This window comes from Pseudomonas sp. TKO26, from assembly GCF_003225665.1.
Classification (GTDB): domain Bacteria; phylum Pseudomonadota; class Gammaproteobacteria; order Pseudomonadales; family Pseudomonadaceae; genus Aquipseudomonas; species Aquipseudomonas saponiphila.
In genome coordinates, this window is sequence record NZ_QKLN01000003.1 from 336,881 (window position 1) to 394,551 (window position 57,671).

Annotated in this window: 45 protein-coding genes and 5 pseudogenes (2 of these 50 running past the window's edge); 15 read left to right on the forward strand and 35 right to left on the reverse strand. The window is 64.8% G+C overall.

What is annotated here, in order from left to right:
• The 7 genes and pseudogenes from DNK59_RS06855 to hemE form a co-directional block, all read left to right on the forward strand.
• Positions 1 to 757: pseudogene (locus DNK59_RS06855) on the forward strand (type IV pilus secretin PilQ); its annotated part reaches 500 nt to the left of the window's first position; the annotation flags it as partial.
• 4 nt (positions 758 to 761) lie between these two features.
• Positions 762 to 1,280, forward strand: a complete 519-nt coding sequence (gene aroK / locus DNK59_RS06860; RefSeq protein WP_016966152.1) for a shikimate kinase AroK — start codon at positions 762 to 764, stop codon at positions 1,278 to 1,280.
• A gap of 146 nt (positions 1,281 to 1,426) precedes the next feature.
• Positions 1,427 to 2,527, forward strand: a complete 1,101-nt coding sequence (aroB, locus tag DNK59_RS06865) for a 3-dehydroquinate synthase (RefSeq protein ID WP_092318899.1) — start codon at positions 1,427 to 1,429, stop codon at positions 2,525 to 2,527.
• A 10-nt stretch (positions 2,528 to 2,537) separates the two neighbouring features.
• The gene (locus DNK59_RS06870; RefSeq protein WP_110722683.1) at positions 2,538 to 4,118 is read left to right on the forward strand and encodes an SPOR domain-containing protein; all 1,581 of its coding nucleotides are present in this window, start codon (positions 2,538 to 2,540) and stop codon (positions 4,116 to 4,118) included.
• Positions 4,119 to 4,466: 348 nt separating this feature from the next.
• Positions 4,467 to 8,912: a glutamate synthase large subunit gene (gene gltB / locus DNK59_RS06880; protein ID WP_110722684.1), complete on the forward strand. Its 4,446-nt coding sequence runs from the start codon at positions 4,467 to 4,469 to the stop codon at positions 8,910 to 8,912.
• Between the two features lie 120 nt (positions 8,913 to 9,032).
• Complete coding sequence (locus DNK59_RS06885; RefSeq protein WP_092318905.1) at positions 9,033 to 10,451, forward strand: FAD-dependent oxidoreductase; 1,419 nt, start codon at positions 9,033 to 9,035, stop codon at positions 10,449 to 10,451.
• A gap of 199 nt (positions 10,452 to 10,650) precedes the next feature.
• Positions 10,651 to 11,718 (forward strand): uroporphyrinogen decarboxylase, encoded by a 1,068-nt coding sequence (gene hemE / locus DNK59_RS06890; protein WP_092318907.1) that lies wholly within the window; start codon positions 10,651 to 10,653, stop codon positions 11,716 to 11,718.
• Between the two features lie 134 nt (positions 11,719 to 11,852).
• Here hemE and DNK59_RS06895 read toward each other — a convergent pair whose 3' ends face one another.
• Complete coding sequence (locus DNK59_RS06895) at positions 11,853 to 13,079, reverse strand: MFS transporter (RefSeq protein WP_371920258.1); 1,227 nt, start codon at positions 13,077 to 13,079, stop codon at positions 11,853 to 11,855.
• Positions 13,080 to 13,234: 155 nt separating this feature from the next.
• On the opposite strand from DNK59_RS06895, the gene DNK59_RS06900 reads away from it, so the two are divergent.
• Positions 13,235 to 14,134, forward strand: a complete 900-nt coding sequence (locus DNK59_RS06900) for a LysR family transcriptional regulator (RefSeq protein WP_092318910.1) — start codon at positions 13,235 to 13,237, stop codon at positions 14,132 to 14,134.
• 103 nt (positions 14,135 to 14,237) lie between these two features.
• On the opposite strand, the gene DNK59_RS06905 is transcribed toward DNK59_RS06900, so the two are convergent.
• The 22 genes from DNK59_RS06905 to DNK59_RS07010 form a co-directional block, all read right to left on the reverse strand.
• Positions 14,238 to 14,684: an excinuclease gene (locus tag DNK59_RS06905; RefSeq protein ID WP_092318912.1), complete on the reverse strand. Its 447-nt coding sequence runs from the start codon at positions 14,682 to 14,684 to the stop codon at positions 14,238 to 14,240.
• A gap of 63 nt (positions 14,685 to 14,747) precedes the next feature.
• Positions 14,748 to 15,197, reverse strand: coding sequence for a hypothetical protein (locus DNK59_RS06910; RefSeq protein WP_110722686.1), 450 nt, complete (start codon positions 15,195 to 15,197; stop codon positions 14,748 to 14,750).
• A 25-nt stretch (positions 15,198 to 15,222) separates the two neighbouring features.
• On the reverse strand, positions 15,223 to 16,449 hold the full coding sequence (locus DNK59_RS06915; RefSeq protein WP_092320568.1) for a beta-ketoacyl-ACP synthase: 1,227 nt from the start codon (positions 16,447 to 16,449) through the stop codon (positions 15,223 to 15,225).
• On the reverse strand, positions 16,449 to 17,177 hold the full coding sequence (gene fabG, locus DNK59_RS06920) for a 3-oxoacyl-ACP reductase FabG (protein WP_110722687.1): 729 nt from the start codon (positions 17,175 to 17,177) through the stop codon (positions 16,449 to 16,451). Before fabG ends, DNK59_RS06915 begins: the two co-directional genes overlap by 1 nt.
• A complete protein-coding gene (locus tag DNK59_RS06925; protein WP_110722688.1) occupies positions 17,174 to 17,647 on the reverse strand; it encodes a hotdog family protein in 474 nt (157 codons plus the stop codon). The genes fabG and DNK59_RS06925 overlap by 4 nt, the downstream gene beginning before the upstream one ends.
• Positions 17,644 to 18,840: a beta-ketoacyl-[acyl-carrier-protein] synthase family protein gene (locus DNK59_RS06930; protein ID WP_092318920.1), complete on the reverse strand. Its 1,197-nt coding sequence runs from the start codon at positions 18,838 to 18,840 to the stop codon at positions 17,644 to 17,646. Before DNK59_RS06930 ends, DNK59_RS06925 begins: the two co-directional genes overlap by 4 nt.
• On the reverse strand, positions 18,837 to 19,322 hold the full coding sequence (locus DNK59_RS06935) for a DUF3261 domain-containing protein (RefSeq protein WP_110722689.1): 486 nt from the start codon (positions 19,320 to 19,322) through the stop codon (positions 18,837 to 18,839). The genes DNK59_RS06930 and DNK59_RS06935 overlap by 4 nt, the downstream gene beginning before the upstream one ends.
• Positions 19,319 to 20,080, reverse strand: coding sequence for a class I SAM-dependent methyltransferase (locus DNK59_RS06940; protein ID WP_110722690.1), 762 nt, complete (start codon positions 20,078 to 20,080; stop codon positions 19,319 to 19,321). Before DNK59_RS06940 ends, DNK59_RS06935 begins: the two co-directional genes overlap by 4 nt.
• Positions 20,077 to 21,324, reverse strand: coding sequence for an NAD(P)/FAD-dependent oxidoreductase (locus DNK59_RS06945; RefSeq protein ID WP_110722691.1), 1,248 nt, complete (start codon positions 21,322 to 21,324; stop codon positions 20,077 to 20,079). Before DNK59_RS06945 ends, DNK59_RS06940 begins: the two co-directional genes overlap by 4 nt.
• On the reverse strand, positions 21,311 to 22,501 hold the full coding sequence (locus DNK59_RS06950; protein WP_110722692.1) for a sodium:proton antiporter: 1,191 nt from the start codon (positions 22,499 to 22,501) through the stop codon (positions 21,311 to 21,313). The genes DNK59_RS06945 and DNK59_RS06950 overlap by 14 nt, the downstream gene beginning before the upstream one ends.
• Positions 22,495 to 24,837, reverse strand: coding sequence for an MMPL family transporter (locus DNK59_RS06955; RefSeq protein ID WP_110722693.1), 2,343 nt, complete (start codon positions 24,835 to 24,837; stop codon positions 22,495 to 22,497). The genes DNK59_RS06950 and DNK59_RS06955 overlap by 7 nt, the downstream gene beginning before the upstream one ends.
• Positions 24,821 to 25,447, reverse strand: coding sequence for an outer membrane lipoprotein carrier protein LolA (locus DNK59_RS06960; RefSeq protein WP_256596304.1), 627 nt, complete (start codon positions 25,445 to 25,447; stop codon positions 24,821 to 24,823). The genes DNK59_RS06955 and DNK59_RS06960 overlap by 17 nt, the downstream gene beginning before the upstream one ends.
• A 50-nt stretch (positions 25,448 to 25,497) precedes the next feature.
• A complete protein-coding gene (locus DNK59_RS06965; protein WP_092318934.1) occupies positions 25,498 to 25,923 on the reverse strand; it encodes a thioesterase family protein in 426 nt (141 codons plus the stop codon).
• On the reverse strand, positions 25,916 to 27,460 hold the full coding sequence (gene hutH / locus DNK59_RS06970) for a histidine ammonia-lyase (RefSeq protein WP_110722695.1): 1,545 nt from the start codon (positions 27,458 to 27,460) through the stop codon (positions 25,916 to 25,918). The genes DNK59_RS06965 and hutH overlap by 8 nt, the downstream gene beginning before the upstream one ends.
• Positions 27,441 to 28,385, reverse strand: a complete 945-nt coding sequence (locus DNK59_RS06975; RefSeq protein WP_110722696.1) for a glycosyl transferase — start codon at positions 28,383 to 28,385, stop codon at positions 27,441 to 27,443. The genes hutH and DNK59_RS06975 overlap by 20 nt, the downstream gene beginning before the upstream one ends.
• A complete protein-coding gene (locus DNK59_RS06980; protein WP_110722697.1) occupies positions 28,382 to 29,116 on the reverse strand; it encodes a glycosyltransferase family 2 protein in 735 nt (244 codons plus the stop codon). The genes DNK59_RS06975 and DNK59_RS06980 overlap by 4 nt, the downstream gene beginning before the upstream one ends.
• 65 nt (positions 29,117 to 29,181) lie before the next feature.
• A complete protein-coding gene (locus DNK59_RS06985; protein ID WP_110722698.1) occupies positions 29,182 to 30,855 on the reverse strand; it encodes an AMP-binding protein in 1,674 nt (557 codons plus the stop codon).
• A complete protein-coding gene (locus tag DNK59_RS06990) occupies positions 30,852 to 31,397 on the reverse strand; it encodes a hypothetical protein (RefSeq protein WP_092318944.1) in 546 nt (181 codons plus the stop codon). The genes DNK59_RS06985 and DNK59_RS06990 overlap by 4 nt, the downstream gene beginning before the upstream one ends.
• Positions 31,394 to 31,648, reverse strand: a complete 255-nt coding sequence (locus DNK59_RS06995; RefSeq protein WP_047301236.1) for an acyl carrier protein — start codon at positions 31,646 to 31,648, stop codon at positions 31,394 to 31,396. Before DNK59_RS06995 ends, DNK59_RS06990 begins: the two co-directional genes overlap by 4 nt.
• 9 nt (positions 31,649 to 31,657) lie before the next feature.
• Complete coding sequence (locus DNK59_RS07000; protein WP_011058851.1) at positions 31,658 to 31,930, reverse strand: phosphopantetheine-binding protein; 273 nt, start codon at positions 31,928 to 31,930, stop codon at positions 31,658 to 31,660.
• On the reverse strand, positions 31,899 to 32,720 hold the full coding sequence (locus tag DNK59_RS07005) for a 1-acyl-sn-glycerol-3-phosphate acyltransferase (RefSeq protein WP_110722699.1): 822 nt from the start codon (positions 32,718 to 32,720) through the stop codon (positions 31,899 to 31,901). Before DNK59_RS07005 ends, DNK59_RS07000 begins: the two co-directional genes overlap by 32 nt.
• A complete protein-coding gene (locus tag DNK59_RS07010) occupies positions 32,696 to 33,415 on the reverse strand; it encodes a beta-ketoacyl synthase chain length factor (RefSeq protein ID WP_092318948.1) in 720 nt (239 codons plus the stop codon). Before DNK59_RS07010 ends, DNK59_RS07005 begins: the two co-directional genes overlap by 25 nt.
• A gap of 345 nt (positions 33,416 to 33,760) precedes the next feature.
• On the opposite strand from DNK59_RS07010, the gene DNK59_RS07015 reads away from it, so the two are divergent.
• The gene (locus tag DNK59_RS07015; RefSeq protein WP_110722700.1) at positions 33,761 to 34,531 is read left to right on the forward strand and encodes a ParA family protein; all 771 of its coding nucleotides are present in this window, start codon (positions 33,761 to 33,763) and stop codon (positions 34,529 to 34,531) included.
• 38 nt (positions 34,532 to 34,569) lie between these two features.
• Here the strand turns inward: DNK59_RS07015 and trxC are convergent, their stop codons facing one another.
• The 3 genes from trxC to DNK59_RS07030 form a co-directional block, all read right to left on the reverse strand.
• Positions 34,570 to 35,004 carry a thioredoxin TrxC gene (trxC, locus tag DNK59_RS07020; protein WP_092318952.1) on the reverse strand — a complete coding sequence of 145 codons (435 nt, stop codon included), beginning with the start codon at positions 35,002 to 35,004 and terminating at the stop codon, positions 34,570 to 34,572.
• A 77-nt stretch (positions 35,005 to 35,081) separates the two neighbouring features.
• Positions 35,082 to 36,038 carry a hypothetical protein gene (locus tag DNK59_RS07025; RefSeq protein ID WP_110722701.1) on the reverse strand — a complete coding sequence of 319 codons (957 nt, stop codon included), beginning with the start codon at positions 36,036 to 36,038 and terminating at the stop codon, positions 35,082 to 35,084.
• Between the two features lie 76 nt (positions 36,039 to 36,114).
• Positions 36,115 to 36,555, reverse strand: coding sequence for an IgaA/UmoB family intracellular growth attenuator (locus DNK59_RS07030; protein WP_110722702.1), 441 nt, complete (start codon positions 36,553 to 36,555; stop codon positions 36,115 to 36,117).
• Positions 36,556 to 36,563: 8 nt separating this feature from the next.
• Between DNK59_RS07030 and DNK59_RS31560 the strand changes: the two genes are divergently transcribed.
• Entirely contained in the window at positions 36,564 to 36,746 is a 183-nt protein-coding gene (locus tag DNK59_RS31560) for a hypothetical protein (protein ID WP_146249884.1), read from the forward strand.
• Here the strand turns inward: DNK59_RS31560 and selO are convergent.
• The 7 genes and pseudogenes from selO to DNK59_RS32430 form a co-directional block, all read right to left on the reverse strand.
• Positions 36,730 to 38,193: a protein adenylyltransferase SelO gene (gene selO / locus DNK59_RS07035; protein WP_110722703.1), complete on the reverse strand. Its 1,464-nt coding sequence runs from the start codon at positions 38,191 to 38,193 to the stop codon at positions 36,730 to 36,732. The two genes, DNK59_RS31560 and selO, sit on opposite strands and share 17 nt — an antisense overlap.
• Positions 38,194 to 38,242: 49 nt before the next feature.
• On the reverse strand, positions 38,243 to 41,587 hold the full coding sequence (mscK, locus tag DNK59_RS07040; protein ID WP_110722704.1) for a mechanosensitive channel MscK: 3,345 nt from the start codon (positions 41,585 to 41,587) through the stop codon (positions 38,243 to 38,245).
• Positions 41,588 to 41,652: 65 nt separating this feature from the next.
• Positions 41,653 to 43,395 carry a potassium/proton antiporter gene (locus DNK59_RS07045; RefSeq protein ID WP_047301248.1) on the reverse strand — a complete coding sequence of 581 codons (1,743 nt, stop codon included), beginning with the start codon at positions 43,393 to 43,395 and terminating at the stop codon, positions 41,653 to 41,655.
• Positions 43,396 to 43,561: 166 nt separating this feature from the next.
• On the reverse strand, positions 43,562 to 44,434 hold the full coding sequence (locus DNK59_RS32420) for a methyl-accepting chemotaxis protein (protein ID WP_371920259.1): 873 nt from the start codon (positions 44,432 to 44,434) through the stop codon (positions 43,562 to 43,564).
• A pseudogene (locus tag DNK59_RS32425) lies at positions 44,417 to 45,187 on the reverse strand (MCP four helix bundle domain-containing protein); the annotation flags it as partial. The pseudogene DNK59_RS32425 and the gene DNK59_RS32420, both read right to left, overlap by 18 nt.
• Positions 45,188 to 45,381: 194 nt before the next feature.
• Positions 45,382 to 46,467 (reverse strand): annotated as a pseudogene (locus DNK59_RS07055) (methyl-accepting chemotaxis protein); the annotation flags it as partial.
• A gap of 45 nt (positions 46,468 to 46,512) precedes the next feature.
• Positions 46,513 to 47,007 (reverse strand): annotated as a pseudogene (locus DNK59_RS32430) (MCP four helix bundle domain-containing protein); the annotation flags it as partial.
• Between the two features lie 311 nt (positions 47,008 to 47,318).
• Here DNK59_RS32430 and DNK59_RS07060 point away from each other — a divergent pair.
• The 4 genes and pseudogenes from DNK59_RS07060 to DNK59_RS32440 all read left to right on the forward strand — a co-directional run bounded on the left by DNK59_RS07060 (position 47,319) and on the right by DNK59_RS32440 (position 49,904).
• On the forward strand, positions 47,319 to 47,549 hold the full coding sequence (locus DNK59_RS07060; protein WP_092318969.1) for a hypothetical protein: 231 nt from the start codon (positions 47,319 to 47,321) through the stop codon (positions 47,547 to 47,549).
• On the forward strand, positions 47,546 to 47,848 hold the full coding sequence (locus DNK59_RS07065) for a cell division protein ZapA (protein WP_110722707.1): 303 nt from the start codon (positions 47,546 to 47,548) through the stop codon (positions 47,846 to 47,848). The genes DNK59_RS07060 and DNK59_RS07065 overlap by 4 nt, the downstream gene beginning before the upstream one ends.
• 163 nt (positions 47,849 to 48,011) lie before the next feature.
• Positions 48,012 to 49,037, forward strand: a pseudogene (locus DNK59_RS32435) (cache domain-containing protein); the annotation flags it as partial.
• Positions 49,038 to 49,163: 126 nt separating this feature from the next.
• Entirely contained in the window at positions 49,164 to 49,904 is a 741-nt protein-coding gene (locus DNK59_RS32440; protein ID WP_371921011.1) for a methyl-accepting chemotaxis protein, read from the forward strand.
• 58 nt (positions 49,905 to 49,962) lie between these two features.
• Here DNK59_RS32440 and DNK59_RS07075 read toward each other — a convergent pair whose 3' ends face one another.
• Positions 49,963 to 51,765, reverse strand: coding sequence for an acyl-CoA dehydrogenase (locus DNK59_RS07075; protein ID WP_110722708.1), 1,803 nt, complete (start codon positions 51,763 to 51,765; stop codon positions 49,963 to 49,965).
• Between the two features lie 178 nt (positions 51,766 to 51,943).
• Positions 51,944 to 55,897, reverse strand: a complete 3,954-nt coding sequence (gene putA, locus DNK59_RS07080) for a trifunctional transcriptional regulator/proline dehydrogenase/L-glutamate gamma-semialdehyde dehydrogenase (RefSeq protein WP_110722709.1) — start codon at positions 55,895 to 55,897, stop codon at positions 51,944 to 51,946.
• 467 nt (positions 55,898 to 56,364) lie between these two features.
• Between putA and putP the strand changes: the two genes are divergently transcribed.
• On the forward strand, positions 56,365 to 57,671 hold the 5' portion of the coding sequence (gene putP / locus DNK59_RS07090; protein ID WP_110722711.1) for a sodium/proline symporter PutP. 178 nt of this gene lie beyond the right edge of the window; 1,307 of the gene's 1,485 nt are visible here — the first part of the coding sequence; the start codon lies at positions 56,365 to 56,367; its stop codon lies off the right edge, out of view.

Below are 57,671 nucleotides of genomic sequence, written 5' to 3' on the forward strand. Positions count from 1 at the left end.
GCGCCAGGTAATGATCGAGGCACGGATCGTCGAGGCCAACCTTGATTACAACAAGAGCCTGGGAGTGCGCTGGGGCGGTTCGCTGAACAAAAGGGGCAACTGGCAGGCTTCCGGGGTGCCGGGCGGAGGCGGCTCATCGATCGTCGGGGCGCCGGACAGCAGCGCGCCGTTCGTCGACCTCGGGGCTGTGGCCAACACCTCGGGTATCGGCATCGCCTACATCACCGACAACGTGCTGCTGGATCTGGAGCTGAGCGCCATGGAGAAGACCGGCAATGGCGAGATCGTTTCCCGGCCCAGGGTAGTCACCTCCGACAAGGAGACCGCGAGGATCCTCAAGGGCACCGAGATTCCCTATCAGGAAGCCAGTTCCAGTGGCGCCACTTCCGTGTCGTTCCGCGAGGCCTCGCTGTCCCTTGAGGTGACGCCGCAGATTACCCCCGACAACCGCATCATCATGGAGGTCAAGGTCACCAAGGACGAGCCGGACTACCTGAACAAGGTCCAGGATGTGCCGCCGATCAAGAAGAACGAGGTCAATGCCAAGGTCCTGGTCCGTGATGGTGAAACCATTGTCATTGGCGGGGTTTTTTCCAATACCCAGAGCAAGGTTGTAGATAAAGTGCCATTTCTTGGCGATGTGCCGTATCTTGGCCGCCTTTTCCGGCGTGACGTGGTGTCGGAGAAAAAATCCGAGCTGCTGGTATTTCTCACTCCGCGTATCATGAACAACCAGGCGATTGCTGTGAGTCGTTGATTCTGTGCGAAATTTGATTCTTGTTGGGCCGATGGGGGCTGGAAAAAGCACCATAGGCCGCTTACTGGCCAAAGAGCTGCGCCTGCCATTCAAAGATTCCGATAAGGAAATTGAACTGCGTACCGGCGCGAACATCCCGTGGATCTTCGATAAGGAAGGCGAGCCGGGCTTTCGCGATCGCGAGCAGGCAATGATCGCCGAGCTCTGTGGCACCGACGGCGTGGTCTTGGCCACTGGTGGTGGTGCGGTCATGCGCGAAGCCAATCGTCGGGCGTTGCATGCCGGCGGACGAGTGGTCTATCTGCACGCCTCGGTGGAGCAACAGGTCGGTCGGACTGCCCGGGACCGCAATCGTCCCTTGCTGCGCACCGCCGATCCGGCCAAGACCCTGCGCGACCTGCTGGAAGTCCGCGATCCGCTTTATCGGGAAATCGCCGATCTGGTGGTGGAAACCGATGAGCGGCCGCCGCGAATGGTGGTGCTGGACATCCTGGAGCGCCTGCAGCAGCTGCCACCCCGTTAATGCGTCGAGCGAAATGCGCTATTCTCGGCGTCGCGCCATAACCGCCAGGGTGTGGCGCAGAGCTATCGGGCAGCGTCAGAAGACTTGACGAGGCCCATCGTCAATACAAGGCACAACGCCTGCTTCCATCTTCACTGTGGGGACACATGCAGACACTTAAGGTCGATCTAGGCGAGCGCAGCTACCCGATTCACATTGGTGAAGGACTGTTGGACCGGCCCGAGCTGCTGGTGCCACATATCGCCGGGCGGCAAGTGGCGATCATTTCCAATGAGACGGTCGCGCCGCTGTACCTTGAGCGCCTGACCCGCAGCCTGGAGCAATACTCGGTGATCTCGGTGGTCCTGCCCGATGGCGAGGCCCACAAGAACTGGGAAACCCTGCAGTTGATCTTCGATGGCCTGCTGACCGCGCGTCATGATCGGCGCACCACCCTCATCGCCCTCGGTGGCGGGGTAATCGGTGACATGGCCGGCTTTGCCGCTGCCTGCTATCAGCGCGGTGTGGACTTCATCCAGATCCCGACCACCCTGCTGTCCCAGGTGGACTCCTCGGTAGGTGGCAAGACCGGTATCAACCACCCGCTGGGCAAGAACATGGTCGGCGCCTTCTATCAGCCGAACGTGGTGCTGATCGACACCGCCAGCCTCAATACCCTGCCCAGCCGGGAGTTGTCGGCGGGTTTGGCGGAGGTGATCAAGTACGGCCTGATCTGCGACGAACCCTTCCTCACCTGGCTGGAAGAAAACGTCGACCGCCTGCGGGCCCTGGACCAGCAGGCCCTGACCTACGCCATCGAACGCTCCTGTGCGGCCAAGGCCGCCGTGGTGGGTGCCGACGAGCGTGAGTCTGGGGTGCGCGCCACCCTCAACCTGGGCCACACCTTTGGCCATGCCATCGAAACCCATATGGGCTACGGTGTCTGGCTACATGGCGAGGCGGTTGCCGCGGGCACCGTCATGGCCCTGGAAATGTCTGCGCGCCTGGGCTGGATCACCCACCAGGAGCGTGATCGCGGTATTCGCTTGTTCCAGCGCGCGGGCCTGCCGGTCATCCCGCCTGAAGAGATGACTGAAGCGGATTTTCTCGAACACATGGCAATTGACAAGAAAGTGATCGACGGTCGTTTGCGTCTGGTGCTGTTGCGCCGCATGGGCGAAGCCGTAGTGACCGACGATTATCCGAAAGAGGTTTTACAGGCCACGCTGGGAGCGGATTACCGCGCCCTGGCTCAGCTTAAAGGTTAATAAAATCCCGATGACTAGTTTGCACGCCGACGAGGCTTTCCTCGGCCATTACCAGTTGAGCCATGATCCTTTCGCTCCCCGGGTTCCTGGCTTCAAATTCTTTCCTGCCCAACGCAAGCCCGTGTTGGGGCAGTTGCATCACCTGGCTCGCTATAGCCAGTTGTTGCTGGTGGTTACCGGTCCCCAGGGCAGCGGCAAGACCCTGCTGCGCCAGGCGCTGGTCGCCAGCACCAACAAGCAGTCGGTACAGAGCGTGGTGGTTTCCGCCCGCGGTGCCGGCGATGCCGCCGGCGTGTTGCGCCAGGCGGCCCAGGCGCTGAATGTGGCCCAGGCCGAGATCGGCGCAATTCTGGCCCAGGTGGTGCAACTGGCCCTGACCGGCCAGGAGGTCTATCTGCTGGTGGATGATGCCGAGCAGCTCGACGAGTCCGCGCTCGAGGCGCTGCTGGCACTGGCGGCGGGTGCTCCGGAAGGCCGCCCGCATGTCTTCCTGTTCGGCGAGTCGTCGCTGATCGCCACCCTGGACCAGTTGAGCACCGAGGAAGAACGCTTCCACGTCATCGAACTGCAGCCCTACACCGAAGAGGAAACCCGTGAATATCTGGCCCAGCGCCTCGAAGGCGCGGGTCAGGGCATCGAACTTTTCTCCGCAGATCAGATCAGTGATATTCACGAAAGCTCCGATGGCTGGCCGGGCAACATCAACCAGGTCGCCAGGGATGCAATGATCGAAGCCATGATCGCCAGCCGCTCTGCGGTCAAGCGTCCAAGTATGGGGTTCAACATGCCGAAGAAACACGTATTGGCCATTTCCGCTGTAGTGGTGGTGGCCGTGGCTGCCGCCTGGCTGATGCCGGGGCGCAGCAAGGCACCGACCAGCGGTACGCCGACCAATGAACAGGCGCAGTTGCCTCTGGGGCAGACGCCGACGCCAAATGCCAATGGCAGTCCATCAGTGGAGTTCGCCGGCTCATCCCAGCCGATGCCTCTGCCGTTGGTCGGTCAGTCGCAGCCGGTGATGCGTGGCCCTCTGGCGGAAGCCGCGGGCGGTATTACCGAGGGTGATGACGGGGTTCCGGTGGAAGGCTCCAGCGCGGTTCCGCCCACTGTGACCACCACCGCGCCACCTGTCGGCGCCGTAGCTGGTCCAGCACCGACTCCGGCAGCGCGACCAACCCCGGCGCCGACCCAGGTTGCCACCGCCAAGCCGACGCCAGCGCCCAAGCCGGTGGAGAAACCGGTTGCCAAGCCTGCTCCAGCCGCCAAGCCGGCGGAGAAGCCGGTCACCGTGGCCAAGGCCGCCGGTGGCAGCTGGTACGCCGGTCAAGCGCCGGGCAACTACGTGGTGCAGATCCTTGGCACCAGTTCGGAAGCCACGGCCCAGAGCTTCGTCAAGGAGCAGGGCGGCGAGTACCGCTACTTCAAGAAAGTCCTCAACGGCAAGCCGCTGTATGTGATCACTTACGGCAACTTCTCCAGCCGCGATGCCGCGGTCAGCGCCATCAAATCCTTGCCAGCGAAGGTTCAGGCTGGTAAACCTTGGCCTCGCACTGTCGCTAGCGTTCAACAAGAACTGGCAACAACTCGCTGAAGATTCGGCGGCCTTACCCAGGCCGCCTCTCCCGGCAACCTCAAATTTCCGCATCGGCATGCTGCCTTACAGGCCGCGTGCCTTGTGGTGTCTGCGTCACAGTAGTTTTTGAGTCGCGGCGGTCAAAAATAAAACTTTTTGACTAGCACAGCATATCGCTTTAAAACGTTCATAAATGCGACATAAATTTGCGATAGATCGTCGCTAAATTTGTGGGCCTTTGTGTCGGTGTGTACAATGACCTCCCTTTTGCCCCCGCAAAGTCGGCGTACGTTCGGCGTGGATGGTAAGTGGTTGAATTGAAAAGAAATTTGTCTCGAAAAGAGGCAGCCTGGTGAGAAAGTGTCTATGAAAGCAGGTCTGTACCAACCAGATGAATTTAAGGATAACTGTGGTTTCGGCCTGATAGCCCATATGCAGGGCGAACCCAGTCATACCCTGTTGAAAACGGCCATTGAGGCCCTGACCTGCATGACCCACCGCGGTGGGATCAACGCGGACGGCAAGACCGGCGACGGTTGCGGTCTGCTGATGCAAAAGCCCGACCTGTTCCTGCGCGCTGTCGCCAAGGAGCACTTCGGCACCGACCTGCCCAAGCAATATGCCGTGGGCATGGTGTTCTTCAACCAGGATCCGGCCAAGGCCGAAGCCGCTCGCGAAAACATGAACCGCGAGATCCTGGCCGCCGGCCTGCAGCTGGTGGGCTGGCGCAAAGTGCCGATCGATACCAGTGTGCTCGGGCGTCTGGCCCTGGAGCGCCTGCCGCAGATCGAGCAGGTGTTCATCGGTGGCGAAGGCCTGAGCGATCAGGATTTCGCCGTCAAGCTGTTCAGCTCCCGTCGTCGCTCCTCGGTGGCCAACGCTGCCGACACCGATCACTACATCTGCAGCTTTTCCCACAAGACCATCATCTATAAAGGCCTGATGATGCCGGCGGACCTCGCCGCCTTCTATCCGGACCTGGGTGATCCGCGCCTGCAAACCGCGATCTGCGTGTTCCACCAGCGCTTCTCCACCAACACCCTGCCGAAATGGCCGCTGGCCCAGCCATTCCGCTTCCTCGCCCACAACGGCGAGATCAACACCATCACCGGTAACCGCAACTGGGCCCAGGCCCGGCGCACCAAGTTCAGCAACGATCTGATGGATCTGGAAGAACTCGGGCCGCTGGTCAACCGCGTGGGGTCCGACTCTTCCAGCATGGACAACATGCTCGAACTGATGGTTACCGGTGGCATCGACCTGTTCCGCGGCGTGCGCATGATCATTCCGCCGGCCTGGCAGAACGTCGAAACCATGGACCCGGATCTGCGGGCGTTCTACGAATACAACTCCATGCACATGGAGCCCTGGGACGGCCCGGCCGGCGTGGTCATGACCGATGGTCGCTACGCCGTCTGCCTGCTGGACCGCAACGGCCTGCGTCCGGCCCGCTGGGTCACCACCAAGAACGGCTTCATCACCCTGGCTTCGGAGATCGGCGTCTGGAACTACCAGCCCGAAGACGTGATCGCCAAGGGCCGGGTCGGCCCGGGGCAGATCTTTGCCGTGGACACCGAAACCGGGCAGATCCTCGACACCGACGCCATCGACAACCGCCTGAAGTCGCGCCATCCGTACAAGCAATGGCTGCGCAAGAACGCCCTGCGCATCCAGGCCACCATGGAAGACAACGACCACGGTTCGGCCTTCTACGACGTCGACCAGCTCAAGCAGTACATGAAGATGTACCAGGTCACTTTCGAAGAGCGTGACCAGGTCCTGCGTCCGCTGGGCGAGCAAGGCTACGAAGCGGTGGGTTCGATGGGCGACGACACGCCGATGGCGGTGCTGTCCCAGCGCGTGCGCACCCCTTACGACTACTTCCGCCAGCAGTTCGCCCAGGTCACCAACCCGCCGATCGACCCGCTGCGCGAAGCCATCGTCATGTCCCTGGAGATCTGCCTCGGTGCCGAGCGCAACATCTTCCAGGAGTCGCCCGAGCACGCCTCGCGGGTGATCCTCAGCTCGCCAGTGATCTCTCCGGCCAAGTGGCGCTCGCTGATGAACCTCGACCGCCCGGGCTTCGAGCGGCAGATCATCGACCTCAACTACGACGAGAGCGTCGGCCTGGAAGCGGCGATCCGCAACGTCGCCGATCAGGCGGAAGAGGCGGTGCGCGCCGGTCGTACCCAGATCGTCCTCAGCGACCGCCATATCGCGCCGGGCAAGCTGCCGATCCACGCTTCCCTGGCCACCGGCGCGGTGCACCACCGCCTGACCGAAAAAGGCCTGCGCTGCGACTCCAACATCCTGGTGGAAACCGCCACTGCCCGCGATCCGCATCACTTCGCGGTGCTGATCGGCTTCGGTGCCTCGGCGGTCTATCCGTTCCTGGCCTACGAAGTGCTGGGCGACCTGATCCGCACCGGTGAAGTGCTGGGCGACCTCTACGAGGTGTTCAAGAACTACCGCAAGGGCATCACCAAGGGCCTGCTGAAGATCCTGTCGAAGATGGGCATCTCCACCATCGCCTCCTACCGGGGCGCGCAGCTGTTCGAAGCCATCGGCCTGTCCGAGGAAGTCTGCAACCTGAGCTTCCGTGGCGTGCCGAGCCGGATCAAGGGTGCACGTTTCGTCGACATCGAAGCCGAGCAGAAAGCCCTGGCGACCGAAGCCTGGAGCCCGCGCAAGCCGATCCAGCAAGGCGGCCTGCTGAAGTTCGTCCACGGTGGCGAATACCACGCCTACAACCCGGACGTGGTCAACACCCTGCAAGCCGCCGTGCAGCAGGGCGACTACGCGAAGTTCAAGGAATACACCGCGCTGGTGGACAACCGCCCGGTATCGATGATTCGCGACCTGTTCCAGGTGAAGACCCTGGACACGCCGATGGACATCAGCGAAGTCGAGCCACTGGAGTCGATCCTCAAGCGCTTCGACTCCGCCGGCATCTCCCTGGGCGCCCTGTCGCCCGAGGCCCACGAAGCCCTGGCCGAAGCCATGAACCGCCTCGGCGCGCGTTCCAACTCCGGTGAAGGCGGCGAAGATCCGGCGCGCTACGGCACCATCAAGAGCTCCAAGATCAAGCAAGTGGCCACTGGCCGTTTCGGCGTGACCCCGGAATACCTGGTCAACGCCGAAGTGCTGCAGATCAAGGTGGCCCAGGGCGCCAAGCCCGGCGAAGGCGGCCAACTGCCCGGCGGCAAGGTCAACGGCCTGATCGCCAAGCTGCGCTACGCGGTGCCGGGCGTGACCCTGATCTCGCCTCCGCCGCACCACGACATCTACTCCATCGAAGACCTGTCGCAGCTGATCTTCGACCTCAAGCAGGTCAACCCTCAGGCCCTGGTTTCGGTGAAGCTGGTGGCGGAAGCCGGCGTCGGCACCATTGCTGCCGGTGTGGCCAAGGCCTATGCCGACCTGATCACCATCTCCGGCTACGACGGCGGCACCGGTGCTTCGCCGCTGACCTCGATCAAGTACGCCGGCGCGCCCTGGGAACTGGGCCTGGCGGAAACCCACCAGACCCTGCGCGGCAACGACCTGCGGGGCAAGGTTCGGGTGCAGACCGACGGTGGCCTGAAAACCGGCCTCGACGTGATCAAGGCGGCCATCCTCGGCGCCGAAAGCTTCGGCTTCGGCACCGCGCCGATGATCGCCCTGGGTTGCAAGTACCTGCGCATCTGCCACCTGAACAACTGCGCCACCGGCGTTGCCACCCAGAACGAGAAGCTGCGCAAGGATCACTACATCGGCACCGTCGACATGGTGGTGAACTTCTTCACCTACGTCGCCGAAGAAACCCGTGAGTGGCTGGCCAAGCTCGGCGTGCGTTCCCTGGAGGAGCTGATCGGTCGCACCGATCTGCTGCAGGTGCTGGAAGGCCAGACCGCCAAGCAGCATCACCTGGACCTGACCCCGTTGCTGGGCAGCGACCATATCCCGGCGGACAAGCCGCAGTTCTGCCAAGTGGACCGCAACCCGCCGTTCGACCAGGGCCTGCTGGCGGAAAAAATGGTCGACATGGCGCGCTCGGCGATCAACGACAAGAGCGGTGCCGAGTTCGACCTGGACATCTGCAACTGCGACCGCTCCATCGGCGCGCGGATCTCCGGTGAGATCGCCCGGCTCCATGGCAACCAGGGCATGGCCCAGGCGCCGATCACGTTCCGCTTCAAGGGCACGGCGGGCCAGAGCTTCGGCGTGTGGAACGCCGGCGGCCTGAACCTGTACCTGGAAGGCGATGCCAACGACTACGTGGGCAAGGGCATGACCGGCGGCAAGCTGGTCATCGTTCCGCCCAAGGGCAGCGTCTACAAGACCCAGGACAGCGCCATTATTGGCAACACCTGCCTGTACGGCGCCACCGGCGGCAAGCTGTTCGCCGCCGGCACCGCGGGCGAGCGTTTTGCCGTGCGTAACTCTGGTGCCCACACCGTGGTGGAAGGCACTGGCGATCACTGCTGCGAGTACATGACCGGTGGTTTCGTCTGCGTCCTGGGCAAGACCGGTTACAACTTCGGTTCAGGCATGACCGGCGGTTTCGCCTACGTGCTCGATCAGGACAACACCTTCGTTGACCGGGTCAACCACGAACTGGTGGAAATCCAGCGGATCAGCGGCGAAGCGATGGAAGCCTATCGCAGCCACCTGCAAAACGTGCTGAACGAGTACGTTGCGGAAACCGACAGCGAGTGGGGGCGTGAACTTGCCGAGAACCTCGACGACTACCTGCGTCGCTTCTGGCTGGTCAAGCCCAAGGCGGCGAGCTTGAAGTCCCTGCTCTCCAGTACTCGTGCCAACCCGCAATAAAGCAGCTGCAAGTGGCAAGCCTCAAACTGCAAGTGAAGCAGTGCGAGGTTTGCCGGGCATACGTGATCGACTTGCGGCTTGCAGCTTAGAGCTTGCAGCTGCTGTATAGAGGTTTTGAAAATGGCTGAACGTCTGAATAACGACTTCCAGTTCATCGAGGTCGGGCGCAAAGACCCGAAGAAGAAACTGCTGCGTCAGCGCAAGAAGGAGTTCGTGGAAATCTACGAGCCCTTCAAACCCCAGCAATCGGCCGACCAGGCCCACCGCTGCCTGGGTTGCGGCAACCCGTACTGTGAATGGAAGTGCCCGGTGCACAACTTCATTCCCAACTGGCTCAAGCTGGTGGCCGAGGGCAACATCCTCGCCGCCGCCGAGCTGTCGCACCAGACCAACACCCTGCCGGAAGTCTGCGGCCGGGTCTGCCCCCAGGATCGTCTGTGCGAAGGTGCCTGCACCCTCAACGACGGCTTTGGCGCGGTGACCATCGGTTCGGTGGAGAAGTACATCACTGACACCGCCTTCGCCATGGGCTGGCGCCCGGACATGTCCAAGGTCAAGCCGACCGGCAAGCGCGTGGCAATCATCGGCGCGGGCCCGGCGGGCCTGGGCTGTGCCGACGTGCTGGTGCGCGGCGGGGTGACCCCGGTGGTGTTCGACAAGAACCCGGAAATCGGCGGCCTGCTGACCTTCGGCATCCCCGAGTTCAAGCTGGAAAAGACCGTGCTGAGCAATCGTCGCGAAGTCTTCACTGGCATGGGCATCGAGTTCCGCCTCAACACCGAGGTGGGCAAGGACGTGACCATGGAGCAACTGCTCGCCGAATACGATGCGGTGTTCATGGGCATGGGCACCTACACCTACATGAAGGGCGGCTTCGCCGGCGAGGACCTGCCGGGGGTGTATGACGCCCTGGATTTCCTGATCGCCAACGTCAATCGCAACCTGGGCTTTGAAAAGTCGCCGGAAGATTTCGTCGACATGAAAGGCAAGAAAGTCGTGGTGCTGGGCGGTGGTGACACCGCGATGGACTGCAACCGCACCTCCATCCGCCAGGGCGCCAAGTCGGTGACCTGCGCCTACCGTCGTGACGAAGCCAACATGCCCGGCTCGCGCAAAGAGGTGAAGAACGCCAAGGAAGAAGGGGTGAAATTCCTCTACAACCGCCAGCCGATCGCCATTGTCGGTGAAGACAAGGTCGAAGGCGTGAAGGTGGTCGAGACTCGTCTCGGCGCACCGGACGCCCGTGGCCGCCGCAGCCCCGAGCCGATCCCCGGTTCCGAAGAGATCATCCCGGCCGATGCCGTGGTCATCGCCTTCGGTTTCCGCCCGAGCCCGGCGCCGTGGTTCGAGCAGTTCCAGATCCAGACCGACAGCCAGGGCCGGGTCGTTGCACCTGAGCAAGGTCAGTACAAGCACCAGACCAGCAACCCGAAGATTTTCGCTGGTGGCGACATGGTGCGTGGTTCTGATCTCGTGGTGACGGCGATCTTCGAAGGGCGCAACGCCGCCGAAGGCATCCTCGACTACCTGGGCGTCTGATGACGTCAGCGGCAAGCTTCAAGCTGCGAGCGACAAGTTGAAGGCATCAGCGCTTTCAGCTTGCGGCTTGTAGCTTGCCGCTGCTCCATTACTGCCTCTGTGCGACCAATTGACCCCATAGACATAAAGAAACGGCTCTTGCCGTGCCTTTTATGCCCGGCTCTGAGAAAATGCCCCCACTTTTTTTCCGGATGCCGACATGACTGCCCTGAAGAACGACCGTTTCCTTCGTGCCCTGCTCAAGCAACCCGTAGACGTCACCCCGGTGTGGATGATGCGTCAGGCTGGGCGCTACTTGCCTGAATACCGCGCCAGCCGTGCCAACGCCGGTGACTTCATGAGCCTGTGCATGAACCCGGCGTTCGCCTGCGAAGTCACTCTGCAGCCTCTGGACCGCTACCCACAGCTGGATGCGGCGATTCTGTTCTCCGACATCCTGACCATTCCCGATGCCATGGGCCAAGGCCTGTACTTCGAGACCGGCGAAGGCCCGCGCTTCAAGAAAGTGGTCAGCACCCTGGCCGACATCGAAGCCCTGCCGATCCCTGATCCACAAAAGGACCTGGGCTACGTGATGGATGCGGTCAGCACCATTCGTCGCGAACTCAATGGCCGCGTGCCGTTGATCGGTTTTGCCGGCAGCCCCTGGACCCTGGCCACTTACATGGTCGAAGGCGGTTCGTCGAAAGACTTCCGCAAATCCAAGGCCATGCTCTACGACAACCCGCAAGCCATGCACCTGCTGCTGGACAAGCTGGCGCAGTCGGTCACTTCCTACCTCAACGGGCAGATCCTCGCCGGTGCCCAGGCGGTGCAGATTTTCGACAGTTGGGGCGGCAGCCTTTCGTCGGCGGCTTACCAGGAGTTCTCCCTGGCCTACATGCGCAAGATCGTCAGCGGCCTGATCCGCGAGCACGAAGGGCGCAAGGTGCCGGTGATCCTGTTCACCAAGGGCGGCGGCCTGTGGCTGGAAAGCATTGCCGATGCCGGCGCCGATGCCCTGGGCCTGGACTGGACCTGCGATATCGGCGAAGCCCGCCGCCGCGTGGGCAGCAAGGTTTCCCTGCAAGGCAACATGGACCCCACCGTGCTCTACGCCAACCCCCAGGCGATCCGCGGCGAAGTCGCGCGTATCCTCGCCAGCTACGGCAAGGGCAGCGGCCACGTGTTCAACCTGGGCCACGGCATCACCCCGGAAGTGAAGCCGGAGCACGCCGGTGCCTTCCTGGAAGCGGTGCACGAGTTGTCGGCGCAATACCACGCATAAGCGCCACCCCATAAAAAACGCCCGGCACCTGCCGGGCGTTTTCATTGGCGAACCCTTTCTGTAGGAGCCAGCTTGCTGGCGAATAGGCCCTCGAGACTTGCGCCTGCCTGTCGGCCGCCTTCGCTGGCCAGGCGCTATAACGGCGGCAGTTTCGCCAGCTTCAGGGCAATCAGCAGTGCCCCGAGCAACAGGGCGCCGATAAACAGGCCGATGCCGTTCCACCCCGCCAGGTGCCAGAACACCCCGCCCGCGGTGCCGGCGATGCTCGACCCGGCGTAGTAGCTGAACAGGTACAACGAGGAGGCCTGGCCCTTGGCCTTGGTGGCGCGGCGGCCGATCCAGCTGCTGGCCACCGAGTGGGCGCCGAAGAAGCCGAAGGTGAACAGCAACATTCCGACCAGCACCAGGGCCAGTGGCGCGATCAGGGTCAGGGCAATGCCCGCGAGCATCAGCACGATGGTGCCCCACAGCACCCGGCGCCGACCCAGTTGGTCGGCCAGGGCACCGATCTTCGCCGAGCTGTAGATGCCCGACAGGTAGACCACCGACAGCAGGCCGACCAGGGCCTGGCTCAGGTGGTAGGGCTCGGCCAGCAGGCGATAGCCGATGTAGTTGAACAGGGTGACGAAGGCCCCCATCAGCAGGAAGGCTTCGAGAAACAGCCAGGGCAGGCCGGCGTCGCGAAAGTGCATGGCAAAGCCGTCCAGCAGGCTGCGCGGGTGCAGCGAGCGCGGGCGGAAGTTGCGCGACTCCGGCAGGATGCGCCAGAACACCGTGGCGGCGATCAATGCCAGGCCGCCGATCACCAGCATCGCCGTGTGCCAGCTGACAAAATCGATCAGCACGCCGGTGATCAGCCGCCCGCTCATGCCGCCAATGGCGTTGCCGCCGATGTACAGGCCCATGGCCAGGCCGATGTGCTGGGGATGGATTTCTTCGCTGAGGTAGGTCATGGCCACCGCCGCCAGTCCGCTCAGGGACAGGCCGACCAGCGCGCGCATCAGCAGCACCCCATGCCAGCTCGGCATCAGCGCGCTGGCAATGGTGCACAGGGCGGCGGCCAGCAGGGCCGTGACCATCACCGGCTTGCGGCCGATGCGGTCGGAAATCGGCCCGGTGATCAACAGTCCGATGGCCAGCATGCCGGTGGCGACCGACAGGATCAGGCTGCTCTGGGCCGCGTTGATGGCAAAGTCCCGGGACAGCAGCGGCATCATCGGCTGCACGCAGTACAGCAGGGCAAAGGTGGCAAAACCGCCGGAGAACAGCGCCAGCACCGTGCGCATGAACAGCGGCGTGCCTTTTTCGATATAGACCTCGTTGAGCTGGGCGACCACCTCGTCCAGGGGCGTGGAGGGGATTTCGTGGGCAAGGGGGGCGACAGCGGATTTCACGGGGAACCTCGGGGGAGCGCAGCCGGTCAGGCAATGGAAAAAAGCATATAGCTGGCTAATGTTCCTTTCCAATATATTGTTCGACCTGTTTGATAGCTTTAACGACTCAATGGAACCGCCCCATGGAATTGCGTCACTTGCGCTACTTCATCGCCGTGGCCGAAGAGCTGCACTTCGGCCGCGCGGCCCAGGTCCTGGGCATTTCCCAGCCACCGCTGAGCCAGCAGATCCAAGCCCTGGAACAGGAGGTGGGCGCCCGCCTGTTCGAGCGCACCAATCGTCGGGTCGAACTCAGCGAAGCCGGCCGCCTGTTCCTCGAAGAGGCGCGCCTAGTGCTGGCCCAGGTGGACAAGGCGGCGGACGTGGCGCGGCGCGCGCAGCTGGGCGAGCTGGGGGAACTGAAGATCGGCTTCACCTCCTCGGCGCCGTTCAACTCGACCATTCCCCAGGCGATCTTCGCCTTCCGCCAGCGCTTTCCCGCGGTGCACCTCAAGCTCAAGGAAATGAGCAGCACCCAGGTGGCCGAGGCGCTGGTGGACCAGTCGATCCAGGTCGGCATCATGCGGCCCCTGCCATTGCCGGACTCGCTGTCGGTGGTGGAACTGCTGCGCGAGCCGCTGGTGGCGGTGCTCAGTTCCAAGCACCCGCTGGCGGGCGGCAGCGAAGAGGGGCTGCACCTGGCGGCGCTGGCCCAGGAGCCCTTTGTGTTCTTCCCTCGCAGCTACGGCAGCGGGCTGTATGCCCAATTGCTCAACCTGTCCCGAGACGCCGGTTTCACCCCGCATTTTGCCCAGGAGGCGGCGGAGGCCATGACCATCATCGGCCTGGTGGCGGCGGGCCTCGGTGTTTCTGTGCTGCCGGCGTCCTACCAGCGCATGCGCATCGACGGCGTGGTCTACCGCCGCCTGCTGGACCCCGAGGCCATGACCGCGGTGTGGCTGGTGCAGCGCCAGGATCAGTGCTCACCCATGGCCAGGGCCTTTGTCGAACTCCTGACGCGCAAGACCGGGGGCGTGTCCTGAGGGGGACTTGCCGGCGGTGCAGCATCAGCCGATCGTCATCCAGGGGACGTTCGCAGCCGACAAAAAAGGGCGCCTCAAGGCGCCCTTCGTGGTCCGCAACAGCTCACTGCACCTTGGACAGATCCCCGCGCAGCGCCACGCCCGCCATGATCGCGCCGGCATGGCACTCATAGGTCGTGGCGTCCTTGCGCTCGCGGCTCTTGTAGAAGCTGGCGATGTCGGTCACGGCATTGGCGCCGACTTTCTTCGCCGCTTCATGCAGGGTGATCAGTGCCGACTGCAAGGCCCACTCGCAGGCCACCTGATCGGCCTTGCCGAAGGCGTTGGTCTTCTTGTTGGTCACGGCGCCGGGGCTCAGCACGCTGACCTTGCCGGCCGGCTTGTTGCCCGCCAGGTAGAACTTCACGCTGCCGTCGATCTTGCCGGTGCTGATGGCCTCGGCGACCACCTTGTCGAACGGCAGGAACAGGGCGGTGTCGCGGGCCTGGCTGACGCCGGGCAGGGTGCACAGCAGCAGGGTGGCGGTAGCCGCCAGGGTGTTCAAACGCATCGCAGTCTCCTTGACTGGAAAAGGGGGCAAAGCAGCCCGGTGACCGGCGTCACAGGGGGAGGATCACTGGCCGGCCGGGAAGCTCTTGGTCGCAGCGTCCGACAGTTGTTGCGCGGTCCGCTCGTTCTGGTTGTCCCGCAGCTCGCGCAGGATGCCCTTGTCCAGCAGGCGCACCCAGCGGATGTAGTTCTTGTGGATCTTGCCGTCCTTGTAGTCCAGGTCGCGGCTGTCGCGGTAGACGATCTTGTAGGCGCTGGCGCTGTAGGGGATATCGATCTCGGCGTGGAACTGCCCGCGCACGGTGATCTCGGCCTGGATCAGCTCCGGGCTGATGCGCTGCACGGTCCACTTGCGGGCCACCAGGTTCTTCAGGATCGCCTGTTTGACCTGCTCCTGGCTGGCCTGGATGGTGGTCGGGATCACCCGGTTCGGGGTGTACATCGGTTTGCTGGTGCAGGCGGCCGTGCTCAGCAGGGCCAGGACGATCAGCGTCGCGCGAAACAGGGAAGACATTCCATTTCTCCAGTGGGGTTGGGCATCAAGTCCAGCGGCGGAAGATCAACGAGGTGTTGACCCCGCCAAAGGCAAAGTTGTTGTTCATCACGAATTCGTGGCTCATGGCCCGGAAGCCGCCCTGCAGGTAATCCAGCTCGCCGCAGCGTGGGTCGACCTGATCCAGGTTGCAGGTGTGCACGTACAGGTCGCGGTTGAGCATCTCGATGCTGAACCAGGATTCCAGCGCGCCGCAGGCGCCCAGGGTGTGGCCGAGAAAGCTCTTCTGCGAACTGATGGGCATGCGGCTGCCGAACAGGCTGCTGGTGGCCAGGGTCTCGGCGATATCGCCCTGCTCGGTGGCGGTGCCGTGGCCGTTGACATAGCCGATGGCCGAGGGGGCCAGGGCCGCGTCTTCCAGCGCCAGCTCCATGGCCCGGCGCATGGTGCTCTGCTCGGGACGGGTGGTGTGCTGGCCGTCGGCGTTGCTGCCGAAACCGACGATTTCCGCGTGAATGCGCGCGCCACGGGCCAGGGCGTGCTCCAGCTCTTCGAGCACCAGCATGCCGCCGCCTTCACCGATCACCAGGCCGTCGCGGTCGGTGTCGTAGGGCCGGGGGCTGGTGTGTGGCGCATCGTTTTTCAGGCTGGTGGCGTAGAGCGCGTCGAACACCATGGCTTCGGTGGGGCACAGCTCCTCGGCGCCGCCGGCGAGCATCAGCGGCAGACGGCCGAACTTGATCGCTTCATAGGCATAGCCGATGCCCTGGCTGCCGCTGGTGCAGGCGCTGGAGGTGGGAATCAGGCGTCCGGTGAGGCCGAAGAAGATGCTGATATTGGCTGCGGTGGTGTGGGGCATCATGCGTACGTAGGAGTTGGCGTTGAGCCCCTCGGCCACCGAGTTCAGCAGCATGTTGCCGAAGGCCTTGATCTCGTCGGTGCTGCCGGTGGAAGAGCCGCAGGCCACGCCCATGCGCCCGTCCCTGATCGACGGCTCGCCCAAGAGCCCGGCATCGGCCAGGGCCTGCTCGGCGGCGCCGACCGCCAGCCGCGACACCCGGCCCATGCTGCGCAGTTGCTTGCGGGTCCAGTGGCTCGGCACCTGGAAGTCATCGATGGGGCCGGCCAGGCGGGTGTTGAGCTCGCTGAACCGATCCCATTCGTCCATGCGCCGGATGCCAGTGCGGTTGGCGGCAAAGCGCTCGGCGATGCTGGCCCAGTCGTTGCCCAGGGCGGTGATGCCGGCCATGCCGGTGACGACCACGCGTTTCATCAGCACAGGCCCCCGTTCACCGCCAGCACCTGGCGGGTGATGTAGGCGGCCTCGGCGGACATCAGGAAGTTCACCGCCCCGGCCACCTCTTCCGGGGTGCCCATGCGCTGCGCGGGAATCATCTTCATCAGCTCGTCCACCGGCACGTTCTCATCGAGCATGGCGGTGTCGATCAGCCCCGGTGCCACGCAATTGACGGTGATCTTGCGCTTGCCCAGCTCGATGGCCAGGGCCTTGGCCGCGCCGATCAGCCCGGCCTTGGAGGCGCTGTAGTTGACCTGGCCGCGGTTGCCGATCAGCCCCGACACCGAGGTGATGCAGACAATGCGCCCGGCGGCGCGGCGGCGGATCATCGGCATCATCACCGGGTGCAGGACGTTGTAGAAACCGTCGAGGTTGGTGCGCAGCACCTGGTCCCAGTCGTCTTCGCTCAGGGCCGGGAAGGCGCCGTCGCGGGTCAGCCCGGCGTTGAGCACTACGCCGTAATAGGCGCCATGGGCTTCGACGTCGGCCTCCAGGGCCGTCCGGCAGGCTTCCCGGTCCGCTACATCGAATTGCAGAATGCGGGCGCCGCGGCCCAGGGCTTCGATCTCGCCCTTGACGGCTTCGGCTTCGCTGCGGCCGCTGCGGCAGTGCAGCACCAGGTCATAACCGGCCCGGGCCAGACGCAGGGCGATGGCGCGGCCGATGCCACGGCTGGAGCCGGTGACCAGTACGGAGTCAGTCATGAGGGAGTTCCTGTAGAAGAGGCAGGTGTTTCATGCAGATAGTCGGCGGCCTGGGGTGGACGGTACACGTTCAGGCGCGCCGTGGCGGTAATGCCGGGGCCGCTGAGGTGGCATTCGAACACGCCCATGCCGTTGTCGTCTTCGAGGGAGCGCAGGGCGTGGATCTCCAGCAGGCTGTCGACCGGGAAGTGCTCGACATTGCATTCGAACTTGCGCGTGCCCAGCAAAAAGCCCAGCTCCACCGGCAGGCCCTGCTGGCGCGCGCGACAGCCGGCGTAGGCGGCCACGCTCTGGGCCATCAGCTCGACCCCGACCCAGGCCGGCAGGCTGCCGTCGGGGCGGTTGAACAGGCCGCCGGGGCGAACCTGGAGGCGGGTGCGGATCTGTTCTTCATCAAAGGCCAGGACCTGATCGATGAGGATCATGTCCCCGGCGTGGGGCAGCAGTTCGGCGAGCGGCCAGTCGATCATGGGGCGTCTCCGATTATCAGGCTGACGTTGTTGCCACCGAAGGCGAAGGAGTTGCTCATCAGGTGGCGTGGTGAATGCGCCGCCAGCCGGTCGGCCGGGGTCACCCAGTGCAGGGGCGGCAGGGCCGGGTCGGCCGCGCCGTCCCAGACATGGGGTGGCAGCGCCTGGTCGGGGTTGTCGGCGCTCAGGGCCAGCCAGCAGAACGCCGCTTCCAGGGCTCCGGCGGCGCCCAGGGTGTGGCCGCTCATGGGCTTGGTCGAGGAACAGGGCAGGCCCTCGGGGAACAGCTGGGCCACCGCCAGGCTTTCCATGGCGTCGTTGTGCTGGGTGGCGGTGCCGTGCAGGTTCAGGTAGTCGATCTGCTGCGGCTGCAGGCCGGCGCTGCGCAGCGCCAGGCGCATGGCCTGCAAGGCACCGCGGCCATCGGGGGCCGGGGCGGAAATATGGTAGGCATCGGAGCTGGCGCCACCGCCGAGCAGGGCCACAGGGGCGTCGCCGGCGGCCTCCCTGCTCATCAGGAACAGCACGGCCGCCTCGCCGATGTTGATCCCGTCACGGTTGCGCGAGAACGGATTGCAGCGCTGCCCGGATACCGCCTCCAGGGCACTGAAGCCGTTCAGGGTGAGCTTGCACAGGCTGTCGACCCCGCCGCACAGCACGGCGTCGCACAGGCCCAGGTCGAGCAGGCGTCGGGCGCTGATCAGGGCCCGGGCGCTGGAGGTGCAGGCGGTGGAAATCACGTAGGCCGGGCCACGGAGTTGCAGCCACTCGGCAAGAAAGTTCGCCGGCGCGCTGAGCTCCTGCTGGCGGTAGTCGTAGTCCGCCGGGAATTGCCGGTCCTGCAGGTAACGGGCAATGCCGCGGCTGGCCTCGTCGATGCCCGAGGTGCTGGTGCCCAGGACGATGCCGATGCGGCCATGGCCGTAGCGCTGGATCGCCTGGCGGATGTCGTCCTCGATCTGCAGCGTGGCCTCCAGCAACAGCTGGTTGTTGCGGCTGCTCTGCGCTTGCAGGCCGGCCGGCATGCTGGCCAGCGCGCCGCGCACCGCCGCCACCGGCAAAGTGCGTTCGGGCACCCAGTGGCTTTCGTCGCGCAGGCCCGAACAGTCGCCGGCAAACAGGCTGCGGGCGACTTCCCGGCGATTGCGGCCCAGGGCGCAGATCACCCCGAGGGCATTGAGGTAGGCCGTCATGGGGTGGCCTCGGTACTCAGTGCAGTGATGTGGTAGTGCGGGCCTTGAGGCAGGTTCAACTCGAAATCCAGAGGTTGTTGATAGTCAATCCGCCAGCGTGGGCCGAGGGTACGTTGGGCGCCTTGCTGAAGGGCGCCCGGGTAGTTGGCGGCCAGTTCCGCCTCGGGTGTGAGGGCGAACAGCAGCGCTGCGAACAGTTCCCGGGCCTCCGGGTTGGGGGGCAGCAGACCATCGGCCTGCCACTGGCCGGCCACCAGGCGCTGACGGGCCTGGGGAATGCCCAATGGGTCCATCAGCGACCAGCGCAGGTCCGGGCCTTCGGCCTGGATCACCAGCAGCCAGTCCTGGCGCTGATCCCCGGCCTGGCGCTGCACGTGCAGTTGCAATGGCAGGGCCAGCGAGGGCGTGTGCTCGGGCAGCGGCGCCTGACTGACGCAAGCGCTCAACAACAAGACACAACCGAGCAGCAGGGCGCGGATCATGCGGGCAGGCCTTCCTCGACAGCGGCGGGTTCCAGGGGCTTGCGGGCCACTACGTTGACCAGGGTTTCCTCGCGCTGGCCCACCGGCGGCGGCTGGCGCAGGCCAAGGCGCTCCAGCAGGCCGAAGTCCTTGGCGCGGCTCCACCACAGGTAGGGATAAGACACGTTCTGCGGGCCGAATTCAAAGCCCTGCCGACGAATCATCTGCAAATATTCGGCGGCGCTTTTCTGCACATGCATCGGATGGCGGAACAGCCAGCGGATCACCCAGGTATCGATGTAGGCCTCGGTGGATTCGGCGAACAGCAGGTAGCCCCCGGGCTTGAGCACCCGGTAGAACTCGGCCAGGGCCTTTTCCTGTTCCACCAGGTGATGGAAGGTCTGATGGCAGAACAGCAGGTCGACACTGGCGTCGGCCAGTTGCAGGGTCGCGCAGTCGCTGCCGATCAGTTCCACCGGCAACTGCTGGCGTTTGGCTTCCTCGGCGCTGAGCTTGAGGCTGTGAGGGTCGGCATCGATCCCGATCAGGCGCTGCGGGGCGAACACCTGGCGCAGGTGCTGGAACGACTTGCCCTGGCCGCAGCCGGCATCCAGCAGCACCGGATGGGCCGGCGGCTCGCCGTCGAACAACGAACGCAGGTCGTTGATCGCCACCCGCAGCACATGGTGCTGCCAGGTGTGGCTGCGCAGGAACCAGAAGCCGAAGCGGGTTTCCTCGACGTAGCTGGGGCTCAGGTACTGGCTGCTCTGCTCGCTCATGCCACGTCCCTCGCGCAGACTTCCGATAGGGCCTTGAGCCGGCGCTTGGGCTCGCTGACGAAGGGGTTGCGTTCATCCCAGGCGTAACCGGCGAGGATCGAACTGATCATGCGGCGGATCTCCGGCGAGCTGCCCGGGTGGTAGATCACGTCCTGGAAGGTGCCGGCGTACCAGCCCTCGACGTAGCAGCGGAAGGTGTCGACGCCGCGCTTGAGCGGCTCGGCGAACTCACTCGCCCAGTCGACGCGTTCGCCCTGCAATTGCCGGTGCAGCACGGCGGCGGCCATGCTCGATGAACGCATGGCGATGGTCACTCCGGAGGAGAACACCGGATCGAGGAATTCCGCGGCATTGCCCAGCAGCGCAAAGCCCGGGCCGTGCAGGGTAGTGACGTTGGCCGAGTAGCCGCCGATGGTCCGCGCCGGGGTGTCCCACTCGGCGTTTTCCAGGACCCTGGCCAGGCTCGGGGTTTGCTCGATGAAGCCGCGCAGGCAGGCGTCCAGGTCGCCATCGTGTCCGGCGAAGTGTTGATCGGCGGCCACCACGCCCACCGAGCAGCGGCCGTTGCTGAAGGGGATGGTCCAGAACCAGATGTCGCGGTGTTGCGGGTGGGTGGTGATGAGGATCTTGTCGCGGTCGAAATGCTCGCAATCGATGCGGTCTTCGACATGGGTGAACACCGCCCGGCGTACCGGGAAGTTCGACGGCGCTTCCAGCTCCAGCAGGCGCGGCAGCACCCGGCCGTAGCCGCTGGCGTCGAGGATGAAATCGGCCTCGATGCGGTACTGGCTGCCGTCCTCGCGACGGCAGTCGAGCTGGGGCAACGGCCGCTCCAGGTCCACCGCGATGATCTCCTCGCCGTAGCGGATCTCGACCCCTTGCAGCGCCGCCTGATCGGCCAGCAACTTGTCGAAGTCGGCGCGCTGCACCTGGAAGGTGGTGGGCTTGCCTTGGCTGAAGGTGTCGCCGAAATCGAAGGTGCTGTAGTGCTCGCCCCAGGCGAATGCCGCGCCGTTTTTCAGCTGGAATCCAGCAGCCTGCACCGCCTCCAGCATCCCGGCTTGCTCGACGAAATCCAGGCAGTGGGACAGCAGGCTTTCGCCGATGGAGAACCGCGGGAAATGTTGCCGCTCGACGATCAGCACGTCGTGGCCCTGGCGCTTGAGCAGCGCGGCCGCGATGGCCCCGGAGGGGCCGGCACCGATCACCACGACCTGGCGACGTTGCATTTCAACTGTTGGCACTGGGGCTCCTTGCCGGTTTGGCGATGTTCAGATTCAAGGGGGCGACGTGTGGCGTTGCCTGGGGCGTTCGATGCATCCCGGCCAGGGCCGGCAGCAGGGTGGCGATCAGGCCCATGAGCATCAGCGCGAAGTACAGCGCCGGGCTGATCAGCTGTTGTTGCAGCAGCAGGTTGAGAAAGACGATCTCGCTCAAACCGCGAATGTTCAGCAGCAGGCTTTCCCGCCAGCGGCTGGCGCCCGCGAAGGAGGCGCCGGCCCAGTGCAGGCCCAGCCAGTTGCCCAGCAGCTTGCTGGCAATCGGCAGCACCAGCAGCGCCGCCAGTTGCACCCAGCCGAGGCTGTCCATGGCGCTGTGCACGTTGATCTGCACGATGCCGAACGTGAGGATCAGCGGGATGGCGACAAAGGTCTGCAAACGGTTCATCCAGGCAGCCTTTAACGGCAGCACCAGCGGCAGCTTGAGGGCGGCCATGCACAGCAGGTAGCCGATGCCGAAGATCAGCGCATTGAGCTTGTAGTGCTCGGCCACCACCAGCAGGGCGAAGAACCCCAGGCTGTGCAGCAGTGGCTGGTGCAGGCCCAGGCCACGCAGCAGCAACGGCAGGCAGGCGCCGCCCAGGGGCAGCAGCAGGCTGGCAAGGTGCAGGCTGCCCTGGGCCAGGGCGAACAGGCTCCAGCAGGTCAGGTCGATGAGGATCGCCGTCTGCACCAGGCGCCGGGTGGCGGCGGGCGGGTACTGGATGTGCCGCAGGTACAGGTAGAGCACCGGGATTGCCGTGATGGCGAACAGCAGGCCCAGCGCCAGGGAGCTGATCCAGGGTTGCGCCGGCAGCAGCCAGAAGGCCGTGGCCAGGCCGCAGGCGAAGGGAATGCCGAAGCTCGGCACGGCGATCTTCAGGCTCTGGCGGTCCAGGCGCAGGTCGATCACATCGCTGAGGATATGCCCCAGCAACAGGGCGAAGCTCAGGCCGTACAGGTGCTTGAGCCATTGCGGCGCCACCAGCTGCGCGCCACTGAGCTGCCAGTGCGGCTCGATCCACAGCAGCATCAGCAGCGGCAGGCCGAAGGTCGCCAATAGCAGTTGGCTGACGATGGGAATCAGGCCCAGGTGCCGCCCGAGATGGGTGGCCAGGGCGAACAGCCCCAGGGCCAGCAGCCAGAACAGCAGGGTCAGCATGGGTTGCGCTCCGCCTCGGGCGTCGGGTGCGGCGTGTGCCCGGCCCAGGGCGCGAGGATAAAGCTGAAGGCCAGCCCCAGGCTTACCGCCAGCCCGAAGTTGCTCACCGCCGGGGTGCTGGATACCGCCAGCAGCCCGAACGACAGCCAGGTGGTCAGGGCCGCCAGCAGGGTGCCCAGCAGGCTAACGGCGGCACCGCCGATCTGCTCGCGCATGAGGATCGCGTAGTCGACGCTGATGGCGGTTACCAGCAACAGGCCGAACAGGCTGAACAGGGTCAGCGGCTGCCCCAGCCAGCCGAGGCTGGCCAGGCTGCACAAGGCTGCCAGCAATGGCAGCGCCACCAGACGCAAGGCACCGCCGACGCCGAAGGGCAGGATCAGCAGCAGCACGATCAGCACGCAGGAGGCCAGCTTGAGTTCGGCGGCGCTGACCTGGGTTGCGGCAAACACCCGGTTCAACTCACCTAGGCGGTCCACCAGTTGCACCCCGGGCAGGTCATGGGCCTGGACCTGCAGCAGGGCAGCGTCGTTCAGGCCTTGCAGACTGACCATGGCCGCCACGCCGTCGGCATTGGGCCCCAGCCACAATGGGCGATAAGGCTCGGCCAGGGGCCCGGCCAGGGCGCTGTCGATATCGGCTACGGGCAAGTCCTGCAGTTGCTGCAATTCGGCCTGCAGCGCCGCCAGTGGCACCCCCAGTTGCAGCAGCGGCTGCCAGACGTTCGGCAGTTGCTTGAGCGCTTCGCGTACCTGCTGTTGTTCGGCGGGTTGGCCAAGCAGTTGCTCCAGAGAAAGGTAGCCCTTGAGCTTGCCCAGGTTCACCAGCTGTTGCAGGCGTTCGTCCAGGCTTTTCAGGCGTTGCAACAGCTGTGGCTGGTCGGCGGCGCGCACCAGAAAGAACTGGCTGGTGGGTTGATAGCCGGTGATCCGGGCAATGGCCTGGGCCTCTTGCAGCAGTTGCGGCGGCGCGCCGACCCACTGGCGGATGTCGTTCTTGCTTTCCAGTTGCCACAGGCCGCCGGCGCAGAACAGCGCCAGCAGGGCCAGCAGCACCGGGCTCGGCACACGCTTGAGCAGCGCCTCGCGCACGCTGAGCAAGGTTTCGGCGACCCGCAGCGGCCATTGCGCCGGATGCAGCTCGACGCCCTTGAGCAGCGCCGGCAGCAGGCACACCGCCGACAGGTAGGCCCCCAGCAGGCCGGCGGCGGAGAACGCGGCGATCTGGGTCAGGGCCGGAAACGGGGTCCAGGCCAGGGCCAGGTAGCCGATGCAACTGGTGATCAGGCTCAGGCTCAGCCCCGGCAGGGTCAGGCGCAGGGCCGGCCAGCTGCGCCAGGGTTTCAGGCTCCAGCTCTTGGACAGGTAATGCAGCGGGTAGTCGACGGCCACGCCGATCAGGCTCGACCCCAGCACCAGGGTCATCACGTGCATGTGGCCGAACAGGGCGACACAGGCCACCGCGCCGAACAGCATGCCCACCAGCACCGGGACGAAGGCCAGCAAGGCGCGCCAGCGGCGAAAGGCCAGGAGCAGCAGCAACAGGATCCCCAACGTCGCGCCACCGCCAACCCAGGTGATTTCGCGGCTGGCCTGCTGCTGACCGTTGGCGGCGTACAGCAGGCCACTGGCGGCCAGCAGCTGGACATCGCCCTGGCTCGCCTGTTCCCGGCTGTGGCGCAGCAGCTCGGCCACTTGCAGGGGCAACTGCATGTCGAACGCGTTGCCGCGGGTATGGGCCCGCAGCAGCACCCAGTGCCGGCCCTCGGCTTCGGCCACCAGGGCGCCGCTGCCGATATCCAGTTGCACCGCGCCATGTTGCGGCTGGCTGTTCTGGATGCGTCCGGTCAGGCCTAGCCAGTCGTCCTGGCTCGGCACCAGGGAGAAGCCGGCAAAGGGGTCGAACAGGCTTTGCACCCGCTGCTCGATGAACGCCTGGGGCTGGTTGATCAACTGCTCCCGGTCCTTGGCCGCGAGCATCGCCAGTCGTCCCTGGAGCAATTGCTTGCGCAAGGCCGGCAGGTCGGCCTGGAGGTTCCACTGCACCTTGTCGAACAGCCCGCTGGCCTGCCACTGCTCGGCCAGCTGGCGGGCCATGTCCACCGCCTGCGGGCGCTCGGCGTGCCCTACCAGCACCAGGATTTCCCGGTTCAGCGGCTCTTGCATGCGTTGTTCGGCCAGCAGCTCCAGGGCGTCGGGAGCGGTGCCGGGCACCAGCTCCATGAGGTTGGCCGACAGCGGCGCGCCGTGGCGCCACTGCCAGGCACCCAGGGCCAGCACCGCCAGCAGCAGGATCAGGAAAACACGGGGCAGCCAGCGCTCACTCGGCAAAATCATGTTGCTCCGCTTCGCTCAAGGGCAGGGCGCTGCTGCTGTCCTGCATGATCAGCAGGGTGCGGTCGCCCTGGGCTTCCAGCAGCTCGATGCGTTGCACCAGTGCGCCGCCGTCGATGTTGATCTGGTTGAAGATCTGTTTCAGCAGCAGGGAGCGGGGGATCAACTGCAGGTGCCAGTCTTCGGCGCTGCCTTGCAGCTTGAGCTCGAAGTCCCGTTGCAGGCCGCTGCTGTCGCCTTGCAGCACGGCCAGGAACAGCCGGTTCTGCTCGGCCCCGGCGCTCTTGCCCGGGAGCATCTGCCAGCTGCTGGCATCGCGCCGGGCAATGCCGGCGGCGGTGATGCGGTAGTCCTGCTGCAGCGGGGTTTGCAGCAGCCACAGCAGGCCGTGGTTTTTCGCCAGGACGAAGTGGCCCTTGCTGGTCAGCGGCTGGGGCAGGGCGCGCAGGTGTTTTTCCTGGATGAAGCGGCCGTGGATCACCTCCGGCCGCGACAGCTGGTCGCTCAACTGTTGCAGATCGAAGGCCTGGGCCAACCCCGGCGCTGCCAACAACACCAATAGCGTAGGAGCGAGCTTGCTCGCGAACCGCCGCACCACGGTAATCAGCTTCATGCAGCGGACAGACCGACCGACGCTTTTCGCGAGCAAGCTCGCTCCTACGGTCACGGTAGGGCCCTCGCCACGGCGTCGGTGAAGACCTTGGGCGAGGCCAGCTGCATTTCCCGGCTGGCGATCTCCACCGCCACCTGCACCGAACTGGCGCGGGTCAGGCGCTCGCCACTGGCCAGGTCGGTGATCAGGTAGTTGATCTTCAGACGGTTCTCCCACTCCACCAGGCTGGCGCGCACGTTCAGGGTCTGGCCGAACACCGCGCCGCGCACGTAGCGCAGTTGCAGGTCGATCACCGGCCAGGCATAGCCGGATTCGAGCATCTGGTTGTAGTTGTGGCCGAGCTTGTCCAGCAGGGCGCAGCGGGCCACTTCCAGGTACTTGACGTAATGCCCGTGCCAGACGACATGCATGGTGTCGACGTCGAAGAACGGCACCAGGATCTGGGTGTCGGCGTGGATCACTCCCTTGCTACGCATGCAGCCTCCAGTGTTGTTCGCTGATGCGCTGCAGGCACAGGCGCAGTTCGCGCTCCAGGGCGCGGTCCTCGATCACCGGCGCGAAGTCCGCGGCCAGTTGCCGGTGCATGGCATCCAGGGCCGGCGGCAGTGGCCGGCCATCGGTTTCCTGGCTGCGCAGCCAGACCCCCTGGTTGGCCGCGAGCAAGGTGGCGGCGGCCACTTGTTCGGTCAGCTCCAGAACCCGGATGGCGTCGCGGGCGGCGATGGTGCCCATGCTCACCTTGTCCTGGTTGTGGCACTCGGTGGAGCGTGAGAACACGCTGGCCGGCAGGGTGTTCTTCAAGGCTTCGGCGGTCCAGGCGCTGGCGCCGATCTGCACCGCCTTGAAGCCGTGATTGAGCATGGCGCGTTCGGCGCTGGCGCCGGACAGGTTGCTCGGCAGGCCGTGGTTGTAGCGCACGTCCACCAGCAGCGCCAGTTGCCGGTCCAGCAGGTCGGCGACGTTGGCCACCAGGTTCTTCAGGCTGTCCATGGCAAAGGCGATATGTCCGCCATAGAAGTGCCCACCGTGCAGCACGCGCTCGGCTTCGGCGTCGATGATCGGGTTGTCGTTGGCGCTGTTGAGTTCGGTTTCGATGAAGCCCCGCAGCCAGTTCAGGCTGTCGGCCAGCACCCCCAGCACATGGGGCGCGCAGCGCAGCGAGTAGCGGTCCTGCAGGCGGTGCAGGGGCGCGGTCGGCGCGTCGATCGCCAGGTCCTGGCGCAGCCACGCGGCCACTTGCATCTGCCCCGGGTGCGGCTTGGCGGCGAACAGGCGCTCGTCGAAGTGCTCCGGGTTGCCTTGCAGCGCCACCACGTTGAGGGCGGTGATGCGGGTCGCCAGGTGCAGCAGGTAGTCGGCGCGGGCGAAGGCCAGGCAGGCCAGCCCGGTCATCACTGCGGTGCCGTTCATCAGCGCCAGGGCTTCCTTGGGCCGCAGCACCAAAGGCTCCCAGCCCAGCTCGCGGTGCACGTCGGCGGACTCACGACGCTCGCCACGGAACAGCACCTCGCGTTCGCCGGACAGGGTCGCCGCCACATAGGACAGCGGCGTCAGGTCGCCGCTGGCGCCCACCGAGCCCTCTTCGGGGATCAGCGGCAGGATGTCCTGGTCGAGGAAGGCTTGCAGGCGCTCCAGCAGTTCCACCCGCACCCCGGACACACCGTGGCACAGCGACTGCAAGCGTGCCGCCAGCACCGCGCGAGTGGCCTGGGCGTCCAGCAGCTTGCCCAGGCCGCAGCCGTGGAAGGTATACAGATGACGGGGCAGGGCCTCGACGTGTTGCAGCGGCACCGCCACCACGCAGGAGTCGCCGTAGCCGGTGGTCACGCCATAGATCACCCCTTCCTTGTCCAGCAGGGAATCGAGGAACTGCGCGCCCTTGGCGATCCGCTGGCGCCAGGCGGCGTCGTCTTGCAGGCGGGTCGGCGCCTGGCGGTTGGCCAGGGCCAGCACGTCTTCGATGCGCAAGGGGTGTTCGCCGAAGGTTACCGGCTCATGGGTCGAGGTCGTCATCGGTCTTCCAGAATGGGTAAAAGTTGAACCATTGTTGCGGTGCCTGCAGGCAGTACTGGCCCAGGCGCTCGGCGTAGCGGGCGGTCCACTGGGCGATCACCTGCTGGCGGTCGTTGCGCTTCCACTGCACGGCTTCGGCGAAGGGTTCGAGGGTCACCTGATAGCGGCCCTGCTGTTTCAGGCACAGCAGCAGGTTGACTGGGCACTTGAGCAGCCCCGCCAGCAGCCAGGGCCCCTGGGGGAAGGCCGCCGGATGGCCGAGGAAATCCACCCGCACATTGCGCCCGCCGTGCAGCGGCACACGGTCGCCGGCAATCGCCAGCCACTCGCCGTGATCCAGGCGCTGGCTCAGTTGCAGCATGATCGCCGGGTCCAGCTCGCTGACCTGGATCAGCCGCAGGTGGCTGGCCCCGGCTTCGCCCAGCAGGCGGTTGAAGCGTTCGGCGTGCTTGGTGTGCACCAGCACGTTCATGGTCACCTGCTCCCCCAGCTCGGCCAGGGCCCGGCACACTTCCAGGTTGCCCAGGTGCGCGCCCACCAGCATCTGCCCGCGCTCGCCGCGCAGTTGATGGCGCAGTTGCGCCGGGTCGATGATCTCGATCTGTTCGATGCGCAACTTGCCGTTCCACACGTCGAGCTTGTCCAGCAGGGCATCGGCAAAGGCCATGAACTGAGCGAACACCCGCCAGTGGCTGGGGTGCAATTCCGCGCGTCCGCTCCATTGCGCCAGACGCTGCTGGTACTGCCAGATGCTGCGCCGGGCGCGGCGGCCGAACAGGAAGAAATAGAACACGATGACGTACAGCACCGGGCTCAGGATGCGGCGTCCCAGGACCCGCACGCCGAAGGCGGTGAGCTTCATCAGCCAGAAGCTGCCGCGTTCCTGGTGCTCGGCCCAGTGTTGGTTGGGAGGCGTCTGGCTCATGGGCGCCACCGGCGCCAGAGGATCAGCGGCAGGCGCGCCAACATGCCGAAGAACAGCTTGGCGTGCATCTTCGAGATCAGCGCGTTGTCGTGGAACAGGCGAAAGTGCGAGAGGCCGTCCTGCGGGTAGTGCACCCGGGTCGGCAGCCAGTGCATGGGCTGGTTGCGCCAGGACAGGCGCACCAGGATCTCCGGGTCGAAGTCCATGCGCCGTCCCAGTTGCACCGAGTCGATCAGGGCCAGCGCCGCAGGCAGGGGATAGACCCGGAAGCCGCACATCGAATCGGGGATCTGCAGTGACAGGCTGTTGATCCAGACCCAGACATGGGTCAGGTAGCGGGCATACAGGCGGCCCTTGGGCACGCTGGCGTCGTACTGTGGATAACCGCAGATCAGCGCCTCGGGATCGGCCTGGGAGCGCTGGATGAAGTTATCCACATCCGTGAGGTCGTGCTGGCCGTCGGCGTCCACCTGCAGGGCGTGGCTGAAGCCCAGCTGCGCGGCTTCGCGCAGGCCGGCCATGACCGCGCCGCCCTTGCCCTGGTTGATCGCCAGGCGGATCAGGAACACCTGCTCGCGCTCGGCCATTTGTTCCAGCACCGCCGCGCAGGCCGGGCTGCTGGCATCGTCCACCAGCACGCAGGGCAGGCCCCGGGCCAGGAGCGCTTCGACCACGGCGGGCACGGCGGTTTCATGGTTGTAGACCGGGATGACGGCGCAGGGATTATGCATGGAGGCGGGCCCCTGCACGGTAGGCGCTGGCTTGCCAGCGAATCCCGGGTTCAACGCCCGACAACTTATCCACAGCTGGCCTCCAGCACGATGCGCCCGCTGGAACAGGGAACGCCGTCATTGAGGTAGGCGAAATACAGTTTCTGGCGCTGGGCATCGAAGCGCAGGTTGAGCTGGATGCGATCACCGGGGCGCACCAGTTGCTGGAACTTCAGCACTTCCATGCCGGCGAAGCGGCCCGGCAGTTCCAGCAGTTGCTGGCCCAGGGCCAGGGCCCAGTCCACTTGCACGACCCCCGGCAGCACCGGGGTGGCGGGGAAGTGCCCACTGAAGTAGGCCAGGTCCGGCGGTACCGCCAGTTGCAGTTGCCATTCGTCGGCGTGCTGCACCTGCTCCAGCACTTCCGGGGCTTGCGGACGCGGCGCCAGCAACAGGGTCTGGACCTCGGCCTGGGGCAGCTTGCCCTGGTTGTTCAGCGGCAGTTGCCGCACCAGGCGCCAGCGTCGCGGCAGGGCCAGGGCCTCACAATGCCGGGACAGGTGCTGGCGCAGGGCCTGGGTCAGGTGGCGCCGGCCCTGATTGCGCAGGGCATGCAGGCCGGACTCGCTGAGCACCAGCAGGGCGCCGAGGTAGGCGCGGTTGTCTTCGACCACCCCCAGGCGCGCTTCCGCCACCCAGTCGTGGCTTTCCAGGGCCTGTTCCAGCATCGGCAGGGAGATGCGTTTTTCTTCCAGTTTGACGATGCGGTCCAGGCGGCCCAGCAGCTCGAAGCGGCCGTCGGCGGCTATGCGCGCGGCATCGGCGGTGTGTTCGACATGCCCGGCCGGCAGATAGGGCGAGGCGATCAGCAGCGCGCCGTCACTGTCCTGGCTCAGTTGGACACCGGCAAAGGGCTGCCACGGGGTGTCGCCCTGGCGCCAGGCAATGCCGCCGGTTTCCGAGCTGCCGAGGATCTCCGTTGGCCATTGCTGCAAGCGTTGTTGCAGGCTGGCGGCGGCGTCGGCGGGCAAGGCGCCGCCGGAAGAAAATACCCGTCGTACCTGGCTCAGGGCCGGCCAGTCGAGGTTGTCGCCCATGCGCTTGAGCAGCGCCGGGCTGGCCACCCAGGCAAAGGCCGGGCATTCGCGGCTGGCCCGTTGCAGGTCTTCGGGGAAAGGCAGTTGGCGGCGCACGAAGGGGCGCCCGGCGCACAGCGGCCAGAGCACGCGGAACAGCAAGCCGTAGATGTGCTGGGTGGCGACGCTGCCGATGATCCAGGCCGGGCCCAGGTCGGCGCCCCACAGTTGTTCCAGGGCGCTGACCTCGTTGGCCAGCTGGCGCAGGCTTTTGTCGATGCGCTTGGGCTCGCCGCTGGAGCCGGAGGTGCACAGGCTCAACTGGCAGGCGTCCAGGTCCAGCTCGGCCGGCTCCAGGGGCTGGGCCTGCAACTGTTGCAGGTGGGTGTCCTGATCGGTCAGCCACAGGTCGACGTCCGCCGCCCAGCGCTGGCGGGTCTGGGGCTGCAGGTCGGCGGGCAGTAGCACGCTGACCCCGGCACGCCAGGCGCCGAGCAAGGCCACGGCCAGGTCCACGGCGTCTTCCAGGTGCAGCGCCAGGCGCTTCACGCCGCGCTGTTGCAGGGCGCCGGCCAGGCTCAGGGCCTGTTGCTGCAGATCCTGCAGGTTGATCCCGGGCTGGGCACTGACCACTCGCGGTGCTTGGGTCCTGAGCAACAGCCGCTCAAGGGCAATCCAGTTCATCTACGGCCTCGTACCCGTTGTCGTAAAAGCCATTCAATGGCAAACAGCAGACCCATCAGCCCGTAGGCGATCAGGCCGTTGTACAACGTCCACCAGCTCAGCGGCGCCCACAGGGTCAGGGCCGCGGCGAGCACGCCGTTACAGAGGAAAAACACACTCCAGGCGATGGTCACCTGGCGGGTATAGCGTATGGCTTTCTCCGGCAGGTCCGGCTCGCCAAGGCGCGCCAGGCGTTCCGCCACCGGTGGGCCATATTTCAGGCTCAGGCCGAACAGGCCGAGCATGAAGCTGCTGATCAGCACCGGGTACCAGCGCAGCAGCGCCGGGTTGTCGAACCAGGCCAGGAGCAGGCAGAAGACGATCGCCGCCAGGGCCATCCACAGGCTGCCGGGACGGCGTTCGCCGGTCAGCGCCCGGGCCAGCCACAGGCCGCCCAGCAGCAGGCCGAACTGCCAGGGAGCGAAGTGCTCCATGCCGAAGTACACCGCGAAGGGGTAAAGCAGGCCGGCCAGCAACAAGCCCAGGCCGATCAGGCGGCTCATGCGGCCGGCTGGACCAGACGGTAGACCGCCTCGACTACGTCGTTGACGGTGCGCACCGACTTGAATTCCTCGGCGGCGATTTTCTTGCCGGTCTGACGCTTGATGTGGTCGATCAGGTCGACGGCGTCGATGCTGTCGATTTCCAGGTCCTGGTACAGGTTGGAGTCCAGGCTGATGCTCTCGGGTTCCAGTTCGAAGAGTTCGACCAGGGCATCGCGCAGGGTGTTGAAGATGTCGTCACGGGTTTGCATGGTCGGTTCTCAAGCTGCCTGTTTTGCAGTGACGAACGCCGCAAGGCTCGCCACGTTACTGAAGTGGTTGCGGGTGTCCTTGGCGTCGGCATCGATCTTGATGCCGTACTTTTTCTGGATCGCCAGGCCCAGTTCCAGGGCGTCCACCGAGTCCAGGCCGAGGCCTTCGCCGAACAGCGTCTGATCGTTGCCGATGTCCTGGGCGCTGATGTCTTCGAGGCCCAGGGCGTCGATGATCAGCAGTTTGATTTCAAGCATCAGGTCCGGGTGTGTATCGCTCATCTCTGGCGAGCTCCTTAATGAAGTAGTGGTGCAAGTGCTCATTGAGCTTGCGCGAAGCCTGGGGCGCCGGGCCTTGGGCGGCAAAGGTCTGTGGGTCTATATCGGCACCGACGTGAAAACTGAAGTGCACACGGCGTGATGGGATGCGGTACCAGGGCTCGGCCTTGGTCAGGGTGCTGGGGCTGACCCGGATCACTACCGGAGTGATGATTTTCGCACCGCGCAGGGCGATGGCCGCGGCTCCCCGATGAAAGGCCGGGGCGCTGCCGGGCTGGGTGCGGGTGCCTTCGGGAAAGACGATCAGGGTCTGGCCCTCCTGCAGTGCCCCGGAGGCCGCATCGAGCATGTCCATGCTGCCGTCATTGCTGATGTACTGGGTGGCGCGCACCGGGCCGCGGGTGAAGGGGTTGCTCCACAGGCTCTGCTTCACCACGCAGTTGGCGTCGCGCACCAGGCCGATGAGGAACACCACGTCGATCAGCGACGGGTGGTTGGCGATGATCATCTGCCCCGGTCGCCCGAGCCGCTCGGCGCCCTGCACCTTATAGGTGAGCACGCCGCTCCTGGCCATGAAACGGATGAACAGCCAGAACAGCCGGCTGACGGTGTTGCGCGCCCGCTGGCGATGGCTGTGGGCATCGCCGGGCAGGCAGGCGAGCAGCGGGAAAATCACCAGGCGCAGGCACAAACCACCTATTCCGAACAGGGCAAAGCTCAGGGCGGTGGCCATCAGGCGCCAGTAGTAGGCATTGCGGCCCTTGGCACTCAGTGCTGGTGTTGCCAGGTCCATACACGATTCATCCAGGCATGTTGGCAAGTGTTCTGTGCACCGAGCAGCAGGCGCAGCAGGTTCAAGGCGTGGGGCCACGGGGCCTTGGGGGTTTGACCGTCGTCGCTGCCCAGGGACAGCTGCCAGTCGTCGCCTGGGGTCAGCAGCAGGCCCAGGGCGTAGGGAAAGGGCACGTCGTCGATCCAGTTGGCATAGGCTTCGGGCGGCTGTTCCTCGGTGATGACCAGGAGCACGTGGGGCGCGCCCTCGGCCAGCAGGGTGGCGGCTTCCAGCAGGCCGTGTTCCAGGCCATCGCCGGCGGCGGCCAGGGCGGTCATCTCGCTGGTTTCACCGCGCATGATCGACCACAGGCCGATCACCGCGTTGTGCACCGACAGGCTGAACTGGGTGGGCGACAGCGGCTGCTCGGCGGCCAGGTCGCTGAGGATCTCGAAGGTGCGCGGGGTTTCGCCATGCCGGGAGATGAACACCAGCGGCAACTGTTCCAGGCCCTCGGCCAGGGGCCAGCCGACGCTGAAGGCCATGCGCGCCAGGCGGCTGAGGCGCCGCCGTTGCATGGCGGGCAGAAAGGACACATCGGGAGCGGCATCGCTGCTTTGCGGCAGGGTCGGCTGGTGGCTCCAGGCCTGCCAGGCGTCCACGCTTTCGAGCCCAGGGGCCCACGCACGCCATTGAGCGATGTTGAACTTGATCACTTGATTTCATCCCGCCCCTGCGGGCTTCCTTGACGCGGTGTATCGCTTCGATTGGCGATTGACCTGAGTGACGCGAAGGCGTCAGTGGCGCGCATTATCCCGGTGCGACTGGCTTGTAGCAAATGCTGCTTGGGTTGTTGGTCGCAAAAGCGCCGAATGTGCCCTGGGCGAATGTGTCTATTTGCCACTATCGAGGGCCGCTCCGGGCGCAAACCGTCGTGACCAAGCCCTTGTCGGGCCCGGCCCTGCGGCGCCGGGACTGCGCAAACTCTTGCGCTGTCGAGGTAGCTAAGGGCAGACGAGGCCTACTACACTCGGTGATCTTTGATACAGGGAGGTCTAGACATGCGGCGTGTGGTGTTCAATCAGAAAGGTGGCGTCGGCAAATCCAGTATTGCCTGCAATCTGGCGGCGGTCAGCGCCAGCGAGGGCTATCGCACCTTGCTGGTGGACCTGGATGCCCAGGCCAACTCGACCCAGTACCTCACCGGCCTGACCGGCGAGGACATTCCCATGGGCATTGCCGACTTCTTCAAGCAGACCCTGTCGTCGGGGCCGTTCGCCAAGAAGAACCAGGTGGATATCTACGAAACGCCCTTCGACAACCTGCACGTGGTCACGGCCACCGCGGAACTGGCGGACCTGCAGCCCAAGCTGGAGGCCAAGCACAAGATCAACAAGCTGCGCAAATTGCTGGACGAGTTGGCCGAGGATTACGATCGGATCTACCTGGATACCCCGCCGGCCCTGAATTTCTACGCGGTATCGGCGCTGATCGCCGCTGATCGCGTGCTGATTCCCTTCGACTGCGACAGTTTTTCCCGGCAGGCGCTGTACGGGCTGCTGGCGGAGATCGAAGAGTTGAAGGAAGACCACAACGAGGAGCTGGAGGTCGAAGGCATCGTGGTCAACCAGTTCCAGGCCCGGGCCAGCCTGCCGCAGCAGATGCTCGACGAGCTGATCAGCGAGGGCCTGCCGGTGCTGCCGGTGTACCTGGGCAGTTCGGTGCGCATGCGTGAGTCGCATCAGGCCAGCATGCCGCTGATCCATCTCGACCCACGGCACAAGCTGACCCAGCAGTTCGTCGACCTGCACAACCTGCTGGAAAACGCCTGAGCCTCAAGCTGTTGTGAGCGCAGGGTCGGCCCTGCGGCTCAGATCCCCTGGCTGCGCAACCAGCCCAGGAGTTGTGGCAAAGGCAAGGCGCCACTTTGCCGGGCCACTTCCCGGCCGTTCTTGAACAGGATCAGGCTGGGAATCGAGCGAATGCCCAATTGTCCCGACAGTTGCGGATTGGCTTCGCTGTCGAGCTTGGCCAGCCGGCATCGGCCGCTCAGTTGCGCGGCGGCCTGGGTGAAGATCGGCGCAAAGGATTTGCACGGTCCGCACCAGTCGGCCCAGACGTCCACCAGCAACGGCAGGTCGCCCTTGATCTGGCTGGCATAGTCGCCCTGTTTCAAGTCAAAAGGCTTGCTCAGCAAGACCTCGGCCTTGCAGCGTCCGCACTTGGGGTGATCGCCCAGGCGTTCGCCGGGAATGCGATTGAGGCCGTTGCAGTGCGGGCAGGGAATCAGCAGTGGCTCGGACATGATGGGCTCCGCAAATAGGTAGAGCGCCTTAGATGGCGGCGCCCGGGGTGAATATCAAGTTGGCGCCCGCCCCGGGTTCACCGGCTCGGCGCGGCCAGTTCGACGCTGACCAGGCGATCCAGGCTGCGGCCCATGTGAAAGGTGAATGGCCGGCCTGTGGCCTGCATCTTCTGATTGCACAGCTCCTGCAGCTCGTCCTTGCGGGTGTCGAAAGGCAGGGCCGAGGTCAGGGTCTGGGCGCCGATGGAGCCGATGACAATGGCGAATTCGTCAAGGGGCACGGGGGCGGGCCGGGTGACTTTCGAGCTGGATGGCCAGGCCTGGACGGTTTTTTGTTGCAGGAGGCGGTTCAGGTCCGGGTCATCGAAATGCACCTTGAGCGGCACCTTGGCAATGCTGCCGCTGCGGGTCAGCAAGGAGATCAGGCCGCGCTCGCTGTTGTCCTGTTCAAGGGCCTCGTAGGCGACCAGTTTCAAGGGCATGGGCATGCTCAGGCGCGCGGTGATCTTGCAACTGACCGGGCCTTCGATTTCCCTCGCGTTGACGATGGCCTGCATGCTGTCTTCGTAGCTGCGGTCCAGCAGCATGCCGAACTCCGGCTCGAACGCCAGGCTGGCGTCGATGCTGTCCGGCAAGTCGCTGCTGCCCGACGGAGTGACCTTGGCCTGGGCGTTGTCCAGTTCCAGGTGCAGGTTCATCGAGCTGGCCTTGCGCGCCTCGGTGACTTGTTCGAAGACCGCCCTGAGACGGCCCCGCTGTTCCGGGCTCAGGGAATAGTCCACCAGGCGCAGGTGGATCACTTTGTCATCGTCCTTGTCGCGTTCCAGGGCGATGGCATCCGGGTCCAGGCCCTGGGCGCCGAGCGCCGTGTAAATACTCTGCTTGTACGCCTCGTGCACCAACTGATCGGAGTATTGCGGGCCGGCCTTGGGGTCGGAGCGCACCGAGTCCTGGAAGTGCAGGGTGGCGAAGTCTTCCTTGCACCCGGTCAGCCAGAGCAGCAGGGGTAACAGCAGCAGGTAGCGAGTTTTCATGGTGGGCTCTTGTAGGGCATCGACGGGGCTAGTGGCATGGGCGAGCGGTGAAAGTGGCAGCCAGGCCTTCAGTGTGTCACTGGGTCAGGCGATGCCCGTTGAGGCCGATGACCACGGCGAACTTCTTGGCGATCACCACTTCGGCCTGGTTGTTGTCGGCCAGGAAGCTTTCCATCGGGAAGGGAAATTCCACGGGAATACCGGCGATCGACATGTGCTTCACCGACTGGACCTGCAGCTCTAGCCCGTCGCTCGCGGTGCCGCCGCTGATCAGATAGACGCTGTCGCTGATCGGCTCGTAGGACATGCCGCCGCTGCCCTGGATACGTTGCAGGCTGGCGGTCTGTTTGGCCAGTTCGTCCAGTTCGGCCTGGGTAATGCGGCGATGCGGTTTACCGTGCAGGCGCAGGTCCTGCAGGTTCATCCGGTACTTGGCGCGGCGGCTCAGGTAGATGACGACCGACACCAGGCTGAAGACGCCCAAGGCCAGGGTGACCAGAGTGAAGAACAGGTTCATGTGCATCCTTGCAGGTACTGGAAATCAGGGCGCGGATTATCCCTGCCTGTCAGTGGCGGGTCCATGTGCAATCCCAGGTTGAGCCGGTGCTGGGCGGCAAGCGCCTGTTCAACCTGCGGCAGGTTCGCCGGTTGGCCGAGGGTTTCCAGGTACCGATGGACGGCTTCGCCCGACTCAGGACGAACAGCTGATTTCCAGGTGCTTGCCCCACTCCGGCGGGCGTTCGGCGTAGCTGTCCATGCCGGCCTGTTCCTCGAAAGGCCGGCTCAGTACCTGATGCAGGCGACGCACTTCGCTGTAGTCCCCGGCTTCCGCTGCGTCGATGGCCTTCTGCGCCAAGTAGTTGCGCAGGATGTACAGCGGGTTGACCGCGTGCATGCGCGCGCGGCGCAGGTCCTGGTCCTGGATCTGATCCCGGGCGACCCGTTCCCGGTACCGCTCGGCCCAGGCATCGAAGCCGTTGCGGTCGACGAAATCGTCCCGCAGCCGGGCCAGTGCCAGCTCCGGCGCCTCGTCCCCCAGGCGGCGGAAGAACAGGCTGTAGTCCACGCCGCTGTTCTGCATCAGTTGCAGCAGGCGTTCCACAAGTTTCTGATCGTCGTCCTCGGCCTGGGTGAAGCCCAGGCGCCGACGCATCAGGTCCAGGTAGTGGGCCTGATACAGCGGCAGGAACAGGCCGAGACTTTCCCGTAGCGCCTCGACGCTGATGAACGGCGTCAGGGCCTGGGCCAGGGCGCTGAGGTTCCACTGGCCGACGGGCACCTGGTTGCTGAAGGAATAGCGCCCCTGGTCATCGGAGTGGTTGCAGATGAAATGGGCGTCGAAATCATCGAGGAAGGCGAACGGGCCGAAGTCGAAGGTGATGCCCAGGATCGACATGTTGTCGGTGTTCATCACCCCGTGGCAGAAACCATAGGCCTGCCATTTGGCGATCAGCTCGGCATTGCGCTCGACGATCTCGCGAAACATCGCCAGGTAGGGTTCCGGCTGCTCCAGGCACTCGGGGAAGTGCAGGGCCAGCACATGCTCCCCCAGCTGCTTCTGCTGTTCGGCTTTCTTGGTGTAGTAGAAATACTCGAAATGGCCGAAGCGGACATGGCTCGGCGCCAGGCGCAGGACCATTGCCCCGCGTTCCTGCTTCTCGCGCCATACCGGGGTGTCCGAGCCAATCACGCACAGCGCGCGGCTGCTGGGAATGCCCAGGGCATGCAGGGCCTCGGAGGCGAGGAACTCGCGGATCGACGAGCGCAACACGGCGCGACCATCGCCCATGCGCGAGTAGGGCGTCTGCCCGGCGCCCTTCAGGTGCAGGTCCCAGTGTTCCCCCGCCTGGTTGTAGACCTCGCCCAGCAACAGGCCGCGACCGTCCCCCAGTTGCGGGTTGTAGGAGCCGAACTGATGCCCGGAATAGACCATGGCCCGGGGCTCGGCCTCGGCCCACAGCTTGTGCCCGCCAAACAGCTCGGCGAACACCGGGCTTTCGGCCACGGGCGGGTCCAGGTCCAGCAGCGCCATGGCCGCCGGGCTGGCGGCCACCAGCCTGGGGTTGTCGAGGGGTTCGGGCAGTATGTGGGTCGAGAAGGCGTCGCCCAGGCGGGCGAAGCGGTTGTCGAAGGTCAGTTCGTCGAGGGCTTTCAACGGCCATCTCCCAGCAGAATGTCCGAGCATTCTGCTGGGCAAAGACGCCTTAGTCGAGTTTGCTCGGTGGTGGTTCGGGTGCGCTCTTGTCCTTGGACGCGATGCTGCCGTCGGCCTCGATCGGCACCATCTTGTACTCCTGGCCGTGGAGGTTCTTCAGGTACACCTCCATCTGCCGGAACGAGATGTTGATGTGGTTCTTCTTGAACTCGCGGTTGATGAAGCGGTTGACCTCGTCCACCACCGGGTTGCGATCCCCCAGCTCGCGCACGTGCATGCGCAGTTCGTGGTCCAGGGTGCTTTCGCCGAAGTTGAGGAAGTACACCTGAGGCTCGGGTTCCTTGAGCACCCGCGGGTTGTCCCGGGCGGCCTTGAGCAGCAGTTCCTTGACCAGGTCCAGGTCCGAGCCGTAGTCGACGCCGAGCTTGAGGGTCACCCGGGTCACGGTGTCGGTCAGCGACCAGTTGATCAACTGCCCGGTGATGAAGGTCTGGTTGGGGACGATGATGTCCTTGCGGTCGAAGTCGGTGATGGTGGTGGCGCGGATGCGGATCTTGCTCACCGTGCCCGACAGGTTGCCGATGGTGATGGTGTCGCCGATGCGTACCGGCCGCTCGAACAGGATGATGATGCCGGAGATGAAGTTGGCGAAGATCGCCTGCATGCCGAAACCCAAACCTACCGACAAGGCCGCCACCAGCCACTGCAGCTTGTCCCAACTGACGCCGAGGGTGGCCAGGGTCGAGACGAAGCCTATGCCGGCAATGGCGTAGGACAGCAGGGTGGTGGTGGCGTAGGCGCTGCCCTGGGCCAGGTTCAGCTTGGACAGCACCAGCACTTCCAACAGGCCCGGCAGGTTGCGCGCCAGGGCGAAGGTGATGCCGACAATGATCAGCGCCCCGATCACGTCGCCGATGCTGATCGGCACCATGCTCATGTTGGCGCCGGTGCCGCTGGTGTATTCGTAGAGGGTGATGTTGTCCAGGTAGGAGAACACCGTGATCAGGTCCGACCAGACCCAGTACAGCCCGGCGATGAAGCCGCCCAGCAGGGCCAGGCGGATCAGGCGCAGGGACTGTTCGTTGACCTTCTCGATGTCCATGGTCGGCTCTTCGACCACCGCCTCGCCGCTTTCCCCGGCTTCCTTGGCCGCCTGGCGCTTGCTCAGGGCCCGCTGGTAGGCCAGGCGCCGCGCCGCCACCCCGAGTCCGCGGACGAAGGTGGCTTCGATCACCAGCCAGAACATCAGCAGGTACAGGGTGTTGATCAGGCGGTCGCTGAGCTTGAGCGCGGTGTAGTAGTAGCCGAAGCACACGGCGATGAACAAGGCGATCGGCAGCAGGGTGAACAACAGGCCCACCGCCTTGCGGAACAGCGAGGCATTCTCGTGGGCCGGGCTGCTCAGCAGCAGGCGACTCAGCAGCCAGGCCATCAGCCCGTAGCAGGTCAGCACCACGGCGATGCCCAGCACGTCATCGGCCAGGGCCGCGGGCTGGTGCTCGGCCACCGCCACCACGGCCACCAGCGCCAGGACCACCAGCCCCAGGCGGCGGACCCAGCCCTGGAGGAATTCCACCTGGGGTTTTTCCCAGCGGAAATGCAGTTCCGCCACGCCGCCGGGGGCGAGGATCCGATAGGCGGTATAGAACACCAGCCAGGCCTGGGCGATCTGCAGCAGCGCCGCGCCGAGGTTGGCGTTCTGTCCCCGGGCGTCGATCTGCAGGGCATAGCCGCACAGCGCCAGGCCCAGGGTCACCGGCATCGCCAGGAGAATGTTGACCAGGATCGCCAGCGGCGTGTGCCACTGACTGTCGCGTTTGAAGTGGCCGATGTCCTTGTGCACCTTGCTCAGGCGCGCGTAGAGGTTCTTGCGCCGCCACAGCAGGGCGCCGATCAGCAGCGCCAGGGGCAGGAACAGTAACGGCCGCTGCGCCAGGCCGTCGGTCAGTTCACTGAGGCTGGAGGCCCAGGGCAGGGTGGTGACCTGTTTCTGCAGGCGCAGGGGCACTTCCTGCAGCCACTCGGCGTCCAGCGGCTTGTTGCTGGGGATCCAGAACATCTGCTCGTCGAGGGTCGCCCGCAGGCTCTGGGAGGTGCTCAGCAGCTGCTTCTGGTTCAGCTGCAGGGTGATGGACTCGTTGAGCAGGGCGCTGAGTTCGCGGTTCAGGCGCTCCAGCAGATCGGCGCGGGTCATCGCCAGGTCGATCAGGGTCCGTCGCAGTTGCGGCGTGACCTGCTCCGGCGGCTGGCTCTTGAGCAGGTTGTCGACGTAGGTGCTGGGGCTGCCCAGCAGTTCGCGCTGCTGGTTGACCTCGAACTGATAGAGGCGGATATCGGCGATTTCGTCCGCCAGGTCGCGGTCCAGCTTCAGGCGTGGCAGGGCCTGCTTCTGTTTGTAGAGAATCTTCGACAGCAGCAGGCTGCCCTTTAGCACGTTGATCTGCTCGTCCAGGGCCGCGTCGCTCTGGGTCACGCTGTCCAGTTGCTGTTTGGTCTGCAGGTTCTGCTGGGTCAGTTCGTTGAGGCGGTCGGTACTCTTGAGCAGGTAGTCGGAGAGCTTGAGGTTGGTGGCGCTCTCGGTGGCCAGCAGGCTGCTGCTGCCGGCCTTCTGCGCCTCGATCGACTGCTGGGTCACGGTTTCCTGGGACTGGGCCAGGCGCTTCTGGTTGATCAGGGTCTGCAGGTCCTGGATTTCCTGCTCCAGGCGCGCGGTCTTTTCCATCAGCAGGTCATGCTGGCTGCTGCCCAGGTCCTGCAACTGGCTGTTGCCTGCCAGTTCCTGGCGACGCAGCGGAATCAGGGCGTTGATCGCCGCCAGTTCGGCATTCAGCAGATTGCGTTGATCGGCGCCGAGCAGTTTGCCGCCGTCCTTGCCGGACTTGAGTGCGGCGTTGATCTGCAAGATGCGGGTCTGACTGTTGCTGATTTCCGCCTGGGCCCGCTCGGGCCGGGTCTGGGCGGTGATGGTCAGGGTGTTGGCGTCGGCCAGGGCTTTTTGCAGCTCGCCTTGCAGGGTGGTGCGTTCGCTCAGCAGTTGCTCCAGTTGCGACACCCCCAGCGAGCCGTAGCGCTGGGCCACCGGTACTACTTTGCTGGCCTTCAGGCGTGCCAGTTCCCGCTGGTTTTCCGTGGTCTGGCGCGGTGCGTTGCTCAATTGCTGGCGCAGGTCGTTGAGGCGCCGTTCGTAGTCCTGCTTGTTGTTCAGCTGATTCAGGGTGTTTTGCAGCAGGGTCTGCAGGGCCTTCTGATCGGCTTCGGGCAATTTGCGTTCGGCGATCTTGTCCAGGCTTTGCTGGACCGACTCGGCACTGGGCGGATCGCCGCCCTGTGCGGCGCCGACAGAGAGACTCAGGCCCAGCAGGGCAACAGCGAAGAATTTACGCAGGTTAGGCATAGAAGTCGGTCAAGCAAATAGGAAAGGGGGGGCGCGTTGCGACCAGGTCCGACGCGCTCCGCAGTTTAGAGGAAGAGGCCGGGGCCGGGGCGACTTCCTTCGGGGAATCTGACGCCCACCTTGCCGATCTTGTTCCCGTCCATCACCGCCACGGTCCAGATGGTGTTGTTCCACTCCACCTGGTCGCCGACCACCGGCGCACCGCCGACCTTCTGCGCGATGAACGCCCCCAGCGGCATGTCCGCGTCCTGGCCGTCGAGCTTGAGCCCGTAGAGCGCCGACACCGCGCCCAGCTGGGCGTCGCCTTCGAGGACGAAGTCGCCGAAGAAGCGCAGGTCCAGGCCACGTTCCGGCGCCTGGCTGAAGAGTTTGCCCAGGGCTGGCAGGTTGTGTTCATGGCCGATCACGCACAGCAAGTCATCGGCTTCAAGCACGGTACTACCCGACGGATGGAGCAGTTGCTGGCCGCGAAACAGCGCGGCGATCCGCGTGCCCTCGGGCATTTTCAGCTCCCGTAGGGCGGCGCCGATGCACCATTTCTCCGCTCCCAGGCGGTAGACGAACATCTCCCATTCGCTGGTGACATGGACTTCCAGGGCCGACCGGGAGATCGGCGCCGGGTCCGGCGGCACCGTGACCTTCAGCCACTTGGCCACCCACGGCAGGCTGGTGCCCTGCACCAGCAGCGAGATCAGCACGATGAAGAACGCCAGGTTGAAGTACAGCTGGGCGTTGGGCAGCCCGGCCATCAACGGGAACACCGCGAGAATGATCGGCACCGCGCCGCGCAGGCCGACCCAGGAGATGAAGGCCTTTTCCCGGCCGTGGAAGGCCTTGAACGGCGCCAGGCCCACCAGCACCGACAGCGGCCGGGCGAACAGGATCATCCACAGCGCCAGGCCCAGGGCCGGCAGGGCGATGGGCAGCAGGTCGTGGGGGGTGACCAGCAGCCCCAGCACCAGGAACATGCCGATCTGTGCCAGCCAGGCCATGCCGTCGAGCATGTGCAGGATGCCGTGGCGGCTGCGCACCGGGCGGTTGCCGATCATCAGGCCGCACAGGTACACCGCCAGGAAGCCGCTGCCGTGCAGGGCGTTGGTCAGGGCGAAGACCACCAGGCCGCCGGCAATCACCAGGATCGGGTACAGGCCGTTGGCCAGGTGGATGCGGTTGACCAGTTGCAGCATCAGCCAGCCGCCGCCCAGGCCGATCACCGCGCCGATGCCGAATTCGCGGATCAGGTCCCCCAGCAGGCCCCAGTGCAGGCCGGTGTGGCCGCTGGCGAGCATGTCGATCAGGGTCACGGTGAGAAACACCGCCATCGGATCGTTACTGCCGGACTCAATCTCCAGGCTGGCGGTGACCCGTTCGTTGAGGCCCTTGCCCCCCAGCAGCGAGAACACCGCCGCGGCGTCGGTAGAGCCGACGATGGCGCCGATCAGCAGGCCCTGGATCAGGTTGAGGTCGAACAGCCAGGCCGCGGCCATGCCGGTCAGCCCGGTGGTGATCAGCACCCCCACCGTGGCCAGGGACAGCGCCGGCCACAGGGCCACGCGGAAACTCGCGACCCGGGTGCGCAGGCCGCCGTCCAGCAGGATCACGGCCAGGGCCAGGTTGCCCACCAGGTAGGCGGTCGGGTAGTTGTTGAAGATGATGCCGCCGCCGTCGACCCCGGCGGTCATGCCCACGGCGAGGATGATCACCAGGATCGGGATGCCCAGGCGCGACGAAAGTGAGCTCACCAGAATGCTCGCACCTACCAGCAACGCGCCGATCAAGAACAGGCTGTTGATGGTCGTCGCATTCAAAGGCAGTACTCCAGGGTGTAAAAGGCGGGCGCAAACTGACCATGCAGTCTGCGTGCCAGCGATTCTAACCTGTTGAAATGTGCCGCTGTCAAAAAGCTTTCAATGACCGCGGCCGACCCGGCGCAACAGCTGTGCGCCGGGGCTTTGCCGAGCCTGGTCCGGCGCTTCAAAGGCTGAAGCGCGCCACCAGGCTGTTGAGGTCAACGGCCAGGCGCGACAGCTCGTTGCTGGCTGCACTGGTCTGGTTGGCACCGGTGGCCGACTGCACCGACAAGTCGCGGATGTTGACCAGGTTGCGGTCCACTTCCCGGGCCACTTGGGCCTGTTCCTCGGCGGCGCTGGCGATCACCAGGTTGCGTTCGTTGATCTCGATGATGGCGCTGTTGATGGTGTCCAGGGACAGGCCGGCGCCACGGGCGATGTTCAGAGTCGATTCGGCGCGCTCGGTGCTGTTGCGCATCGAGTCCACGGCATGCTCGGTGCCGCTCTGGATGCTGCCGATCATGCGTTCGATTTCGCTGGTGGACTGCTGGGTGCGATGGGCCAGGGCGCGGACCTCGTCGGCGACCACGGCAAAGCCGCGACCGGCTTCACCGGCCCGGGCGGCCTCGATGGCCGCGTTGAGGGCCAGCAGGTTGGTCTGGTCGGCCAGGCCGCGGATCACGTCCAGCACCTTGCCGATGTCCCGGGATTCGTTGGCCAGGTCGCCGATCAGGCTGGCGGTGCTCTGTACATCGGAGCTCATGCGTTCGATGGCTGCGACGGTTTCCTGCACCAGGTCGCGGCCATCGCCGGCCGAGGTGGTGGCGTTTTTCGAGGCTTCGGAGGTGCTGACGGCGTTGCGCGCCACTTCTTCCACGGCGCTGGTCATTTCATTGACCGCAGTGGCGGCTTGCTCGATCTCGTTGTTCTGCTGGGTCAGGCCGCGAGCGCTTTCCTCGGTGACGCTGTTGAGCTCTTCGGCTGCCGAGGCCAACTGGGTGGCGGAGCCGGAGATGCGTTGCAGGGTGTCACGCAGTTTTTCCTGCATCTTGGCCATGGCCTGCAACAGGCGCCCGGCTTCGTCGCTGCCGTCGATCCTGATCGGTCGGGTCAGGTTGCCTTCGGCGATCTCTTCGGCGGCGCTCAGGGCGTTGGCGATCGGCAGGGTGATGCTGCGGGTCAGCAGCCAGGCGAACAGCAGGGTCAGGGCGGTGGCCAGCACCAGCAGCGTCACCACCAGGGTGAAGGCCGAGGAGTACTGCTCGGCGGCTTGCTGGTTGGTGTCCAGGGTCTGCTGGGTGTTGATCTCCAGCAGGCGGTTGAGCACGGTGTTCATGGCTTCAGAGTTGTTCAGCAGGTCGGTGTTGAGCAGGTTGCGCAACTCGTCCACCTGATTGCTGCGCGACAGGCTCTTCATCCGCTCTTCGATCTGCCGGTACTGGCCCAGCAGCTGCACGTACTGGTCGTAGGCGGCTTTTTCCGCCGGGCTGCTGATCAGCTTTTCATAGGTGGCCTGGGCCGTGCGGATCTGCTGGTTGCGCATGTCCAGCAGTTCCACGGTCTTTTGCTGGACATCCGGCTCGCGGTTGACCAGCAAACGGTAGGACAGCACCCGCAGGCGCAGGGTCAGCTGGGTGAACTCGTCGAGGCTCTTGATGCTCGGCACGCTGCTCTGGGTGATGTCCTCGGCGGCGCCGCGGATCTTGCTCATCTGGTTCAGGGCGAACACCCCCAGGATCAGCATCAGGCCGCCGATCATGGCAAAACCGAGGAAGGCCCGCGGAGCGATATTCATATTACGAAGGGACATGGTGGGTACCAAAGAAGGCGCATCCGTGCGGGGCTTGAGACTGATCTACCGTGACTTATCGGTCGTACGACTAAAGTCTTGAGTCTTGCCGCGGATTTAGCCGCTTGGTTGCGCCCCGTCCCGGGGGCGCCAACCACCGGCGATGCCGGCACCAGCCCCGCAATAGAGAGCTGGAGCCGGGCAGGCAGGCGGTTTTACAGCTGGAACCGGGTCACCAGATTGTTCAGATCGACGGCCAGGACCGACAACTCGCTGCTGGCGGAGCGGGTCTGGTTGGCTCCGGTGGTGGATTGCACCGACAGGTCGCGGATGTTCACCAGGTTGCGGTCCACTTCCCGGGCTACCTGGGCCTGTTCTTCGGCGGCGCTGGCGATCACCAGGTTGCGTTCGTTGATCTGGATGATGGCGCTGTTGATGGTGTCCAGGGACAGGCCGGCGCCACGGGCAATGTTCAGGGTCGATTCGGCGCGCTCGGTGCTGTTGCGCATCGAGTCCACGGCATGCTCGGTGCCGCTCTGGATGCTGCCGATCATGCGTTCGATTTCGCTGGTGGACTGCTGGGTGCGATGGGCCAGGGCCCGCACTTCATCGGCGACCACGGCAAAGCCGCGACCGGCTTCACCGGCCCGGGCGGCCTCGATGGCTGCGTTGAGGGCCAGCAGGTTGGTCTGGTCGGCCAGGCCGCGGATCACGTCCAGCACCTTGCCGATGTCCCGGGATTCGTTGGCCAGGTCGCCGATCAGGCTGGCGGTGCTTTGCACGTCGCCGGTCATGCGTTCGATGGCGGCGACGGTTTCCTGCACCATGTCCCGTCCGTCGCCGGCGGACTGGGTGGCGTTCTGCGAGGCTTCGGAAGTGCTGACGGCATTGCGTGCCACTTCTTCCACGGCGCTGGTCATTTCATTGACCGCGGTGGCGGCTTGCTCGATCTCGTTGTTCTGCTGGGTCAGGCCGCGGGCACTTTCGTCGGTGACGCTGTTGAGCTCCTCGGCCGCCGAGGCCAGCTGGCCGGCGGAGGCGGTAATGCGTTGCAGGGTGTCGCGCAGTTTTTCCTGCATGGTGAGCATGGCCTGCAACAGGCGGCCGGCTTCGTCGCGGCCATCCACGGTGATCGGTTGGGTCAGGTCGCCTTCGGCGATGGTTTCGGCGGCATGCAGGGCGTTGGCGATTGGCAGGGTAATGCTGCGAATCAGGCGCCAGGCGAACAGCAGAGTCAGGGCGCTGGCCAGTACCAGCAGGGTCACCACCAGATTGAAGGCGGTGGTGTATTGCTCAGCCGCGTCCTGATCGGCGGCGCTGGAGTAATGAGTGTTGATCTCCACCAGTTGGTTGAGGATGCCGTTGATCTTTTCCGCGCTGGTCATCAGATCGGTGTTGAGCAACTGCTGCATGCTTTCGAGCTGGTTGTTGTGCGACAGCTCGATCAGTTGGTCTTCCAGTTGGCGGTGGTGGGTCAGCAGCTCCATGTACTGATCGTAAGCGGCGCGCTCCTCGGGGCTGCTGATGAGCTGTTGGTAGCGGACGCGGGTTTCATCGATCTTCTGGTTGCGCTCGCCGATGGACTCCAGGGTCTTTTGCTGTTCCTCGGGATCGCGGTTGAGCAGCAGTCGATAGGCCTGGATCCGCAGGCGCAGGCTCAGTTGGGTGAAGTCGTCGACGCTCTTGATGCTGGGGATGGTGTCCTGGGTGATACGTTCGGTCGCCGCGCGAATCTTGCTCATCTGATTCAGGGCAAAGATCCCCAGAAACAGCATCAGGCAACCTATCAGGGCAAAGCCGAGGAATGCCCTCGGAGCGATATTCAGGGTACGCAGGGACATTGAACCTACCTCGGATGTGCGCGGCTCGCGCGCGTGGGGCTGGGAAGTACCTGTGCTATCGCGTTGAAAAAATGCTTCTTGAATCGTCAGGAGCAGTTTCAGAAAAATCTGAGTGCTCGTTGGGAAATGTCAGAAAAGTCCTGATCGCCCGACGGAGTGTCAGGAACCCAGGGGACGAATGACAGTCTCTAGCAGCTCTCGCGGAAGGGTCATCGCCAGTAAAATCAAGGCCTTGCGCCTGGATAGCCCTGGTATCCGAGGTGACTTTTCTTTATCGTACGCGCCCTTTGCAAAAAGCCTGGAAGATCAAAATGTTGGAAGCATCCCTCAGCCAATTGGAACAGCTGGTCAGCGACCTGGTGCTACAGAACCAGGAGCTGCTTGGCACGAACGCAGCCCTCAAGGAACAACTGAGCCAGGCCAAGGATGAAAACGAAAGCCTGCAACTGAGCCTTATGGAACAGGAAGAGAAACAAGGCGCGACCGCCGCCCGTATCCAGGCCCTGGTTGAGCGCGTCAGCGCAGGTCCGGTCACCCCATGAGGCACCCTATCGATGGGGTCAAGGTGATCTCGATCCTGGGCGAGGATTACTCGATCAAGGCCCCGGCCGGCGAGGAGCAGACCCTCATGGACGCCGCGCTGATGCTCAAGGCGGTCCTGGCCGACACCAAGCGCAAATACCCGACGCTGATCGGCGAGCGCCTGCTGGTGCTGGCGGCGATGAACCTGTGTTCGCAGCAGATCGAAATGAAAAAACAGCATGCCCAGGAGCTGGAGCGCTATCAGGAGCAGGTGAGCGCCACCGTCGAGGTGATCGCCAAGACCATTCAACAGAATTGATGGAAGTGCACACAGCCTGCGGGTGATGGGTTGGACAAGCAGAGTCATTGTTTGTATACAACCTTCCGCGGCTGGCGCGGTATCTCAGCCTCTTATAACCATAAGAAAGAGGTGTTCCATGCAATTCTGGCGACGCAGTATTCAATGGCAGCTGATCCTCAGCATGGGATCGGCCCTGCTGGTCAGCCTGCTGGTGGTAGTAGCCATCTACACGGTACTGATCAATCACCTGACCCAGAACTACCTGGTGGACAGGGCGCTACCTTCGAGCATCGAAGCCATGCGCAACGATATCGAGCGCATTCTCACCCAGCCCCTGACCGCCGCCCGCGACCTGGCCGGCAATGGCATGCTGCGCGACTGGCTGGCGGCGGGCGAAGACCCGGCCCAGGCGCCGCAGTACATCAGCTACCTGGAAGATATCCGCGCCGAGAACCAGGCCTTCACCACCATGATGGCCAGCCCGCTCAGCCATCATTACTACAACCAGAAAGGCCTGGACCGGACCCTCAGCCGGGACAATCCCAAGGACGTCTGGTTCTATCGCTTCATCGACGGCGGCAAGCCGCGGGTGCTGAACATCGATATCGACGTTGCCAGTGGCGAGCTGGCGCTGTTCATCAACTACCGGGTCGAGAAAGACGGTGAGCTGGTGGGTGTCACCGGCCTGGGCTTGCGCATGACCGAGCTGTCCAGGCTGATTCACGACTACAGCTTTGGCGAGCGCGGCCGGGTGTTCCTGGTGCGCAGCGATGGTTTGATCCAGGTGCATCCGGACGCCGAGTTCAGTGGCAAGCGACAGTTGTCCGAGCAGATCGGCGCGACCGCCGCCGAGGCGCTGATGGGGCATGAAGGCCTGACCAGCACTCATTTCCAGCGCGACGACGAAGATTACCTGGCCCTGAGCCTGCCCCTGCGCGGCTTTGGCTGGAGCCTGGTGGCCGAGGTGCCGCAGGCGCAGATCTACGCCGAGGCGCACCGCGCGATCTGGCTCACCAGCCTGATCGGCCTGGGCATTGCCGCGGTCTGCCTGGTGCTGGTGGTGCTGCTGGCCCGCGGCCTGGTGCGTCCGGTCCGGCAAGTGACCGAGGGGCTGGTGGCCATCGGCAGCGGCGGCGGTGACCTGACCCTGCGCCTGGACGCCAGCCGCGCCGACGAACTGGGGGACCTGGCCCGGGGGTTCAACCGTTTCCTCGACAGCCAGCGCGGCATGATCGGCGAGGTGCTGGCCACCACCGAGCGCCTGCGTTCCTCGGTGCGCCAGGTGGCGGCGGTGGTGGAGAACACCGCCGAGCGCTCCGGACAGCAGCAGGAGATGACCGACACGGTGGCCACCGCGGTGCACCAGATGGGCCTGACGGTCCAGGACATTGCGCGCAATGCCGGGCAGGCGGCGGACGCTTCCCAGGCGGCTCGGGATGAAGCCCAGCAGGCCCAGGAAGTGGTGGGCGGTTCGATCCGGCATATCGAGAGCATGTCCGGGGAAATCGCGCTGGCCGCAGGCGCCGTGGGCGAGCTGGCGGAACAGGTGGCCTCCATCGACCAGGTACTGGCGGTGATTCGCGGAGTTTCCGAACAGACCAACCTGCTGGCCCTCAATGCCGCCATCGAAGCGGCCCGGGCTGGCGACATGGGGCGCGGCTTTGCCGTGGTTGCCGATGAAGTGCGCACCCTGGCCCAGCGTACTCAGGCCTCCACCGATGAAATCCAGCAGATGATCCAGAGCCTCAAGCAAGGGGCGGAGAACGCGGTGACCTCGATGCATGCCGGGCAGACCGCGACGGGCACCGGTGTCGAATCCAGCCAGCGTACCGGCGCCTCGCTGACCGCGATCACCGGGCAAGTGGAGCGCATCAGCGACATGAATCAGCAAGTGGCCACGGCCACGGAGCAGCAGTCGGCGGTGACCGAAGAGATCAACCGCACGGTGCGGGGGATTTCCGATCTGGCCCGAGCCACGGCGGGCGAAGTGCATGGCTGTCGTGAAGATTGCCGGACCCTGCAGCGCCTGGCCGAGGATCTGGTGCGTCAGGTGGGCGGCTTCAAGCTGCACTGACCGTCAGAGGCGCGGGCCTGCCAGCGAACCGCGCGCGGTGTGTCAGGCCGCCTCGGCCTCAGAACCAGGCGTCCTGCATCTCCAGGCAGGTGGCGTCCCGCGCTTCCAGCAGGGTCAGTTCATGCTGGCAGGCCGGCACTTCCCAGGTCAGGAAGTAGCGTGCGGCCTGCAACTTGCCCCGATAGAAATCCCGATCCGCCGCCACGTCGCGGGCCAGTCCTTCCTCGGCCCTGATGGCTTGCTCCAGCCAGCGCCAGCCGACCACCGCGTGGCCGAACACCTTCAGATACAGCGCCGAGTTGGCCAGGGTCGCCGTGACCTTGCCACTGGCCAGGTCCCCCAGCAGACCCAGGGTCACGCTCTGCAAGCGCGACACCAGTTGCTCCAGAGGCTGACGCAGGGCATCCAGCGACGAATGGGCGCGGGCCCGCTCGCCCGTCTCGGCGATCAGGCGGATCAGGCGCTTGAGCCCGGCACCGCCGTTCTGCGCCAGCTTGCGTCCCAGCAGGTCGAGGGACTGGATGCCGTGGGTGCCTTCATGGATCGGGTTCAGGCGGTTATCGCGGTAGTACTGCTCCACCGGGTATTCCCGGGTATAGCCGTGGCCGCCGAGGATCTGGATCGCCAGCTCGTTGGCCTTGAGGCAGAACTCCGACGGCCAGGATTTGACGATCGGGGTCAGCAGGTCCAGCAGTTCATGGGCCTGCTGGCGCTCGGCCTCGTCGGCCAGGGTGGTGGTGTCGTCGAACAGTCGCGCCGCATACAGCCCCAGGTCGAAGGCGCCTTCGACGTAGGCCTTCTGGGTCAGCAGCATGCGCCTGACATCGGCGTGCTGGATGATCGATACCGGCGCGGTGCTCGGGTCCTTGCTGTCCGGCAGGCGACCTTGCGGGCGTTCGCGGGCGTATTCCAGGGAATACAGATAGCCGGCATAGCCGAGCATCACCGCGCCCATGCCGACGCCGATCCGTGCCTCGTTCATCATCTGGAACATGTAGCTCAGGCCCTGATGCGGCTGGCCTACCAGATAGCCGACGCAGTCGCCGTTATCGCCGAAGTTCAGCGCGGTGGAGGTGGTGCCGCGCCAGCCCATCTTGTGGAACAGCCCGGCCAGCAGCACGTCGTTGCGCGGCCCCAGGCTGCCGTCGTCGTTGACCAGGAACTTGGGCACGATAAACAGCGAAATGCCCTTCACCCCGGGGGGCGCGTCCGGCAGCTTGGCCAGGACCATGTGCACGATGTTTTCCGACAGCGGATGGTCGCCGCCGGAGATGAAGATCTTGTTGCCCTTGAGCCGGTAGCTGCCGTCGGCAGCCGGTTCGGCACGGGTGCGGATATCGGCCAGCGAGGAGCCGGCATGGGGCTCGGTCAGGGCCATGGTGCCGAAGAAGCGCCCGTCGATCATCGGCTGCAGGAAGCGTTGTTTCTGCTCCTGGGTGCCGAAGCTTTCGATCAGATTGGCCGCGCCCATGGTCAGGAACGGATAGGAGGTTGTGGCCGCGTTAGCTGCCTGAAAGTGCGCGAAACAGGCCTGGGACAACAGGGTTGGCAACTGCATGCCGCCGGCCTCGAAACTGCGGGCCGCATTGAGAAAGCCAGCCTCAAGGAAGGCATCCACCGCCGGTTTCACTTCAGGAATCAGCCTCGCCTGGCCGTCTTCGTAGCGTGGTTCGTTCTCATCGCCCTTGCGGTTGTGCGGGGCAAAGTACTTCTCGGCGATGCTGCGCGCGGTGCCGATGGCGGCGTCGAAGGTTTCGCGATTGTGCTCGGCAAACCGCTCGCGCTGGGTCAGGCCCTCGGCGTCGAGTACCTCGTACAGCTCAAAGGCCAGATTGCGGGAACTGAGCAGCGTCTCGGACATGGCGGCATACCTGTGGGATAGGGAATGGGCCGAGTCTAGGCGGGTGAATAAAGGCTGGATAGAAAGATTGATGAAGGTGATGGAGGGGCAGAAGCAGCAACAAGCTGCAAGCCGCAAGCGACAAGCAAGGGCCTTGCACCCCCACTTGCCGCTTGAAGCTTGCCGCTTGCCGCTGCTCTTAACCTATGGTCATCAGGCTGGCGTTGCCGCCGGCCGCCGCGGTGTTGACGCTCAGGGCGCGCTCGATCACCAGGCGCTCCAGGGCAATCGCCGTCTCGCCCTGGGACAGGCCCTGGACGCCGACGATGGCGCCGGCGCGCTGGGCTACTTGCTGGCAGACGCCGCGCAGTTGGTCGGAGTCGCCATGATGCAGGACGGCGTCGAACACCACTTCGTCCTTGGTCCAGTCCGCTACGCGTTGGATGCGTGCTTGCACATCCTTCGGCAGACGGCTGAACAGCGCCTTGCTGAGGTCGCTTTCCGGCCACACCGCCGAACCGCCGACGGCCAGTACTGCCGCCAGTTGGGTCAGCAGGTCGCCCTCAACCTCCGCCAGGCACAGCACGTGCTCGCGGGGCAGGATGGCGTAGCTGTTGCGTTCGCCGGTCGGGCCGGTCAGTTGGCGGGTGATGCCGCTTTGCGACTGGCCGGCGAACTGTTTGCACAGGGTCGCCAGTTCCGCCAGCTTGTTGCTCTCGGCCCAGGCTTGCAGGGCATTGAGCGGCTTGCCGAGGGCTTCGCGTAGGCGCAGGTCTGGGGCGTTCTCGGCATCGGCACGGGCGAAGGACTGCTCGATGGCGTCCACTGGACGGGTCGACAGCAGGCGGTACAGGTACAGCGGGCCGCCGGCTTTCGGGCCGGTGCCCGACAGGCCTTCGCCGCCGAACGGCTGCACGCCGACCACGGCACCGACGATGTTGCGGTTGACGTAGACGTTACCGGCGTGGACGTTGTCCACCACCTTGGCGATGGTTTCGTCGATCCGGGTGTGCACACCCAGGGTCAGGCCATAGCCGGAAGCATTGATCTGGGCGATCAACTGGTCGATGTCCTTGCGCTTGTAGCGCACCACGTGCAGCACCGGACCGAAGATCTCGCGTTGCAGCTCGTCGAAGCTTTCCAGCTCGATCAGGGTCGGCATGACAAAGGTGCCGCGCTTGCATTCTTCGCTGTCGGCAATGGCCATCTGGTACACGCTGCGACCTTTGTCGCGCATGGCCTGGATGTGCTTCTCGATGCCAGCCTTGGCTTCGGCGTCGATCACCGGGCCGATGTCCACCGACAGGCGCTCCGGGTTGCCCAGGCGGCTTTCGGCCATGGCGCCCTTGAGCATTTCGATCACGCGGTCGGCGGAATCTTCCTGCAGGCACAGCACGCGCAGGGCCGAGCAACGCTGGCCGGCGCTGTCGAAGGCCGAGGACACCACGTCGATGACCACTTGTTCGGTCAGGGCCGAGGAGTCGACGATCATTGCGTTCTGGCCGCCGGTTTCGGCGATCAGCGGGATCGGCCGGCCCTGGTTGTCCAGGCGCCCGGCGATGTTGCGTTGCAGCAGGCGCGCGACTTCGGTGGAACCGGTGAACATCACGCCCTTGACGCGTTCGTCACCCACCAGGCGGGCACCGACGCTTTCGCCCTGGCCCGGCAGCAGTTGCAGCACGCCTTCGGGAATCCCGGCTTCGAGCAGCAGGCGCACGGCCTGGGCCGCCACCAGCGGAGTCTGCTCGGCCGGCTTGGCCAGTACCGGGTTGCCGGCGGCCAGGGCGGCGGCCACCTGGCCACTGAAGATCGCCAGCGGGAAGTTCCACGGGCTGATGCACACCACCGGGCCCAGCGGACGATGGGCGTCGTTGCTGAAGTCGTTGCGTGCCTGCACCGCGTAGTAACGCAGGAAGTCCACGGCTTCACGCACTTCGGCGATGGCGTTGGCGAAGGTCTTGCCGGCCTCGCGAGCCAGCAGGCCCATCAGTGGCTGGATCTCGCCTTCCATCAGGTCGGCGGCGCGTTCGAGGATCGCGGCGCGTTCGGCCGGCGGCGTGGCCTGCCAGATCGGCGCGGCATTCAGGGCGCACTGGATGGCGTTGTCGACGTCTTCGACCGTGGCTTCCTGAACGTGGCCCACCACATCGCGATGGTCCGACGGGTTGAGGACCGGCGCCGGGGTTTCGTTGCTGGCGGCGCAACCGAGCATCGGCGCGGCCTTCCAGTGGTTGTGGGCGGTGGCCAGCAGCGCGCAGGACAGCGACGCCAGGCGGTGTTCGTTGGCCATGTCGATGCCCGCGGAGTTGGCGCGTTCGCTGCCATACAGGTCACGCGGCAGCGGAATGCGCGGGTGCGGCAGGCCGAAGCCGCCTTCCAGGGTGGCCATCTGCTCGATCTGCGCCACCGGATCGGCCACCAGTTCCTGGATCGAGATCGACTGGTCGGCAATACGGTTGACGAACGAGGTGTTGGCGCCGTTTTCCAGCAGGCGGCGAACCAGGTAGGCCAGCAGGGTTTCGTGGGTGCCGACCGGTGCGTACACGCGGCACGGACGGTTCAGCTTGCCATCGGCGACCTTGCCCACCACTTGCTCGTACAGCGGTTCGCCCATGCCGTGCAGGCACTGGAACTCGTACTGGCCGGGGTAATAGTTCTGACCGGCAATGTGGTAGATCGCGGACAGGGTGTGGGCGTTGTGGGTAGCGAATTGCGGGTAGATGACTTCCGGCACCGACAGCAGCTTGCGTGCGCAGGCGATGTAGGAAACGTCGGTGTACACCTTGCGGGTGTAGACCGGATAGCCTTCCAGGCCTTCGACCTGGGCGCGCTTGATCTCGCTGTCCCAGTAGGCGCCCTTCACCAGGCGGATCATCAGGCGGTGCCGGCTGCGGCGGGCCAGATCGATCACGTAGTCGATCACGTATGGGCAGCGCTTCTGGTAGGCCTGGATCACGAAGCCGATACCGTTCCAGCCGGTCAGCTGCGGCTCGAAGCACAGGCGCTCCAGCAGGTCCAGGGACAGCTCCAGGCGGTCGGCTTCCTCGGCGTCGATGTTCAGGCCGATGTCGTACTGCTTGGCCAGCAGGGTCAGGGACAGCAGGCGCGGGTACAGCTCTTCCATCACGCGCTCGTACTGGGCGCGGCTGTAGCGCGGGTGCAGGGCCGAGAGCTTGATCGAGATGCCCGGGCCTTCATAGATGCCGCGGCCGTGGGAGGCCTTGCCAATGGAATGGATGGCCTGCTCGTAGGAGGCGAGGTACTTCTGCGCGTCGTGCTCGGTCAGTGCCGCTTCGCCGAGCATGTCGTAGGAATAGCGGAAGCCCTTGGCTTCGAACTTGCTGGCGTTGGCCAGGGCTTCGGCGATGGTTTCGCCGGTGACGAACTGCTCGCCCATCAGGCGCATGGCCATGTCCACGCCCTTGCGGATCATCGGCTCGCCGCTCTTGCCGATGATGCGGCTCAGGGAGGAGGTCAGTCCGGCCTCGTTGTGGGTCGACACCAGCTTGCCGGTGAGCAACAGGCCCCAGGTGGCGGCGTTGACGAACAGCGATGGGCTGTTGCCCAGGTGCGGCTGCCAGTTGCCGGTGCTGATCTTGTCGCGGATCAGCGCGTCACGGGTGCCCTTGTCGGGGATGCGCAGCAGGGCTTCGGCCAGGCACATCAGGGCCACGCCTTCCTGGGACGACAGGGAGAATTCCTGCAGCAGGCCCTGGACGATCCCGGCACGGCCGCCGGCGCTCTTCTGGTTGCGCAGCTTCTCGGCGATCGAGGCGGCCAGCTTGTTCGCGGCTTCGGCGGTGGCGGCCGGCAGGCGCGCCTGCTCCAGCAGCATTGGCACCACTTCCGGCTCCGGACGCCGGTAGGCGGCGGTGATCGAGGCGCGCAGTACCGATTGCGGGAGGATGCTCTCGGCAAATTCGAGGAAGCATTGATGAGCGTGATCGGTCTGCACCTCGCCGGCGTCATCGCCGTCTTTGGCGGTGACACTGCTCAGCTCGGACAGGGTTGCACCACCCTCGAGTTTTTCCAGGTAATTGAAAATCGCCTGCTTGATCAGCCAGTGCGGCGTACGATCGATCGAGGCCGCGGCGGCCTTGAGGCGCTCGCGGGTTGGGTCGTCGAGTTTGACCCCGAGGGTGGTGGTAGCCATATTTTTATCCTCATGTTTGCCACGCACGTGTGGCATCAGCTGGCGGCAAGATTATCCGTGCGCCGAAATAGGTGCAACCGGGTGCAACCCATTTTCGGACGGAAAAAACCGCAGCTTGTCAGGAATAAAATTCCTGCCTGATCCGGCCTGCCTCCTGTTGGTGCATTTACTTCTGAAAAACCGCTTTCTTGCTCCAAAAAGGAGCAAAAGCGTCGTCGTCGGCCGATTATTCGACAAGGTGCAACTTAAACGCCGCAAATTGGTTGCACCTTGTTCATTTTGTTGCATAGGATTCGCGCCCAAGGTGCAACCGCCCCCCTTTTCGGGGTGGTTCATCGGCTGATGGCTTTCCTGGGGAAACATCAGTCATAAATGCGCGGCTCGCCTGACCGTCTGCCAAATACCATCGTTTGGCGGCGGCGGGCAGTGACCGCCGCACCATAAAAACAAAGCCAGGGCGTAACTCAATGAGTGCAAGCAATCCCACCCTGATCACCTTCGTGATCTACATCGCAGCAATGGTGCTGATCGGTTTCATGGCCTATCGCTCCACCAACAACCTTTCCGACTACATTCTGGGCGGCCGTAGCCTGGGCAGCGTGGTGACCGCGCTTTCTGCCGGTGCTTCCGACATGAGTGGCTGGTTGCTGATGGGCCTGCCGGGCGCCATCTACATGTCTGGTCTGTCGGAAAGCTGGATCGCCATCGGCCTGATCGTCGGCGCCTACCTGAACTGGCTGTTCGTGGCCGGTCGCCTGCGGGTACAGACCGAGCACAACGGCGATGCCCTGACCCTGCCGGACTACTTCTCCAGCCGTTTCGAAGACAAGAGCGGCCTGCTGCGGATCATCTCGGCGGTGGTGATCCTGGTGTTCTTCACCATCTATTGCGCCTCCGGCATCGTTGCCGGCGCCCGTCTGTTCGAAAGCACCTTCGGCATGCCTTACGAGACAGCCCTGTGGGCCGGCGCGGCGGCGACCATTGCCTACACCTTTGTCGGTGGTTTCCTGGCGGTGAGCTGGACAGATACCGTACAAGCCACCCTGATGATCTTCGCCCTGCTGCTGACCCCGATCATCGTGCTGCTGGCCACCGGTGGTGTCGACACCACCTTCCTGGCTATCGAGGCTCAAGACCCGACCAACTTCGACATGCTCAAGAACACCACCTTCATCGGCGTGATCTCGCTGATGGGCTGGGGCCTGGGCTACTTCGGCCAGCCGCACATCCTGGCGCGCTTCATGGCGGCGGATTCGGTGAAGTCGATCGCCAAGGCACGTCGCATCTCCATGACCTGGATGATCCTGTGCCTGGGCGGCACCGTGGCCGTGGGCTTCTTCGGTATCGCCTACTTCTCGGCGCACCCTGAGGTGGCCGGTCCCGTGACCGAGAACCCTGAGCGGGTGTTCATCGAACTGGCCAAGCTGCTGTTCAATCCGTGGATTGCCGGTGTACTGCTGTCGGCCATCCTGGCGGCGGTGATGAGTACCCTGAGCTGCCAGCTGCTGGTGTGCTCCAGCGCCCTGACCGAAGACTTCTACAAGGCCTTCCTGCGCAAGCACGCCTCGCAGCTGGAACTGGTATGGGTCGGTCGTGCCATGGTGCTGGTGGTGGCATTGATCGCCATCGCCATGGCGGCCAACCCGGAAAACCGCGTACTGGGCCTGGTGAGCTACGCCTGGGCCGGTTTCGGCGCCGCCTTCGGTCCTGTGGTGCTGATCTCGGTGATGTGGAAAGGCATGACCCGCAACGGCGCGCTGGCCGGGATCATCGT

Bases quoted from the DNA above. Each gene is read 5' to 3' on its own strand.
- aroB (WP_092318899.1), top strand. From the start codon at position 1,427: ATGCAGACACTTAAGGTCGATCTAGGCGAGCGCAGCTACCCGATTCAC.
- DNK59_RS06870 (WP_110722683.1), top strand. From the start codon at position 2,538: ATGACTAGTTTGCACGCCGACGAGGCTTTCCTCGGCCATTACCAGTTG.
- gltB (WP_110722684.1), top strand. From the start codon at position 4,467: ATGAAAGCAGGTCTGTACCAACCAGATGAATTTAAGGATAACTGTGGT.
- DNK59_RS06885 (WP_092318905.1), top strand. From the start codon at position 9,033: ATGGCTGAACGTCTGAATAACGACTTCCAGTTCATCGAGGTCGGGCGC.
- hemE (WP_092318907.1), top strand. From the start codon at position 10,651: ATGACTGCCCTGAAGAACGACCGTTTCCTTCGTGCCCTGCTCAAGCAA.
- DNK59_RS06900 (WP_092318910.1), top strand. From the start codon at position 13,235: ATGGAATTGCGTCACTTGCGCTACTTCATCGCCGTGGCCGAAGAGCTG.
- DNK59_RS06905 (WP_092318912.1), bottom strand. From the start codon at position 14,684: ATGCGTTTGAACACCCTGGCGGCTACCGCCACCCTGCTGCTGTGCACC.
- DNK59_RS06910 (WP_110722686.1), bottom strand. From the start codon at position 15,197: ATGTCTTCCCTGTTTCGCGCGACGCTGATCGTCCTGGCCCTGCTGAGC.
- DNK59_RS06915 (WP_092320568.1), bottom strand. From the start codon at position 16,449: ATGAAACGCGTGGTCGTCACCGGCATGGCCGGCATCACCGCCCTGGGC.
- fabG (WP_110722687.1), bottom strand. From the start codon at position 17,177: ATGACTGACTCCGTACTGGTCACCGGCTCCAGCCGTGGCATCGGCCGC.
- DNK59_RS06925 (WP_110722688.1), bottom strand. From the start codon at position 17,647: ATGATCGACTGGCCGCTCGCCGAACTGCTGCCCCACGCCGGGGACATG.
- DNK59_RS06930 (WP_092318920.1), bottom strand. From the start codon at position 18,840: ATGACGGCCTACCTCAATGCCCTCGGGGTGATCTGCGCCCTGGGCCGC.
- DNK59_RS06935 (WP_110722689.1), bottom strand. From the start codon at position 19,322: ATGATCCGCGCCCTGCTGCTCGGTTGTGTCTTGTTGTTGAGCGCTTGC.
- DNK59_RS06940 (WP_110722690.1), bottom strand. From the start codon at position 20,080: ATGAGCGAGCAGAGCAGCCAGTACCTGAGCCCCAGCTACGTCGAGGAA.
- DNK59_RS06950 (WP_110722692.1), bottom strand. From the start codon at position 22,501: ATGCTGACCCTGCTGTTCTGGCTGCTGGCCCTGGGGCTGTTCGCCCTG.
- DNK59_RS06955 (WP_110722693.1), bottom strand. From the start codon at position 24,837: ATGATTTTGCCGAGTGAGCGCTGGCTGCCCCGTGTTTTCCTGATCCTG.
- DNK59_RS06960 (WP_256596304.1), bottom strand. From the start codon at position 25,447: ATGAAGCTGATTACCGTGGTGCGGCGGTTCGCGAGCAAGCTCGCTCCT.
- DNK59_RS06965 (WP_092318934.1), bottom strand. From the start codon at position 25,923: ATGCGTAGCAAGGGAGTGATCCACGCCGACACCCAGATCCTGGTGCCG.
- hutH (WP_110722695.1), bottom strand. From the start codon at position 27,460: ATGACGACCTCGACCCATGAGCCGGTAACCTTCGGCGAACACCCCTTG.
- DNK59_RS06975 (WP_110722696.1), bottom strand. From the start codon at position 28,385: ATGAGCCAGACGCCTCCCAACCAACACTGGGCCGAGCACCAGGAACGC.
- DNK59_RS06980 (WP_110722697.1), bottom strand. From the start codon at position 29,116: ATGCATAATCCCTGCGCCGTCATCCCGGTCTACAACCATGAAACCGCC.
- DNK59_RS06985 (WP_110722698.1), bottom strand. From the start codon at position 30,855: ATGAACTGGATTGCCCTTGAGCGGCTGTTGCTCAGGACCCAAGCACCG.
- DNK59_RS06990 (WP_092318944.1), bottom strand. From the start codon at position 31,397: ATGAGCCGCCTGATCGGCCTGGGCTTGTTGCTGGCCGGCCTGCTTTAC.
- DNK59_RS06995 (WP_047301236.1), bottom strand. From the start codon at position 31,648: ATGCAAACCCGTGACGACATCTTCAACACCCTGCGCGATGCCCTGGTC.
- DNK59_RS07000 (WP_011058851.1), bottom strand. From the start codon at position 31,930: ATGAGCGATACACACCCGGACCTGATGCTTGAAATCAAACTGCTGATC.
- DNK59_RS07005 (WP_110722699.1), bottom strand. From the start codon at position 32,720: ATGGACCTGGCAACACCAGCACTGAGTGCCAAGGGCCGCAATGCCTAC.
- DNK59_RS07015 (WP_110722700.1), top strand. From the start codon at position 33,761: ATGCGGCGTGTGGTGTTCAATCAGAAAGGTGGCGTCGGCAAATCCAGT.
- trxC (WP_092318952.1), bottom strand. From the start codon at position 35,004: ATGTCCGAGCCACTGCTGATTCCCTGCCCGCACTGCAACGGCCTCAAT.
- DNK59_RS07025 (WP_110722701.1), bottom strand. From the start codon at position 36,038: ATGAAAACTCGCTACCTGCTGCTGTTACCCCTGCTGCTCTGGCTGACC.
- DNK59_RS07030 (WP_110722702.1), bottom strand. From the start codon at position 36,555: ATGAACCTGTTCTTCACTCTGGTCACCCTGGCCTTGGGCGTCTTCAGC.
- mscK (WP_110722704.1), bottom strand. From the start codon at position 41,587: ATGCCTAACCTGCGTAAATTCTTCGCTGTTGCCCTGCTGGGCCTGAGT.
- DNK59_RS32420 (WP_371920259.1), bottom strand. From the start codon at position 44,434: ATGGCCAAGATGCAGGAAAAACTGCGTGACACCCTGCAACGCATCTCC.
- DNK59_RS07060 (WP_092318969.1), top strand. From the start codon at position 47,319: ATGTTGGAAGCATCCCTCAGCCAATTGGAACAGCTGGTCAGCGACCTG.
- DNK59_RS07065 (WP_110722707.1), top strand. From the start codon at position 47,546: ATGAGGCACCCTATCGATGGGGTCAAGGTGATCTCGATCCTGGGCGAG.
- DNK59_RS32440 (WP_371921011.1), top strand. From the start codon at position 49,164: ATGACCGACACGGTGGCCACCGCGGTGCACCAGATGGGCCTGACGGTC.
- DNK59_RS07075 (WP_110722708.1), bottom strand. From the start codon at position 51,765: ATGTCCGAGACGCTGCTCAGTTCCCGCAATCTGGCCTTTGAGCTGTAC.
- putA (WP_110722709.1), bottom strand. From the start codon at position 55,897: ATGGCTACCACCACCCTCGGGGTCAAACTCGACGACCCAACCCGCGAG.